This is a genomic window from Microbacterium sp. NPDC055599 (genome assembly GCF_053618975.1).
This window is the reverse complement of record NZ_JBSHIM010000005.1, coordinates 142693-193144: the sequence shown is the minus strand read 5'-3', so window position 1 is coordinate 193144 and position 50452 is coordinate 142693. Positions and strand designations below refer to the sequence as shown.

The 50452-nt window shown below is 69.9% G+C and carries 47 protein-coding genes, 1 tRNA gene and 1 pseudogene; 31 read left to right on the top strand and 18 right to left on the bottom strand.

The window, feature by feature from the left end:
• Window positions 1-158: 158 nt before the first annotated feature.
• Complete coding sequence (locus tag ACWGQ1_RS06630; RefSeq protein ID WP_452312579.1) at window positions 159-2390, top strand: heavy metal translocating P-type ATPase; 2232 nt, start codon at window positions 159-161, stop codon at window positions 2388-2390.
• Window positions 2391-2423: 33 nt separating this feature from the next.
• Here the strand turns inward: ACWGQ1_RS06630 and ACWGQ1_RS06625 are convergent, their stop codons facing one another.
• The 6 genes from ACWGQ1_RS06625 to ACWGQ1_RS06600 form a co-directional block, all read right to left on the bottom strand.
• On the bottom strand, window positions 2424-2762 hold the full coding sequence (locus ACWGQ1_RS06625) for a nuclear transport factor 2 family protein (protein WP_136032551.1): 339 nt from the start codon (window positions 2760-2762) through the stop codon (window positions 2424-2426).
• A gap of 121 nt (window positions 2763-2883) precedes the next feature.
• A complete protein-coding gene (locus tag ACWGQ1_RS06620) occupies window positions 2884-4224 on the bottom strand; it encodes a hypothetical protein (protein WP_452312578.1) in 1341 nt (446 codons plus the stop codon).
• Window positions 4225-4368: 144 nt separating this feature from the next.
• Entirely contained in the window at window positions 4369-5652 is a 1284-nt protein-coding gene (nhaA, locus tag ACWGQ1_RS06615) for a Na+/H+ antiporter NhaA (protein ID WP_452312577.1), read from the bottom strand.
• A gap of 60 nt (window positions 5653-5712) precedes the next feature.
• Entirely contained in the window at window positions 5713-5886 is a 174-nt protein-coding gene (locus ACWGQ1_RS06610; RefSeq protein WP_168387297.1) for a hypothetical protein, read from the bottom strand.
• A 68-nt stretch (window positions 5887-5954) separates the two neighbouring features.
• A complete protein-coding gene (locus ACWGQ1_RS06605; RefSeq protein WP_452312576.1) occupies window positions 5955-6353 on the bottom strand; it encodes a VOC family protein in 399 nt (132 codons plus the stop codon).
• Window positions 6354-6653: 300 nt separating this feature from the next.
• Entirely contained in the window at window positions 6654-7685 is a 1032-nt protein-coding gene (locus ACWGQ1_RS06600; protein WP_452312575.1) for a hypothetical protein, read from the bottom strand.
• 136 nt (window positions 7686-7821) lie between these two features.
• Between ACWGQ1_RS06600 and ACWGQ1_RS06595 the strand changes: the two genes are divergently transcribed.
• On the top strand, window positions 7822-8301 hold the full coding sequence (locus ACWGQ1_RS06595) for a DUF1643 domain-containing protein (RefSeq protein WP_452312574.1): 480 nt from the start codon (window positions 7822-7824) through the stop codon (window positions 8299-8301).
• 126 nt (window positions 8302-8427) lie between these two features.
• Here the strand turns inward: ACWGQ1_RS06595 and ACWGQ1_RS06590 are convergent, their stop codons facing one another.
• Window positions 8428-10623 carry a P-loop NTPase fold protein gene (locus ACWGQ1_RS06590; protein ID WP_452312573.1) on the bottom strand — a complete coding sequence of 732 codons (2196 nt, stop codon included), beginning with the start codon at window positions 10621-10623 and terminating at the stop codon, window positions 8428-8430.
• 135 nt (window positions 10624-10758) lie between these two features.
• Here ACWGQ1_RS06590 and ACWGQ1_RS06585 point away from each other — a divergent pair.
• Both ACWGQ1_RS06585 and ACWGQ1_RS06580 read left to right on the top strand, forming a co-directional pair.
• Window positions 10759-10863, top strand: a pseudogene (locus ACWGQ1_RS06585) (hypothetical protein); the annotation flags it as partial.
• A gap of 743 nt (window positions 10864-11606) precedes the next feature.
• Window positions 11607-11984 (top strand): GIY-YIG nuclease family protein, encoded by a 378-nt coding sequence (locus ACWGQ1_RS06580; protein WP_452312572.1) that lies wholly within the window; start codon window positions 11607-11609, stop codon window positions 11982-11984.
• A 195-nt stretch (window positions 11985-12179) separates the two neighbouring features.
• Here the strand turns inward: ACWGQ1_RS06580 and ACWGQ1_RS06575 are convergent.
• Window positions 12180-12252 (bottom strand) — tRNA-Arg (locus ACWGQ1_RS06575).
• Between the two features lie 16 nt (window positions 12253-12268).
• Window positions 12269-13075 (bottom strand): SGNH/GDSL hydrolase family protein, encoded by an 807-nt coding sequence (locus ACWGQ1_RS06570; RefSeq protein WP_136029247.1) that lies wholly within the window; start codon window positions 13073-13075, stop codon window positions 12269-12271.
• A gap of 93 nt (window positions 13076-13168) precedes the next feature.
• Between ACWGQ1_RS06570 and argS the strand changes: the two genes are divergently transcribed.
• Entirely contained in the window at window positions 13169-14833 is a 1665-nt protein-coding gene (gene argS, locus ACWGQ1_RS06565; RefSeq protein ID WP_136029249.1) for an arginine--tRNA ligase, read from the top strand.
• Window positions 14834-14861: 28 nt separating this feature from the next.
• A complete protein-coding gene (locus ACWGQ1_RS06560) occupies window positions 14862-15704 on the top strand; it encodes an LmeA family phospholipid-binding protein (RefSeq protein ID WP_452312571.1) in 843 nt (280 codons plus the stop codon).
• A gap of 4 nt (window positions 15705-15708) precedes the next feature.
• Here the strand turns inward: ACWGQ1_RS06560 and ACWGQ1_RS06555 are convergent, their stop codons facing one another.
• Genes ACWGQ1_RS06555 through ACWGQ1_RS06540 form a run of 4 tightly spaced genes read right to left on the bottom strand, consistent with a single transcriptional unit; the run spans window position 15709 to window position 19064 of the window.
• Window positions 15709-16461: an alpha/beta fold hydrolase gene (locus ACWGQ1_RS06555; RefSeq protein WP_452312570.1), complete on the bottom strand. Its 753-nt coding sequence runs from the start codon at window positions 16459-16461 to the stop codon at window positions 15709-15711.
• 1 nt (window position 16462) lies between these two features.
• Window positions 16463-17044, bottom strand: a complete 582-nt coding sequence (locus tag ACWGQ1_RS06550) for a TetR/AcrR family transcriptional regulator (protein WP_136029255.1) — start codon at window positions 17042-17044, stop codon at window positions 16463-16465.
• A complete protein-coding gene (locus tag ACWGQ1_RS06545) occupies window positions 17037-17924 on the bottom strand; it encodes an alpha/beta fold hydrolase (protein WP_452312569.1) in 888 nt (295 codons plus the stop codon). The genes ACWGQ1_RS06550 and ACWGQ1_RS06545 overlap by 8 nt, the downstream gene beginning before the upstream one ends.
• Window positions 17925-17981: 57 nt before the next feature.
• Window positions 17982-19064 (bottom strand): YhjD/YihY/BrkB family envelope integrity protein, encoded by a 1083-nt coding sequence (locus tag ACWGQ1_RS06540; protein ID WP_452312568.1) that lies wholly within the window; start codon window positions 19062-19064, stop codon window positions 17982-17984.
• A 149-nt stretch (window positions 19065-19213) separates the two neighbouring features.
• On the opposite strand from ACWGQ1_RS06540, the gene lysA reads away from it, so the two are divergent.
• From lysA to ACWGQ1_RS06510, 6 genes are all read left to right on the top strand, one after another.
• Window positions 19214-20632, top strand: coding sequence for a diaminopimelate decarboxylase (lysA, locus tag ACWGQ1_RS06535; protein ID WP_136029262.1), 1419 nt, complete (start codon window positions 19214-19216; stop codon window positions 20630-20632).
• A 22-nt stretch (window positions 20633-20654) separates the two neighbouring features.
• The gene (locus ACWGQ1_RS06530) at window positions 20655-21959 is read left to right on the top strand and encodes a homoserine dehydrogenase (RefSeq protein WP_136029264.1); all 1305 of its coding nucleotides are present in this window, start codon (window positions 20655-20657) and stop codon (window positions 21957-21959) included.
• The gene (thrB, locus tag ACWGQ1_RS06525; RefSeq protein WP_452312567.1) at window positions 21956-22924 is read left to right on the top strand and encodes a homoserine kinase; all 969 of its coding nucleotides are present in this window, start codon (window positions 21956-21958) and stop codon (window positions 22922-22924) included. The genes ACWGQ1_RS06530 and thrB overlap by 4 nt, the downstream gene beginning before the upstream one ends.
• Window positions 22925-23066: 142 nt before the next feature.
• The gene (gene rho, locus ACWGQ1_RS06520) at window positions 23067-25046 is read left to right on the top strand and encodes a transcription termination factor Rho (RefSeq protein ID WP_452312566.1); all 1980 of its coding nucleotides are present in this window, start codon (window positions 23067-23069) and stop codon (window positions 25044-25046) included.
• An 8-nt stretch (window positions 25047-25054) separates the two neighbouring features.
• A complete protein-coding gene (prfA, locus tag ACWGQ1_RS06515) occupies window positions 25055-26134 on the top strand; it encodes a peptide chain release factor 1 (protein ID WP_136029266.1) in 1080 nt (359 codons plus the stop codon).
• A 33-nt stretch (window positions 26135-26167) separates the two neighbouring features.
• Window positions 26168-26599, top strand: coding sequence for a phage holin family protein (locus ACWGQ1_RS06510; protein ID WP_136029269.1), 432 nt, complete (start codon window positions 26168-26170; stop codon window positions 26597-26599).
• Here ACWGQ1_RS06510 and epsC read toward each other — a convergent pair.
• Window positions 26587-27156, bottom strand: coding sequence for a serine O-acetyltransferase EpsC (gene epsC / locus ACWGQ1_RS06505; protein WP_136029271.1), 570 nt, complete (start codon window positions 27154-27156; stop codon window positions 26587-26589). The genes ACWGQ1_RS06510 and epsC overlap by 13 nt on opposite strands.
• A gap of 8 nt (window positions 27157-27164) precedes the next feature.
• Window positions 27165-28103: a cysteine synthase A gene (gene cysK, locus ACWGQ1_RS06500; protein ID WP_136029273.1), complete on the bottom strand. Its 939-nt coding sequence runs from the start codon at window positions 28101-28103 to the stop codon at window positions 27165-27167.
• Window positions 28104-28203: 100 nt separating this feature from the next.
• Here cysK and prmC point away from each other — a divergent pair, with 100 nt between their 5' ends.
• The 16 genes from prmC (at window position 28204) to ACWGQ1_RS06420 (ending at window position 44031) form a co-directional block, all read left to right on the top strand.
• Window positions 28204-29064 (top strand): peptide chain release factor N(5)-glutamine methyltransferase, encoded by an 861-nt coding sequence (prmC, locus tag ACWGQ1_RS06495; protein ID WP_136035258.1) that lies wholly within the window; start codon window positions 28204-28206, stop codon window positions 29062-29064.
• 52 nt (window positions 29065-29116) lie between these two features.
• Window positions 29117-29821 carry an L-threonylcarbamoyladenylate synthase gene (locus ACWGQ1_RS06490; protein WP_136029277.1) on the top strand — a complete coding sequence of 235 codons (705 nt, stop codon included), beginning with the start codon at window positions 29117-29119 and terminating at the stop codon, window positions 29819-29821.
• On the top strand, window positions 29818-30990 hold the full coding sequence (locus ACWGQ1_RS06485) for an MraY family glycosyltransferase (protein ID WP_136029279.1): 1173 nt from the start codon (window positions 29818-29820) through the stop codon (window positions 30988-30990). The genes ACWGQ1_RS06490 and ACWGQ1_RS06485 overlap by 4 nt, the downstream gene beginning before the upstream one ends.
• On the top strand, window positions 30987-31505 hold the full coding sequence (locus ACWGQ1_RS06480; RefSeq protein ID WP_452312565.1) for a hypothetical protein: 519 nt from the start codon (window positions 30987-30989) through the stop codon (window positions 31503-31505). The genes ACWGQ1_RS06485 and ACWGQ1_RS06480 overlap by 4 nt, the downstream gene beginning before the upstream one ends.
• A 143-nt stretch (window positions 31506-31648) precedes the next feature.
• A complete protein-coding gene (gene atpB / locus ACWGQ1_RS06475) occupies window positions 31649-32437 on the top strand; it encodes a F0F1 ATP synthase subunit A (protein WP_187664137.1) in 789 nt (262 codons plus the stop codon).
• A 43-nt stretch (window positions 32438-32480) separates the two neighbouring features.
• Window positions 32481-32717 carry an ATP synthase F0 subunit C gene (gene atpE / locus ACWGQ1_RS06470; protein WP_025103147.1) on the top strand — a complete coding sequence of 79 codons (237 nt, stop codon included), beginning with the start codon at window positions 32481-32483 and terminating at the stop codon, window positions 32715-32717.
• A gap of 27 nt (window positions 32718-32744) precedes the next feature.
• Window positions 32745-33302 carry a F0F1 ATP synthase subunit B gene (locus ACWGQ1_RS06465; RefSeq protein WP_452312564.1) on the top strand — a complete coding sequence of 186 codons (558 nt, stop codon included), beginning with the start codon at window positions 32745-32747 and terminating at the stop codon, window positions 33300-33302.
• Window positions 33302-34093: a F0F1 ATP synthase subunit delta gene (locus ACWGQ1_RS06460; protein WP_452312563.1), complete on the top strand. Its 792-nt coding sequence runs from the start codon at window positions 33302-33304 to the stop codon at window positions 34091-34093. The genes ACWGQ1_RS06465 and ACWGQ1_RS06460 overlap by 1 nt, the downstream gene beginning before the upstream one ends.
• Window positions 34094-34140: 47 nt before the next feature.
• Window positions 34141-35781, top strand: a complete 1641-nt coding sequence (atpA, locus tag ACWGQ1_RS06455) for a F0F1 ATP synthase subunit alpha (RefSeq protein ID WP_206251406.1) — start codon at window positions 34141-34143, stop codon at window positions 35779-35781.
• Between the two features lie 19 nt (window positions 35782-35800).
• Window positions 35801-36700 carry a F0F1 ATP synthase subunit gamma gene (locus ACWGQ1_RS06450; protein WP_136029291.1) on the top strand — a complete coding sequence of 300 codons (900 nt, stop codon included), beginning with the start codon at window positions 35801-35803 and terminating at the stop codon, window positions 36698-36700.
• A gap of 23 nt (window positions 36701-36723) precedes the next feature.
• Window positions 36724-38178: a F0F1 ATP synthase subunit beta gene (gene atpD, locus ACWGQ1_RS06445; protein ID WP_136029293.1), complete on the top strand. Its 1455-nt coding sequence runs from the start codon at window positions 36724-36726 to the stop codon at window positions 38176-38178.
• Between the two features lie 2 nt (window positions 38179-38180).
• The gene (locus ACWGQ1_RS06440) at window positions 38181-38441 is read left to right on the top strand and encodes a F0F1 ATP synthase subunit epsilon (protein ID WP_136029295.1); all 261 of its coding nucleotides are present in this window, start codon (window positions 38181-38183) and stop codon (window positions 38439-38441) included.
• A 71-nt stretch (window positions 38442-38512) separates the two neighbouring features.
• Window positions 38513-39259, top strand: a complete 747-nt coding sequence (locus ACWGQ1_RS06435) for a YaaA family protein (RefSeq protein WP_247981552.1) — start codon at window positions 38513-38515, stop codon at window positions 39257-39259.
• Between the two features lie 108 nt (window positions 39260-39367).
• Complete coding sequence (locus ACWGQ1_RS06430) at window positions 39368-40192, top strand: large exoprotein (protein ID WP_452312562.1); 825 nt, start codon at window positions 39368-39370, stop codon at window positions 40190-40192.
• A gap of 235 nt (window positions 40193-40427) precedes the next feature.
• The gene (locus ACWGQ1_RS06425) at window positions 40428-41222 is read left to right on the top strand and encodes a PP2C family protein-serine/threonine phosphatase (protein WP_136030030.1); all 795 of its coding nucleotides are present in this window, start codon (window positions 40428-40430) and stop codon (window positions 41220-41222) included.
• A gap of 58 nt (window positions 41223-41280) precedes the next feature.
• The gene (locus tag ACWGQ1_RS06420) at window positions 41281-44031 is read left to right on the top strand and encodes an FtsK/SpoIIIE domain-containing protein (protein ID WP_452312561.1); all 2751 of its coding nucleotides are present in this window, start codon (window positions 41281-41283) and stop codon (window positions 44029-44031) included.
• Between the two features lie 10 nt (window positions 44032-44041).
• On the opposite strand, the gene ACWGQ1_RS06415 is transcribed toward ACWGQ1_RS06420, so the two are convergent.
• Window positions 44042-45037, bottom strand: coding sequence for an asparaginase (locus tag ACWGQ1_RS06415; RefSeq protein WP_136030025.1), 996 nt, complete (start codon window positions 45035-45037; stop codon window positions 44042-44044).
• 85 nt (window positions 45038-45122) lie between these two features.
• Between ACWGQ1_RS06415 and ACWGQ1_RS06410 the strand changes: the two genes are divergently transcribed.
• On the top strand, window positions 45123-45620 hold the full coding sequence (locus ACWGQ1_RS06410) for an OsmC family protein (protein ID WP_136030023.1): 498 nt from the start codon (window positions 45123-45125) through the stop codon (window positions 45618-45620).
• 99 nt (window positions 45621-45719) lie between these two features.
• Here ACWGQ1_RS06410 and ACWGQ1_RS06405 read toward each other — a convergent pair whose 3' ends face one another.
• Window positions 45720-46499 (bottom strand): lysophospholipid acyltransferase family protein, encoded by a 780-nt coding sequence (locus ACWGQ1_RS06405; RefSeq protein ID WP_205812755.1) that lies wholly within the window; start codon window positions 46497-46499, stop codon window positions 45720-45722.
• Between the two features lie 122 nt (window positions 46500-46621).
• Here ACWGQ1_RS06405 and ACWGQ1_RS06400 point away from each other — a divergent pair, with 122 nt between their 5' ends.
• Both ACWGQ1_RS06400 and dxr read left to right on the top strand, forming a co-directional pair.
• Window positions 46622-47584, top strand: a complete 963-nt coding sequence (locus ACWGQ1_RS06400; protein ID WP_452312560.1) for an FKBP-type peptidyl-prolyl cis-trans isomerase — start codon at window positions 46622-46624, stop codon at window positions 47582-47584.
• Window positions 47585-47621: 37 nt separating this feature from the next.
• Complete coding sequence (dxr, locus tag ACWGQ1_RS06395) at window positions 47622-48704, top strand: 1-deoxy-D-xylulose-5-phosphate reductoisomerase (RefSeq protein ID WP_136030019.1); 1083 nt, start codon at window positions 47622-47624, stop codon at window positions 48702-48704.
• Between the two features lie 53 nt (window positions 48705-48757).
• Here the strand turns inward: dxr and ACWGQ1_RS06390 are convergent, their stop codons facing one another.
• A complete protein-coding gene (locus tag ACWGQ1_RS06390) occupies window positions 48758-50380 on the bottom strand; it encodes a UDP-N-acetylmuramyl-tripeptide synthetase (RefSeq protein WP_452312559.1) in 1623 nt (540 codons plus the stop codon).
• Window positions 50381-50452: the final 72 nt, after the last annotated feature.

Sequence of the window (50452 nt, the reverse complement as noted above, 5' to 3'; positions counted from 1 at the left end):
AGGAGAGGGCACCTCTTTTTTTTTTGGGGTGTTGGCTTGTGTGGTTTGGTGCTCCACCCACATTAGGAGGGGTATTTCGTTGTTTGGAGGGGACCCGCGTTGGGGGGGGCTGCCCGACGGCGCCCCCCCACGGCATCATCGACGTTGGAGGGAACACCATGAGCACCCCGCACCACGACCCCGCCCCCGCGGACGCCCGTCACGACGCGCACGATGAGCACGCACGTCACGACGCGCACGCGGCTCACGAGGCCCATACCGGTCACGACGCCCACGGCGGTCATGACGCGCACGCGGGTCACGACGCGCACGAGGCCCATGCGGGTCACGAGGCCCACGGCGGTCAGGATGCGCACGCGGGTCACGAGGCCCACGGCGGTCACGACGCGCACGCGGGCCACGGCGGCCACGGGGACCACGTCGGGCAGTTCCGGCGGCTGTTCTGGATCATGCTCGTGCTGGCGGTGCCGACGGTTGCGCTGTCCGGCATGTTCGCGATGATCCTCGGCTACTCGCTGCCGGAGGTCCCGGGTCTGGCGTGGGTGTCTCCCGTGCTCGGCACCGTCATGTACGTGTGGGGCGGGCGGCCGTTCCTGGTGGGCGCCGCCAGCGAGCTGCGGGCGCGCAAGCCCGGGATGATGCTGCTGATCGCGCTCGCGATCACGGTGGCCTTCGTGGCGTCGTGGGGTGCGAGCCTGGGACTGCTGCACCACGAGCTCGACTTCTGGTGGGAGCTCGCGCTGCTGATCGTGATCATGCTGCTCGGGCACTGGATCGAGATGCGGTCGCTCGCGCAGACGACGTCCGCGCTCGACTCGCTGGCGGCCCTGCTGCCGGACGAGGCCGAGCGCGTGGAGGGCGACCAGGTGGTGCGGGTGTCTCCGGCCGACCTGCGGGTGGGCGACGTGGTGGTGGTGCGGCCGGGCGGCAGCATCCCCGCCGATGGTCGCATCGTCGACGGTCGTGCCTCGATGGACGAGTCGATGGTGACGGGGGAGTCGCGGACGGTGTCGCGCGGTGCGGGCGACCCGGTCACGGCAGGCACCGTGGCGACCGACTCGGGGCTGCGCGTCGAGATCACCGCGACCGGTGACGACACGACCCTCGCGGGGATCCAGCGGCTCGTGACGGAGGCGCAGAACTCGTCCTCGCGGGCGCAGCGCCTCGCCGACACGGCCGCGGGCTGGCTGTTCTGGTTCGCGCTCGGAGCGGCGGCGATCACCGCGGTCGTGTGGACGCTGGTCGGTCTGCCCGACGACGCGGTCATCCGCACCATCACGGTGCTCGTGATCGCCTGCCCGCACGCGCTGGGGCTCGCGATCCCGCTGGTGGTGTCGATCGCCACCGAGCGCGCGGCCCGCGGCGGCGTGCTGGTCAAGGACCGCCTGGCGCTGGAGAGCATGCGCACGGTCGACACGGTCCTTTTCGACAAGACGGGCACGCTCACGAAGGGCGAGCCGGTGGTGTCGGAGGTGTCGACGGTCGGCGGGGACGACGCCGGTGCGGTGCTCGCCCTGGCTGCTGCGGCCGAGGCGGACAGCGAGCACCCGCTGGCGAAGGCGATCGTGCGGGCCGCGCGCGACCGCGGGCTGACGGTGCCGGCGAGCCGCGACTTCTCTTCGTCGCCCGCGGTGGGCGTCACAGCGACGGTCGACGGTGCCACGGTGCGCGTCGGCGGCCCGCACCTGCTGACCGAGGAAGGCGCGCAGGAGCTGCCGGCAGCCGAGGGGTGGCGCGCGCACGGCGCGATCATCCTGCACGTGCTGCGCGACGGCCGCGTGATCGGTGCGCTGGCGCTCGCCGACGAGGTGCGGCCGGAGTCGCGGGAGGCGGTCGACGCGCTGCACGCCCGCGGGGTGCAGGTCGTGATGATCACGGGCGACGCGGAGGCGGTGGCGCAGACCGTCGCGTCCGACCTCGGCATCGACCGGGTGTTCGCCGGGGTGCGACCCGAGGACAAGGCCGCGAAGGTGCAGGAGTTGCAGCGCGAGGGTCGCCGGGTGGCGATGGTGGGCGACGGTGTGAACGATGCCCCCGCCCTGGCGCAGGCCGACGTGGGGCTCGCGATCGGCGCGGGCACCGACGTCGCGATCGCATCGGCCGGGGTGATCCTGGCGGGCGACGATCCGCGGTCGGTGCTGTCGGTGATCGAGCTGTCGCGGGCGTCGTATCGCAAGATGAAGCAGAACCTGTGGTGGGCCGCCGGCTACAACCTGCTTTCGGTGCCGCTGGCCGCCGGGGTGCTCGCCCCGATCGGCTTCGTGCTGCCGATGTCGGTCGGCGCGGTGCTCATGTCGCTGTCGACGATCGTGGTCGCCCTCAACGCGCAGCTGCTGCGCCGACTCGACCTGCGCCCCGAGGTCACGACCCGCGAGATCCTCGACCGCTGACCGCCCGCAGACCCCGGCCCGACGCCCGTGCGCTCAGGCCGGGGTCTGCTGGTGCACGGCGAGCAGCCACCGTCCGCCCTCGCGCACGTACGTCGACACCATGTCCGCCGTGTAGGTCTGTGCGCCGCGGCGTCCCTCGAAGCGATACGCGATGGCGGCGGCGTCGGTGCCGAGCTCGCGCACCTGCACCGCGCTCAGGTCGAACGAGTCCCACGGGTCGGCGTGCTCGAGTCCGGCGATCGCCTCCTCCCGTGTCGCGACCATGCCCGGCATCACGAACAGGGCGTCGTCGCGGCAGATGTCCCGGTAGTACGCGAGGTCGCCCCGGGAGAGTCGTTCCTCGCTCGTGCGCAGGTCCTCGATCAGCGTCATGCCCCGCACCCTACTCCGGCGTCGCTTCCCGCGGAATGCCCTGGCTCATGGCTCGGACGGCGGGCCGGTCGCCCTCTCGCCGGAGGCAGCCGTGCAGCACCAGCCCGGTGAACAGCCGCGGTCAGCTCGCCGGTGCGACGAGCTGCGGTCGCGTCCGCGAGTCCAGCGTCCGATCGCTGGTGCCCTGCGCTGCAGCCTCATGCTGCGCGCGGTGCCTCCGGTCGCGGGCCACGAGCACCAGCAGGGTGATCATCACCCAGGTGACGGTCGAGATGCGGTTGGCGGTCAGCGGGGAGAACCCGGCGGACCCGGCCACCGTGACGACGGCGAGCATGAAGGCGAACCATTGGCCGGACTTGTCGAGGCCGCGGGGGAGGGTGAACATCGCGGCCGTGACGAAACCGAGCAGCAGCAGTCCGATCACTCCGCCGACGATGAGGGCCTCGGCCACGGCGCCGTCGTACGGCATCTTCCAACCGGCGGCACCCACTCCGGTGAGCGGGTTGTAGGCGAGTACCTGTCCGATCACGGTTGTGAAGGTGGAGTCGGTGTCGAAGCGGCCGGCGCTGTAGAGCTCCAGGAACCCCTGGTTGCCCGACGTCACGAACAGGCGGCCAAGGTAGTTGGCACCCGTCCACTCCGCGAAGACTCCGGATTGCAGCACGCCGAGGGCGATCAGCACGAGACCGAAGATCGCGGCGACCTTCCGGCCGCCTCGCTGCGACCAGAACCAGTACAGGACGATGGCGGGAAGGCCACCGAAGATGAAGACCTTCGACACGCTGATCAGGCCGCCGAGCGTCATGAGCGTCACGAGCAGCGCGACGAGGACCGGCCGGTTGTTCCACGCATAGATCGCGCCGAGTCCGGCGACCCCGTAGAGCGCACCCGCCTCGGACGGGAGGTTGAAGATGCCCGAGTAGCGGCCCAGCTGGGCGGCGAGGTCCGCGGTGGTGGTGCTGTCCTCACTGGCCCAGAACGGACGCATGAAGGCGGCGACATCCACACGGGTGGAGAGGACGGCGATGGCGCCGTTCACCGCCATCGCGACCGCCACGATCTTCGCGAACCGCTTCAGCAACCGCTCCGCGTCGTGTTCGGGGACGACCGACCAGATGAGGAACATGAGGGCGAGGGGAGCCAGCACGTTGTCCATGCCCCCGAGGAACGAGCCCGCCTCGTACGGCATCTCGCCCGCGCTCGGTGCGATCACTCCGAGCGTTGCGATCACGATGTACAGGGTCCACGGGATGAAGAACCGCAGTCCCCCCTGGGGGCGGAAGCGCGAGAACACGAGCGGGAGCATCAGCAGGAACAGGCCGTACACGGCGGCCTGCTCCGTGCGGATGCTCTCCCAGAGGTACGGACCGAACGTCGCCAGCGCGAGCGTGGTGACCACGAACCCGGCCACCCGGGAGGGACGCTGAACGTCGGTCTCACGGGTGACGAGGGCGGGGGGCATCGGCCTGATCCTACTAGCGCCAGCATTCCGATATGCGCGCCGGTGCTCCGGCGCGCGGAGGAGCGTCAGCGGAAGCAGCCGAAACGCCCCCCACGCGCCTCCGCCCGCCGCTAGGCCGTCATACCTCCGCTCGCCGCGAGGCCGTCATGCCTCCGCCCGGTCCCGCGCAGTGCTCCGGGCCCGCCGACCGCGCAGCGCCAGGACCACACCGCCGAGCACCGCCGCGACGAGGGACCCGACCAGCACCCCGATCTTCACGTGATCGTCGGCGACGCTGCTGCTGCCGTAAGCCAGCTCGCCGACCAGGAGAGACACGGTGAAGCCGATCCCGGCGAGCAGCGACATGCCGGCCAGGTCGGGCCAGCGCAGCGTCTCGTCGAGACGCAGCGCCCGAACGCGGCTGAGGAGGAAGGTCGTCAGCAGGATGCCCACCGGCTTGCCGACGACGAGTCCCACGACGATGCCGACCGTGATCGGGTCGGTCAGCGCGGAGACGAGGCCGTCGATTCCACCGATGTCGACTCCCGCGGCGAAGAACGCGAACACGGGCACGGCGAACAGCGTGGCCACGACACCCCAGCGGTCGGCGAAGTGCGCCGCCAGCCCGTCGTACACCGGGGCGCTGTCCGCATCGGTACCGGTCTGCACGCGCGTGCGTGCGGTGGCTCGCACGGGCACGAGGAACCCGAGCAGCACACCGGCGACCGTGGCGTGCACCCCCGACGCGTGCACGCACACCCACACGGCCACCGCGAGGGGGAGCAGCAGCCACCAGGAGCGCACGCCGTTCTGCACCGCGAGCGCGAACCCGGCGAGCGGCAGCAGCGCGAGGATGAGCCACGGCGCCTGGATCGTCTCGGTGTAGAACGTCGCGATGATCGTGATGGCGATGAGGTCGTCGATGATGGCGAGGGTCAGCAGGAACACGCGCAGCGCCGGGGGGAGGAACCGGCCGACGACGGCGAGCACGGCCACCGCGAACGCGATGTCGGTCGCGGTGGGGATCGCCCAGCCGCGCAGCACCTCGGGGCCGGCCGCGACGTTGACCGCGAGGAACAGCAGCGCGGGCACGACCACCCCGCCGACGGCTGCCGCGATGGGAAGCGCGGCGCGGCGCGGGTCACGGAGTCGCCCGGCGACGAACTCCTCCTTGAGTTCCAGCCCGACGACGAAGAAGAACACGGCGAGCAGCCCGTCGGCGGCCCACGCGCCGACGCTCAGCTCCAGGTGGAGCTCGGGGATGCCGAAGCGCACGTCGCGCACGGCCTCGTACCAGGGCGCGGCGGGGGAGTTGGCGAGGATCAGGGCCGCGACGGTCGCCGCGAGCAGCAGCGCACCACCGAGCACCTCGCTGCGGGCGGTGGAGCGGATACCGCGCCACAGCTCATGCGGCGCGAGACGGAAACGAGCAGGGGACGACGAAGACACAGGGGTACCTCACGGGAGAGATGGGCGGTCGATGCGAACAGGCCGCGCCATCCGGCGCGGCTAGCCGCGTGGCGGCGGGCAGCCCGCGATCTCACCGTGCGAGAGGGTGCCCCACACGCTCGTCCACCCGTTCGTCCCCGGGTGCAGCACGACGCGCATCCACTCCGTCATCGGCGTCGCCGACGACAGGCGCTGCGGGGCGCGCGTCGAACCGGCGGAGACGAGGGAGGGCACCCGTCCAGGCTACCGTCTGTCATCCGTGCTGCCCCGAGACGTCTCGCCCGAGGTGTCGCCGGAAGGCCTCAGCTGTCGGATTCGACGGCGAGCGTGTTCCCGTCCGGGTCCTCGACCCAGGCGATCCGCCCACCGCCCGCCCGAGGGCCGATGCCGTCCGCGTTCTGGCCGAAACCGTCGTAGCGGACGAACTCGGCTCCCGCAGCCGTCAGCTCCGCCACGACCGCATCGAGGTCGTCGACGTACCACGTGGCGACTGTCGAGCGCGTCGACCCCGCGGTCGGCGTCTCGAACACGTTGAGCATGGTCCCGTCGCCGCAGGCGTAGAACCGAGCGCCCTCCGCGATGCCGGCGCTCGGTCCGCTCCGCTCGGCGGCGAGGCCCAGCACCCCTTCATAGAAGGCGGCCGCTCGTCCGATATCGGTGACGCCGATGGAAGCCCTCACCGGGTAGTCCGCTAGTCCCATGTCAGACATCGTGCTCTCGAACCGCCGGCACGGCAATCGCCGACGTCCGCGCGACGCAGGCCGGCGAGCTCTGGGCCGCCCAACGACGAAGGCCGCTCCGAAGAGCGGCCTTCTGCTGATGTGGGTTGTACGCGGAAGGTGTTGTGCCGCGTGATTCCGCAGCTCTACATGGGCGCCTGTCTGCGTGATCCTCTGACTGCGCCTCGCTAATCCTCCAGAGGTGTTTCAGGCCAGCAAGGTTGGCGGCGAAAGTCTAATTGACGAAGTTCGCTCTGGTCCCTGCAGTCAGGTCGTTGGCATTCACGGACCTTGCACTTCGACAGCCGATGGCCAAAGTGGCTGACCGTCAAGCCCGGAGAAGAATGCCCCGGGCCAGGGGGCGTTGACGGCGTCGCCGCTATCGTCGACCGTGAACGTCAAGATCGAACCTTCGGTGAACAGGTTCTCCACCGTTGTGAAGAGAGCTTTCGCGAGAAAGCTCGCGAAGTCGCGAACATTGACCGATCCTCCGTCGCGCGACGCGACCGGGACGGGTATGACTGTTGCTCCGTGTGTTCCGCCTACCAAGAGGCTGGGTCGCCGGGTGACGGCTGTCTCGACGGCAAGGTACTCCACCATCGCAAAGACCTCCCGGAACTGGGTCGGGTGCAGCGCGGTCAGCCGTGCAGCGACCAAACGCTTCTCGTGGATAGTCTCCATGGTTCCCCAGTCCTGCATTACCGCCAGGATGCCTACCCTTCCTACCCGGAGGGCCGTGACGGGAGCAAGCATGCTGTCGCAGTAGTCGAAATTGTGCTCGGGGGTGTCTTCGTCGATCTGGCAGTCAACGAACAAGAACGACGCGGGGCCACCTGTGGCGTCTGGCCAATGCACCACGCCAGCTGCGGCCTGTAAGAGAAAATGGTGGAAATTGTTGCGTCGGAGTTGTTCCTCACTCACGAGAGGCGCGCTGTCCGGATCGCGAACGTCGAGGCGTCTCAAACTTTCGAGGAACAAGACGCCGTAGTACAGCTTGCCCAGCCACAAGAATAGATCTCGACGGCTGAGCGACTGCACCCCTTCCAGGCCGTTCTCGAAGGCTGCCTTGACTCGCTGTTCGATTCCTGAGAAGTCAACGCCATTGCAAGTTCTGCAGCACGGGACCGTTAGTCGGTAGTAGCTGATTAGCTGCGCGTTGCTCGACACGAGGTTCGCCGACCGCAATCCGGCCGACCGAAGCAACCACTGAGGAAAGACGTGCTCTCGTGTTCGCTCAGGGTGGCCTGGCGGGATGGAGGCGCCACAGATGAAGCAGTTGTTTGAGCCTGTCGTCTGCGCGCGCCCGGTCAGCATAGAGTGATGGTCAGTCGAGGCTTGTTCACCTGAGAGCGCGGGATCCGGGTCGAGCGGCAAGGGAGTTAGTCCGTTCCTCGTTGGCATCCAAGTATCTGTCGGCTCGTGTGAGCATGGATGGAGCTATCATTCGAGCATGTCCATGCCTGCGTTCGTTTCTTCCACCGCGGACGTGCAAGATAGCTACCGGTACAGCCTTACACGTGTGTGGGACGAGTCGCTGCCCCTAGTTACATTCGTTCTCTTGAATCCGAGCACGGCCGACGATGTCGAACTCGATCCGACGCTCAGACGCTGCGTTGGATTCGCGCGACGCGAGCAGTTCGGGGGGATGCGGGTATTGAATCTCTACGCGTTCCGCGCGACGAAACCGAAGGTGATGCTCGCGGCCCCGGACCCCATCGGGATCGATAATGACAAGGCGTTGGCATCGGCAACTGGTGTGGTTATCGCTGGCTGGGGGACGAACGCCCGCGCGACGCGGGTGTCCCGCGCGGTCACACTGCTACCTAAGCTCAAGGCGCTGAAGACCACGAAGGACGGACATCCGCAGCACCCGTTGTACGTCCGCCGGGAATCAGCGCTCATCGACTGGCCGGAGCACGGGGTGTCCTAGCCCGCGTCTGGTGCTTCAGAGCGCGCGTGGCTGCCCAGCGGGCTGAGCGTAGACGAGGGTTACGACGGATGGGCATTGCGGCAGCTCGCCAGCTCCTGCTGTATCGAGTCGCTCCGCCGTCGAGTGCTACTTGTCTGGGTCGGCCTCAATGGATGCGTCAACCGCGAACTTCGCGCCAGCAAGCACGTACGCTCGCAGTGCTTCGGGGGTTGCGGGCACATTGCGGAACGCATCGAGGTTCACCGTCTCCGGGAACTGAGGAGCGAGACGATCACGAAGGACCTTGGGAGCGAATAGCGCCGTGAACTGCCCGACGTTATTGAACCTTTCGATGTACTTTGTCCCGTCACCGCCGGAGGACGTGTGCACGAACAACACCATGCAGTCCGTGAGCTCCCACCCATTGTCTATGGCCCAGTTCAGGAATGCCGACAGCGACGGAGACTCCTGCAGGCGCCAATACCAAAGCATCGATCTGTTTTGCTCCGTCAGATCCAGTGGTGACTGCAGAGTGCTGACCAGCGGGGTGAAGTGCTGCTTATAGAGGCTTTCTAGCTCGGCGACGACTCGTTCAGCGAGCGCTTGTCGTCGATCCCTAAGTGCCGGACTTCCTGGCGCCTCGATGCTGAGTCCGTGAGCGAGCGCCGATACGAAAAGAAGACCTGCGGGATCCTGGGCCAGAGACTGGCATGCGGCGAAGGCATCCTCATCTGTCATCCGCAGCAGCGCCGACTCGGCGATACTTTCCAGTCGCCCTCGGGTGAAGGACCGTTCATCAACGCCGCTCCACCGTTTGCTGACCCAATCCACGAACGCGGTCGTGCACAGGTTGTCACGGTCCGCGACCTGGGAGAGCTTCCGCAGCACCAACTCGGGTTGAGTCTTGAAGACCTCGAGCAACGCCGTCGACGCTTCGCCTTCAAGACCTGTCGCGATCTCGTGAGCGGCTCTTGACGCGGCAGTATCCGAGACATCGTCGTCGGGTACACCGAACGCGAAGTAGCGGTCGAAGTAGTCGGGGTGAGCGATGGACCCTGGCTCGGCTGGAGGAGTGTATCCCGAGCGCTGCTGTTTATCCGATTCGTCGCGAAAGGTGGGGCCGAAGGCCGGGAATAGGGTGCTCAGCACGTACAGCATATCTTCGCGGTCAGTCTCCTGTACGTGCGCGTCGGCGAGCATGGCCATCCATGCGCCACGTCGTCTCTCCGCCAGGCTATGGGGCGACTCGAGAGCGCGCAGCGACAGTAGTTGCTGACCGAGCAGTTCACGACGGTGGCGTTGAATAAGGGAATACACGCCCGGTTCCACGGTACGCAGCCATGTGATGATGAAGTAGTCGGTGAAGTTCACCTCATTACCAAGAGCGCCGTAAAACGCATCGACCTGCCCGAACACGCGCTTGATGGCTCGGGGGGTGTGGAGGCGGCTGCTAAGTACCCCATCAAACATGCGGCTGAGTAGCTCGAGTTCCCGGGGTGGCAGCGTGAAAGCATGTCGAGATTGGATGTAGGTAATCGCGCGTGTGAACGCCTGGTCGACCTCGAACGGGCGGAGGGCGGGCACGTCGATGCGCACCTGCACGATCTTCTCGAGGTAGTCCAGTCCGCGGCGCTCGTCCTTCGCTGAGACGAGATCCGTCTTTGCTAGTAGGTCGACGACGGTCCGTTCGTCGTAGCTGAGCAGGTAGTACACGTTCGGAAGCCGTCCGACGAGGCGGACGAGCTTGAAAAGATGGAGCAGCTCGTCGGCGCTGAGCCTATCGATATCGTCGATGATGACCAGCACTGGCTGGTCGGCCTCGTCCAACTCGCGTGTCACCCGGTCGCGTTGAGCGACGGGGTCCTCGTCGGCGTCGTCGAGAAGCGTCCGTACAATCCCCTCCCCATCGACACCGATGATCTTTGCGAATCCGGCGATGGGGGCGAGGCGGCGCCCGAGCTTCAGCAAGTTCTCGCGGCGTGGTTCCCACAATGGGGTGCTCGGAAAAGCGCGGTGAAGGGAGTCGAAGAACCCCGCGTGCATCTCCGTCGGCCCCGCGTACAACCACGGGTTGAACTCCGCGACGAGCCAGTCCCTGCCGAGCGATTCACGCGTTGCCGCATCTTTCGTGGCCAGTCGGCGGGCCAGGCCGCCGAGTACGCTCGACTTCCCCGACCCCCAAGAGCCCACGAGCCCGATGATGCTGGATTTACTCTGCTCGCTCACTCGCCGAAGGACATCGAAGATCCGGTCAGCGAGGTGTGCACGACCGAACAGCTCTTCATCGTTAAGGTTCGAGAGAGCATCGTCGTTCAACCAGCTGCGTTCGAAGTCGTGATTCACAGTCCTGATAGTCCCATGCGAGGTGCACCTCTGGCGGCAAGCGTGGGTCATGCGACCGATGAGAGAGCCGGCCTGTTCCCTGCGATGCGTTGAGCTGGTGACCCATCAGACAGTTAACCCTCGGATCCCTCAGGACGATTCGAAGAGCGGTACTGGGACGGCGCAGCGTGGCCGGAGAGTGTTTTCGCCGCCGGCGCGCAGACTGTTGCCCCGTTTGCGCGCGGCCGCGCAGAGGCTTGAGGGTTTGCATCGTCGCCTGCGGATACTCACGACGGTCGCGACGCCGACGCTCCTGGGCCGAACGACGGTGCAGCGTTCTCCTACATGCAACTCGCACGGACCACTTCCGAGCGGCGGCCAATGATCTCGCCGTGCCTTCCTCATCGCCGAAGACCTGCGGGGATCGTGCACAGTTCAAATAACCAAAATCCCGAACTGCCGGTGACTACTTCCTCAACTTGTGCGCAAGGGCGCGCAGCTCATCTTGCAAAATCGACGCGCGGCTTCTTGGCTGGAGCGCCGAGCATATATCCGCGCCACCCATCAATGTTGAATCTCCTGGTCCTTGTCGTGACTCGAAGCGCCGAAGGTCGTACCGAGGCTGATGAGCTCGCAAGCCCACATGCTTCGACGGAAGCGGAGGCTGATTCGTGAGCAAAGAGGTTACGTATTTTCGTGCTGCGGACGCCGCTGCGTAGTCGAGGTCCGTCAAGGCGCGCGCTCGGGTGCCGTACAGGTGGTCCAGCCAGCGCTTGCTCACACTCAATAGATCCGCAGGATCAGCCATGACAAAGTTGCGGCCATTCTTGTCCAAAATCGCAGCGACATCTCCTCGCGTCGAATGGCTCGAGATGAGAAGTGTCGGTGACAGGATCGTGGTCGGTATTCGAAGCTCGCTTGTTGCATGACTTTGCAGGGCGGTTGTCAGGTAACGCACCGCTTTATGCGGCTCGCGGTTAACCGCTGCCACGAACCAGCTCGACATGAAGGCTTCCCGCGAGATCGCTAACGCAAGGAATGAGTCCGTGGCGGCACGTCGACGTAGGCGAAGCGTGCCGCTGCCTGTGGCGTTTGGACCCGACGTCGTGAAAATCGGGCTTACCCGACGTCTCAAATCGATAGACCGCGTGAACGAGCTCGGCGACGCGTCCGTGCCGTTCCGGTTCGATGTTCACGCCCTGTTCTTCGCGGATGACGCCGTCAGCATCCAAGCAATGCTCCACCAGCACTTCGCCGACCGCCGCATCAACCGCGTGAATATGCGGCGCGAGTACTTCCGAGCGACTCCGACCGAGGTTTCGAGAAGTACTGAAGGCGCACTCCGTCGAGCTCCTCGATTTCAAGCTGGAGCAGGCCGCTGAGGAGTATGGCTACCCGCGCGATGCAGGGCGCGGTGTAGCCCGACTACCTGGCCCCGCGCGCAATCCCTGTGTAACGCCGCTCGCTGAGGTGGGAGTTGCAGCGAGCGGGCGTAGGGCCCGTGGCGCGGGAAGAGCATGCTGTCTGCGACTACACGAAAAGCCGTCTGGCTCAGACGGCTTTTCGTGAATTTCTAGTGCCCCCGACAGGAGTCGAACCTGCGACCTACGGTACCGGAAACCGGCGCTCTATCCACTGAGCTACGGAGGCGTACCGATCGACCTTATCACTCGTCCGGGGTGGTCTCCGACCCGCCCGCTTCGGTGACCGGGGCGGCCCGCAGCTCGTCGAGCGCGGCGGCCAGCTTCTCGGCGAGGTAGCGGTGGCCCGCGGTCGACGGATGCTTGCGTCCGACCTCCACGTCGATCACGGAGAGGTAGTTCTGCTCGGTGATCCAGTGCTGCTGCACGGGGGAGATGTACCACCAGCCGCGGGCGGCCGCGAGCTCGGACAGGTCGTGGTCGATGCGGGCGGTCTGCGTGCCGACGGGGAGCTCGTGCGGGGCGGGGCCGAGCACGACGATCGCGGCCTCCGGGTACAGCGCGGTGAGCGCGTCCCAGGCGGCGGTCACGGCGTCGCGGTAGCCCACCTCGCCCTGGGCGCGGTCGTTGATGGAGCCCTGCACGATCACCAGGTCGGGGTCGATCGCGGGGTCGAGGGCGGCGATCCGCTCCCCGAACGTGGGGCCGTCGAGCCCCGGCTTGAGGTAGCCGCTGCCGCGCACGCCGTTGACGACCGTGTGCCCGTGGATCAGGTCGGCGAGCACGTACGCGTACCCGAGCGTGGGATCCGTGGCCGCAGAGCCGTAGGTCCACGAGTCGCCGAAGACCAGCACGGTGGGGTCGTCGGGGAGCGTGAGGGGAGCCGGGGCGATGGCCGCGGTGGCGGTGTCGTCACCGGCGGCGACGGGCGCGGCGGAGGGAGCGGGAGTCCACGGCCGCCACACACCCAGAACGCCCGCCGTGACGGCGAGCACCAGTGCGGTGGCGACCCCGGCGGCACGCAGTCGGCGGCGGGTGGCGGGGGCCTTCATGGCATGAGAGTAGATCACGGTCGGCCGAACGCAAATTCGGCGCGACGCACGGGGGCGGAGATCACCCGTCCGCGCCCGTAAACTGGGGAGTCTATGAACCCCGAAACGCTCGCCTCCGCCATCCTCGCCGTCCTCGCACCGATCGCCGAGGCTCGACGTCCCGGCGAGCCGCTCGGGGTCACCGCCGCCGACGTGGTGCTGGAGCGTCCGCGCAACCGCGACCACGGCGACTGGGCCTCCAACATCGCGATGCGCCTGGCGAAGCCGCTCGGCACCAACCCGCGCGAGCTGGCGCAGGAGATCGCCGACGGACTCGTCCGCGTCGACGGGGTCGCGAGCGCCGAGGTCGCCGGTCCCGGGTTCCTCAACATCCGTCTCGACGCGGCCGCGGCCGGCGCGCTCGCGAAGGTCATCGTCGACGCCGGTCCCGCGTACGGCACCAACTCCTCGCAGGAGGGCGTGAGCGTCAACGTCGAGTTCGTCTCGGCCAACCCCACGGGTCCGCTGCACATCGCGCACACGCGCTGGGCCGCCCTGGGCGACGCGATCGTGCGCCTGCTGCTGGCGAGCGGCGCCCACGCGGTGCGCGAGTACTACATCAACGACGCCGGCGTGCAGATGGACCGCTTCGCGGGCTCGGTGCTCGCCGCCGCGAAGGGCGAGCCGACCCCCGAGGGCGGCTACCCCGGCGAGTACATCACCACGCTCGCCGGCCGCGTGCTCGAGGCCCGCCCCGACCTGCTCGACCTCCCCGAGGCCGAGCAGCTCGACGTCGCCCGCGAGCTCGCGTACGAGTACCAGCTCGCCGAGATCACGCACTCGCTCGACCGCTTCAACGTGCCGTTCGACGTGTGGTTCTCCGAGCGCACGCTGCACGCGAAGGACGCGTCGGGCCTGAGCCTGATCGACCGTGCCGTCGACCGCCTCCGCGAGCAGGGGCACGTGTTCGACCAGGATGGCGCGGTGTGGGTGCGCACGACCGACTTCGGCGACGACAAGGACCGCGTGATCCGCCGCTCGAACGGCGAGTACACGTACTTCGCCGCCGATGCCGCGTACTACCTCGACAAGGGCGACCGCGGCTTCCGCGACAAGATCTACCTCCTCGGCGCCGACCACCACGGCTACGTGCACCGCCTCAAGGCGGTCGCCGGTGCCGCGGGGGAGGACCCGGAGAAGAACGTCGAGGTGCTCATCGGCCAGATGGTGTCGATCAACGGCGCCCGCCTGAGCAAGCGCGCGGGCAACATCATCGAGATGGACGACCTGCTCGACTGGCTCGGCACCGACGCGCTGCGCTACTCGCTGGAGCGCTCGCCCGCCGACTCGCCGCTCGACCTCGACCCCGAGCTGCTGCAGAAGCGCACCAACGACAACCCGGTGTTCTACGTGCAGTACGCCCACGCGCGCACGCACAACGTGGCCCGCAACGCCGCCGACTCCGGTGTCGACCGCTCCGAGTTCGCGCCGGAGACGCTGACGCACGAGAGCGAGGCCGCCCTGCTGGGCGCGCTGCAGGAGTTCCCGCGCATCGTGGCGTTCGCCGCTCAGGTGCGCGAACCCCACCGCGTGGCCCGCTACCTGGAGGAGCTCGCGGGCCTGTACCACCGCTGGTACGACAACTGCCGCGTGATCCCGCTCAGCGACGACCCGGTCGAGAGCGTGCACCGCACCCGCCTGTGGCTGAACGACGCCGCCGGTCAGGTGTTCCGCAACGGCCTCGGCCTGCTGGGCGTCTCGGCTCCCGAGCGCATGTGACCGGCCGCCCGTGCGGCAGGATGACACCATGAGCGACGACAACCACACGCTGCCGTACCCCGAGCCGTCGCGGGAGCACCCGACGCTGGTGATCCCCGACGCGGCGGCGTCGCAGCCGGAGAAGGCCAGGCGACGGCCGCGGTGGCCGTGGGTCGTGCTGATCGTGGTCGTGGTGCTCGCGGTGCTCGTCGTGGCGGCGGAGCTCATCGCCCGCGCCGTGCTTCCCGGCGTGGTGCGGTCGATCGTGATCGAGCAGCTCGACCTCCCGGCGGATCAGCAGCTCGACGTGGAGACCACGGGCCTGCTCCTGCCGCAGCTCATCGGCGGACGCCTCGACACGTTGCACCTGTCCACCGACGCGGTGACCCTGGAGGGCATCACCGGTGCGGCCGACGTGACCGCGACCGGCGTGCCCCTGCGCGGCGGCGACCTCGGCGGCGCCGACGGCACGATCCGCATCGACCAGGAGCAGTTCACGGCGCTGCTGGCCACGACCGACCTCCCGGTGGACTCCGTCGAGCTGGACGAGCCGAATGCCACGCTGGGCGGCTCCTTCGACGTGCTGGGCACCGCGGTGCCGGTGTCGATCACGCTCACCCCGGGCGCGGTCGACGGCGATCTGGAGCTGACCCCCGTGGCGGCGAGCGTCGGCGGGATCGACATCGACCTGTCCCGCGTCGGCTCGTCCCTGGGCGGACTGGGCGAGGGCCTCACGGAGCCGCGTCGCGTCTGCATCGCGGATCAGCTGCCGGCCGGGCTCACCCTCACCGGGCTGCAGATCTCCGGTGATGCCGCCGTGATCGACGTGGATGTCGACGGCGCGATCGTCACCGACGAGGCGCTGCAGGAGAAGGGCACCTGCCCGCGCTGACCGGCTACCCGGCCTCGGCGCGCGGTCCGTCCATCCGGGCCCGCAGGAGCTCGGCGAGCCACTGCGGCCGCTGCAGCGGGATGCCGTGGCCACAGCCGTCGACCGTGACCAGCGTGCTGCTGGGGAGCGCACGGTGCAGTGCCGCGGCGGAACGGTGCATGAGCTTCTTCTCGTTCTGTCCGACGAGGACGAGCGCCGAGCCGGGGAACTGCGACCACGCGGGCGGCGGCGCGAAGCGCAGGTTCTCCGCCACCGCGGTCACCAGGGTCTCGCGCGAGATGCCGGCCGAGGTGCGCAGGTAGGCGGGGAGCAGGTCGTCGGGCACGAACAGCTCCCGCGCCTGCAGCCGGGCGAAGCGCTCGTTCTTCGCCAGCCCGGCGGTCGCCCGCAGGAGCGCGAGGGTCGGGCCGATCGCGCGCGCCGGTTCCGCCTGGGCGCTGACCACCACCGCGTCGGAGACCAGGTCGGGGCGCTGCGTCGCGAGCAGCACGGTCAACTGCGCGCCGAGCGAGAACCCGACCACGGTCGCGGGGGCGGACTCGTGCTCCAGGAGCCGGGCGAGCGCGTCGACGGTCGCGGCGTGCGACACGTACGGCTCGGTCGCACTCGCGCCGTGGCCGGGCAGGTCGGGCACGATCACCCGCTGCTGCTCGCCGAGCCGGGCGCGCACCGGGTCCCACATCCACCCGGCGACCCCGCCGCCGTGCAGCAGGAGAAGGGGTCGTGGGCCGGCGGGGCCGGAAGTCTCGTGGTGCACGTCACTGCCTCTCGAACGTGGCTGCCATGCGGCCGATGGTGTCGATCGTGCTCTCCAGTCGATCGCGATTGAGGGGGCCGAGCAGCCGCGCGGCCGACAGCAGGCCGAGCGTGGCGCTCGACAGGGCGAGGGCGAGCGACTCCGGCGCCACGTCGGCGACGACGAGCCCGCGTCGCTGCAGGTCGTGCACCCACGCGATCACGCGCTCGTGTCGTTCCCGGTACCGTCCGTCCTGCTCCTCCGCGACGTGCGCCCCGAGCACGCCGGTGTCGTCGAGGAACGCCGCGGTCATCAGCTCGTCGTCGAGCAGCGCGCGGGCGGTCGCACGATATGCGGCGGCGAGCGAGGGGTGCGCGCCGAGCTCCTGCTCCACGCGCGCGGCGATGCGGGCGTTGCCGCGCTGGAGCAGGGCGTCGCGCACGTCGCGCTTCGACGTGAACTCCCGGTACACGGCGCCCTTCGCGATCCCCGCGTCCTCCGCGACGGCGGCGATGCTCATGGCGTCGAAGCCGCGGGCGAGCACGAGCCGCTCGGCCGCGTCGAGGATGCGGTCGCGGCGGTGGGGGATGAGCGGTCTAGGCATCGGCCCGCCCGTCGAGGTGTTCGAGCAGCGCCGCGGTGACGACGTCGGGACGATCGCGCTGCACCCAGTGGCCGGCGCCGGGGACCACGACCAGACGGGCGTCGGGCAGCAGGCGCGCAGCGGTGCGGATGCGGTCGAGGGGCACACCGGAGTCGCGGTCGCCGTGCACCAGCAGCGTCGGCGTGCGCACGGACGGCAGCCGGTCGGTGTACACCGTGCGCAGTCGGTTCCACCGCACCTGGTCGCGCTGCCACTCGCCGAACGTCGCGAGCCCGGTGCCCGTGGCGGCCTCGGAGAGCACGGCTTCGACGAGCTCGGGCGTGCGCGCCTCCGGGCTGCGCACCAGGTCGGCGAGACCCTTCTCCATCGCAGTGGCGTTGCGCGCGTACGAGCGCGTCATCGCGGAGAGCAGGCCGGAGCGCAGCAGCAGGAAGGTGGAGAAGTGGGTGAGGGCGCCGAGCGGACCGTCGGCCAGCCGCGGCATCAGCCCGTAGCAGCCGAGCAGGGCGGCCGCGCGTGCCTGCCCGGGGCGGTCGAGGAGGTGCCCGACGGTCAGACCACCGCCGAGGGAGAGCCCGGCGACGGCGTAGTCGCTCAGGCGCAGCGCGTCGACGAGCTCGCCCACGTACTGCACCAGTCGCTCCTGCGTGAGCCTCCACTCCGGACGGGGACTGTGCCCGAAGCCGGGGTGGTCCGGCGCGAGGACCCGGTGCCCGGCGGCGGCGAGCTGCGGGCCGATGCCGCCCCAGGAGAGCTCGGCGCTGTCGGCTCCGCCGCCGTGGAGCAGCAGGAGGGGCGAGCCGGATTCGTGCGTCGGGGTCCATTCGCACAGCGAGACCTCGGCGCCGGGGAGGGTGATGCGCGTCCGCGTGGGAGTCATGCGTGTCCTCTCGTTGTGACCAAACTAGCAGTTCTGGTCACAACGAGGGTCGCGCGGTCAGCGGTCCTCGTGTGCGGCGCCGGTCCCGGCCTCCTCTGCGGCGGCGCGCTGGGCCTCGCGCAGCTCCGCGGTCGCCACCTGCACGTCCACCTCGGCGCGCTGCAGCCGGCGTTGCACGAACGTCCGAGCGCCGAACCGCTCGTGCAGCCGGTCCTTGCGCTCCTCCTCGGCGGTGACGATGTACGCACAGGCCACCAGGATCACCTGCGTCGACAGGTTGAGCCAGATCAGCAGAGCCAGCAGCGAGGCGAACGACGCCAGCAGCGGGTTGCTCGTGGCACCGCCGACGAACAGGCCCGACAGCTCCTGCAGCACGATGAGACCGAATGCCCCGAGCAGCGCCCCCGCCCACAGCGACCGCGCCGCGGGGCGCACCCCGGACAGCAGGAGGAACGCGCCGACGATGAGCGCGGCGTCGAGCGCGAACACCACCACGAGCGACAGCAGCCGCACCGTCACGGCGACCGCGGGGGAGTCCGACGGCAGACCGAGGACGTCCGCGACCCACGTGGCGCCGAGCTGGCCGATGAACGTCAGTGCGGCCGCGAGCACGAAGGCCACGCCGATGCCGAGCCCCAGGAGCAGGTTGCGCACGATCACCCAGATCCACAGGATGTCGGACTGCACGGTCCCGGCGATCACGCGGATGGCCGTGCGCAGCGAGCCGATGGCTCCCAGCGCCGCACCGATCAGGGCGACCAGGGAGACCAGCCCGGCGACGGAGAGCGACGCCGGGGCGCGGAGGTCCTTCGCATCGATCACGCCGTCGTCGCCGATCAGCCCGGGCACGGCGGCCTGCACAGCGTCGATGATCGCGCGCCACGCGTCGGGGTTGCCCGCGAGCCACAGCGCCGCGATCGAGAACCCGAGCAGCACGCCAGCGAACACGCTGAACAGCGCGCGGTAGGTGACGCTGTCGGCCAGCATCGGGCCACGGCGCTCGGAGTACAGCAGCGCCGCGCGGACGGGGCGACGCGCGAGGGCCCAGGCGATGACGGGTCCTGTGATGCGCGCGACGAGTCCGGGCCGCGACGGCCCGTCGGATCGGGAGTGAGCGTCTGTTGCGTCGGTGTCTGCCACGCCCCCACCCTAGGAGAGCCGCGACGGGGGTCCCCAGGGGCTTGACGCGGGCTGTCACCGTGCGCAGGCGGATCGGGGCGTTGCCCTAGAATCGGGGGCAACTCGATGTGCGCCCTCCCGCCCGAGACCCGACCCACGATTGGTGCTCCGTGCTTGCTCCTGCCGACTCGCTCGCCCCGGAATGGCTCCTCGTCCCCGATGACCCGAACGATCTCGCGAGCGGTGTGTGGCCGGCGTCGGCCCGTCGTGACGAGGATGGAGCGCTCGTGCTCGCCGGCGTGCGCGCCACCGAGCTCGCCCGCACCTACGGCACCCCGGTCCTGGTGCTCGACGAGGACGAGGTCCGCACCAGGGCCCGTGCCTTCCGGGTGGCGTTCGACCGGGCCGCGGCGGAGCACGGCACCACGGCGCAGGTGTACTACGCGGGCAAGGCGTTCCTGAGCACGACCGTCGCCCGGTGGGTCGTCGACGAGGGGCTCCGCGTCGACGTGTGCACGGGCGGCGAGCTCGCGGTGGCCCTGGCCGCCGGGGTCGCACCCGCATCGCTCGGCTTCCACGGCAACAACAAGTCGGTCGCCGAGCTGGAGCGCGCGGTACAGGTGGGCGTCGGCACGATCGTGGTCGACAGCGCGATCGAGATCGAGCGGCTGGCCGCGATCGCGGCCCGCACCGATGCGGTGCAGCGGGTCATGGTGCGCGTCATCAGCGGCGTGCACGCCGAGACCCACGACTTCCTCGCCACCGCCCACGAAGACCAGAAGTTCGGCTTCCCCCTCGCCGAGGCCGAGGTCGCCGTCGCCCGCATCCGCGAGATCCCCGGGCTGGAGTTCGCCGGTCTGCACTGTCACATCGGTTCGCAGATCTTCGGCGTCGCCGGGTTCCGCGAGTCGGCGTCGCGCGTGCTCGAGCTGCATGCGGCGCTCCTGGAGCACGGACCCGTCCCGCAGCTCAACCTCGGCGGCGGCTTCGGCATCGCGTACACCCGGGTCGACGACCCCACGCCGATCGATGAGCTCGCTGGGGCCATCGTGGCCGCGGTCGCCGAGGGCTGCGCGGCCAGGGGCATCCCCGTGCCCGCGCTGTCGTTCGAGCCGGGCAGGGCCATCATCGGCACGGCCGGAGTGACCCTGTACGAGGTCGGCACCACGAAGGACGTGACGATCGCCTCCGGGGCCACCCGCCGCTACGTCAGCGTGGACGGCGGGATGAGCGACAACGCCCGCACCGCCCTGTACGGCGCCAGCTACTCGGCGCGGCTGGCATCGCGCACGGGGGAGGGCGAGCCGCAGCTGAGCCGCGTCGTCGGCAAGCACTGCGAGTCGGGCGACATCGTGGTCGACCACGAGTACCTTCCCGCCGACCTCGCACCGGGCGACCTGCTGGCCGTTCCGGCGACGGGCGCCTACTGCGCCTCGCTGTCGAGCAACTACAACCACGTCCCGCGACCGCCGATCGTGGCGGTGCGCGACGGCCGTTCGCGGGTGATCGTCCGCGGCGAGACCGTCGACGACCTGCTGGCCCGCGATGCGGGCATCGACGGGGCCGACGCCCCCGAGGGAGACCGATGACCCACCCCCTGAAGGAGCACGCATGACTGACTACCGACGACTTCGCGTGGCGCTGCTGGGCGCCGGAGCGGTCGGCTCCCAGGTGGCGGCGCTGCTGCTGCGCCACGGCGACGAGCTCGCCGATCGCGCGGGAGCCGCCCTCGAGCTCGCGGGCATCGCGGTGCGCGATGTGGACGCCCCGCGCGACGTGGAGCTGCCGAAGGAGCTGTTCACGACCGACGCCGAGTCGCTCATCCTCGGCGCCGACATCGTGATCGAGCTGATCGGCGGGATCGAGCCGGCGCGCTCCAACATCCTGCAGGCGATCGGCTCCGGTGCCGACGTCGTCACCGCGAACAAGGCGCTGCTGGCGACGCACGGGCCCGAGCTGTTCGAGGCGGCCGACCGCGTGGGCGCCTCGGTGTACTACGAGGCCGCCGCGGCCGGTGCCATCCCGATCATCCGGCCGCTGCGCGACTCGCTCGCGGGCGACCGCGTGGTGCGGATCATGGGCATCGTGAACGGCACGACGAACTACATCCTCGACCGGATGGACACCGAGGGGGCCGACTTCGCCGATGTGCTCGCCGATGCGCAGCGCCTGGGATACGCCGAGGCCGACCCCACCGCCGACGTCGAGGGCTACGACGCGGCACAGAAGGCCGCGATCCTCGCGAGCCTCGCCTTCCACACCGCCGTCCCGCTCGACGCTGTGCACCGCGAGGGCATCACCTCGATCACGGCATCGATGATCGAGGAGGCGCGCGCGGCGGGCTTCGTGATCAAGCTGCTCGCGGTGTGCGAGCGCATCGAGGCGAACGGTGCCGAGTCGATCTCGGTGCGCGTGTATCCGGCGCTGGTCCCCGCGACCCATCCGCTGGCCTCCGTGCACGGCGCGAACAACGCCGTGTTCGTCGAGGCGGAGGCCGCCGGCTCGCTCATGTTCTACGGCGCGGGCGCCGGCGGCGTGCAGACGGCTTCTGCCGTGCTGGGCGACGTGGTCTCGGCCGCGCGGCGCCACATCGCCGGCGGCGTCGGGGTGGGGGAGTCGACCAGGGCGAACCTCCCCATCGTGCCGATCGGTCACGTCACCACCCGCTACCAGATCACGCTCGAGGTCTCCGACGCGCCGGGCGTGCTCGCGACGGTCGCGGGCATCCTCAGCGACGGCGGCGTCTCGGTCGCGACGGTCGTGCAGACCGTCGAGGGTGAGGACGAGCCGACCGCCCGCCTCATCATCGGCACGCACCGCGCGACGGAGCAGGCACTGAGCGACACGGTCGCGGTCCTCGCGGGCAGCGACGTCGTCGCCCGCGTCGTGTCCGTGCTGCGGGTGGAAGGCGAGTGAGCACCGTGGCCGCCCCGGCGCCGGAGGAGCAGCGCTCGATCCTCGGCCGCACGGTCGAGGTCACGGTGCCCGCGACCAGTGCCAACCTGGGCCCCGGCTTCGACACGCTCGGCCTGGCGCTCAGCGTGTACGACCACCTCGAGGTCACCGCCCTGCCGGCCGGACAGCTGGAGATCGAGGTCACGGGGTCGGGCGCGGACGACATCCCGCGCGATGCGTCGAACCTGATCGTGCGCACGGTCGCCTACGTGTTCCAGGACGTCGGGCGCCCGGTCCCCGGGCTGCGCATCGTCGCGGAGAACGGCGTGCCGCACGGCCGCGGACTCGGTTCGTCGGGTGCCGCTGTCGCCGCGGGCGTCCTGGCCGCGAAGGGTCTGCTGGCGGGCGACGTGGATCTGTCCGACACCGACCTGCTCCGTCTGGCGACCGAGATCGAGGGTCACCCCGACAACGTCGCCCCCGCGCTGTTCGGCGGGCTCACGATCGCGTGGATGGGCGAGCGCGGACCGCAGCACAAGAAGCTGCTCGTGCACCGGGGCGTCTCGCCGCTCGTGCTCGTCCCCGCCTACACGATGTCGACGTCGCAGGCGCGGTCGCTGCAGCCGCCGCACGTGTCGACGGCCGATGCGGTGTTCAACCTGTCACGCTCCGCCCTGCTGGTCGCGGCGCTCATGCAGAGCCCCGAGCTGCTGCTCGATGCGACGGCCGACCGGCTGCACCAGGACTACCGCGCCGAGGCGATGCCCGAGACGCAGCGGCTCGTGCAGGCGCTGCGCGCGGCCGGGTTCGCCGCGGTCGTGTCGGGTGCGGGCCCCAGTGTGCTCGTGCTCGCCGACGGCCCGGGCAGCCGTCAGGACGCGGTGGAACTCGCCGATCGTGTGACCGACACCCCGTGGGAGGCGCTGCTGCTCGCCGTCGACGTTCGTGGTGGTACAGTGGGGGATCGAGCGGAGGGCTCCACGTAACGTCGTGAATCTGGCCCCATTGCAACTCTTGCAAGACCCGCACGCAAACCCTTGAGGCACAAGTGCCGAGGCTGGCTGACGCCGAGCGTCAGCCCGTGCGATCGTGCGCAGCACCCGTTGTGCGCGTTCACGCTCATATCCCATGACCTATAAGGGAGTACTCGTGGAGAACCTCTCCGAGACCCAGAACGATCAGGCTGCTCCGGTGGCCGACGCCGTCCAGACCGCGGAGTCCGCGCCGGTGCGCAAGCGCGCTCCGCGCCGGGCGACCACGGCGACCGCCGCCGCGAAGGCCGAGAAGTCCGCCGAGGAGTCGGCCGCGGCACCCGCCGAGGCCGAGTCCGGCGAGGCAGCGCCCAAGGCGAAGGCCCCGCGCCGCTCGCGGGCGAAGAAGACCGATGCCGATGCCCCGGCCGCCGAGGCGACGGAGGCTCCCGCGGCGAGCGAGGCTCCGGCTGCCGCCGAGGCGCCCGCCGAGGCGCCCAAGACGGGTCGCGGTCGTCGCACCAAGAAGGCCGAGGCCGAGGCGCCCGCCGCCGAGCAGGGTGAGGGCGCCGCCGCACCGGCATCCGCCGACGCCCCGAGCGGCGCGGCGGAGACCGCTCCGCAGGCTGACGACGCCAAGGGCGACGACACCCGCGCCGAGCGCCCCAAGAACAACGGTCGCGGCAACCGCCGTGCCGAGGCGGCCGAGGGTGGCGACGACGCCGGCCAGGACGCGCCGTCGAAGGACTCCTCCTCCGATGCCGACGGCGGCGAGGAGCAGGGCGGCCGTGGGCGCAGCCGGAGCCGCAATCGCAACCGTGGCCGCGGTCAGGGCGGCGGCGGCCAGGAGCAGCAGCCCGCCGCGTCGGACGACGACCAGGCGAACGGCAACGGCCGCAACCGCCAGCGCAACAAGCGCCGCGGGGGCACGCCGGTCGACGAGTTCGAGACCGAGATCGGCGAGGACGACGTCCTGATCCCGATCGCGGGCATCCTCGACGTGCTCGACAACTACGCGTTCGTGCGCACCACCGGCTACCTCGCCGGCCCGAGCGACGTCTACGTCTCGCTCGGCCAGGTCAAGAAGTACAACCTGCGCAAGGGTGACGCCGTCGTCGGCTCCATCAAGCAGCCGCGCGAGGGCGAGCAGCAGGGGCGCCAGAAGTACAACGCGCTCGTGAAGGTCGACTCGATCAACGGCCTCTCGGTCGACGACGCCGCGACCCGCGTGGAGTTCGGCAAGCTCACGCCGCTCTACCCGCAGGAGCGCCTGCGCCTGGAGACCGCGCCCGAGAAGCTGACGCAGCGCATCATCGACCTCGTCGCGCCGATCGGCAAGGGCCAGCGCGGCCTGATCGTCGCGCCGCCCAAGGCCGGCAAGACGATCGTCCTGCAGCAGATCGCCAACGCGATCGCGCAGAACAACCCCGAGGTGCACCTGATGGTCGTGCTCGTCGACGAGCGCCCCGAAGAGGTCACCGACATGGAGCGCACCGTGAAGGGCGAGGTCATCGCCTCGACCTTCGACCGCCCCGCGGAAGACCACACCACGGTCGCCGAGCTCGCGATCGAGCGCGCCAAGCGCCTGGTCGAGCTGGGCCGCGACGTGGTCGTGCTGCTCGACTCCATCACGCGCCTCGGCCGTGCCTACAACCTGGCCGCCCCCGCGTCGGGTCGCGTGCTCACGGGTGGGGTCGACGCGTCGGCGCTGTACCCGCCGAAGCGCTTCTTCGGCGCCGCGCGCAACATCGAGAACGGCGGATCCCTCACGATCCTCGCCACCGCTCTCGTCGAGACCGGCTCCAAGATGGACGAGGTCATCTTCGAGGAGTTCAAGGGCACCGGCAACAGCGAGCTGCGGCTGTCGCGTGCTCTCGCCGACAAGCGCATCTTCCCGGCGGTCGACGTGAACGCGTCGAGCACCCGCCGCGAGGAGATGCTGCTCTCGGCCGACGAGGTCAAGATCACCTGGAAGCTGCGTCGCGCCCTCGCCGGCCTCGACCAGCAGCAGGCTCTCGAGGTCGTGCTCGGCAAGCTTAAGGAGACCCACTCCAACGTGGAGTTCCTGGTCCAGATGCAGAAGTCGATCCCGACGCTGCCCTCGGGCGCGCACGGGCACGACAACAACATCCGCTGAGACGCGACGTGTTCGAGTCCGTCCAGACTCTGATCGACGAGCATCGCCGGGTGCAGGAGGAGCTCTCCGACCCGGCGGTGCACGCCGACGCCGCCCGCGCCAAGCGCGTCAACCGCCGCTACGCCGAGCTGTCGCGCATCGTCGCGGCGCACGAGGCGTGGACGGCGGCGGTCGACGACCTGGAGGCGGCGAGGGAGCTGGCGCGCGAGGACGAGGCGTTCGCCGCCGAGGTCCCCGCGCTGGAGGAGGGCGTGCAGGCCGCGCAGGAGCGCCTGCGCCGACTGCTCATCCCGCGCGACCCCGACGACGCCCGCGACGTGATCATGGAGATCAAGGCGGGGGAGGGCGGTGCCGAGTCGGCGCTGTTCGCCGCCGACCTGCTGCGCATGTACATCCAGTACGCCGCGTCGAAGGGCTGGAAGACCGAGCTGCTGGAGCGCAACGAGTCCGACCTCGGCGGCTACAAGGATGTGCAGGTCGCGATCAAGGGCTCCTCGTCCGATCCGGCCCAGGGCGTGTGGGCGCACCTCAAGTACGAGGGCGGCGTGCACCGCGTGCAGCGGGTACCGGCGACGGAGTCCCAGGGCCGCATCCACACCTCCACCACCGGGGTGCTGGTGTTCCCGGAGGTCGATGAGCCGGAGGAGATCCACATCGACCAGAACGACCTGAAGATCGACGTGTTCCGCTCTTCGGGCCCCGGGGGGCAGTCCGTCAACACGACCGACTCGGCCGTGCGCATCACCCATGTGCCGACCGGCATCGTCGTGTCGATGCAGAACGAGAAGTCGCAGCTGCAGAACCGCGAGGCCGCGATGCGGGTGCTCCGTGCGCGGCTGCTGGCGAAGCAGCAGGAGGAGCTCGACGCGGCGGCCTCGGATGCGCGCAAGTCGCAGATCCGCGGCATGGACCGCTCCGAGCGGATCCGCACGTACAACTTCCCGGAGAACCGGATCGCCGACCACCGCACCGGCTTCAAGGCATACAACCTCGACCAGGTGATGGACGGCGCGCTCGATCCGATCATCGAGAGCGCGATCGCGGCCGATGAGGAGGCGCGGCTCGCCGCGGTGGGATCCGATTCCTGAGTGCGGCCTCTCGGTGCCGCTATGCTCGGCCCCGTGATCACCCTCCTGTTCCGCGCTCTCCTGTATCTGGTGTCGGCGGGCCTCGGTCTGCTCGCGGCCGACGTGCTGCTCGACGGTTTCCAGATCCAGTGGAGCCAGTGGTGGGGCTTCGTGGTGTGCATCCTCGTGTTCGCGGTGCTGCAGACGGTGCTGTCACCGTGGGTCAGCAGGCTCGCGGATCGCTACGCGCCGGTGCTGATGGGCGGCATCGGGATCGTGTCGACCTTCATCGCGCTCCTGGTCGTCGTGCTGCTCCCGATCGGCGGTCTGCGCATCACCGATCTGACCGGGTGGCTGCTGGGGTCGGTGATCGTGTGGCTGGTCACGGCCGTCGGCAGCGTGCTGCTCCCGTGGCTGTTCCTGCGGCGCCGACTCGAGGCGCGCGGCGCGAGGCGTGCGCCCCGTGCCGGGCGTCAGATGGAGTAGTCGGGGGCGGTCAGCAGGGCCCTGGTGTCCTCGCCCGCGGTGCGCTGACGCGGCTTCGCCGGCACACCCACCAGCACGCTATCCGCGGGGGCGTCCTTCGTGACGACCGCGTTCGCCCCGATGACGCAGCGGTCGCCGACCGTCACCGGGCCGAGGATCTTCGCGCCGGCTCCGACCGCGACGCCGTCGCCGAGCGTCGGGTGCCGCTTGCCGACGTCGCGGGTGCGTCCGCCCAGGGTGACCCCGTGGTACATCAGCACGTCGTCGCCGATCTCCGCGGTCTCGCCGATCACGATGCCCATGCCGTGGTCGATGAAGAAGCGCCTGCCGATGCGCGCGCCGGGGTGGATCTCCACGCCGGTGAGCCAGCGCGACAGCTGCGACCCCGCGCGGGCGAGCAGTCGCAGCCGTCGACGCCACAGCGCGTGCGAGACCCGGTGCGCCCAGATGGCGTGCAGGCCGGGGTAGAGCAGGGCCACTTCGAGCGACGTGCGCGCGGCGGGGTCGCGGAGGCGTGCGGCGGCGATGTCCTCGCGCATTCGCGCGATCAGTCCCATCGGCGGTCTCAGTCTTCGCGCAGGTCCTCGAACAGCGCGGTGGAGAGGTAGCGCTCACCGGTGTCGGGGATGATCACGACGATCGTCTTGCCGGCGTTCTCTGGTCGCGCGGCGACCGTCAGCGCGGCCGCGACCGCGGCACCGGACGACATGCCGACCAGCAGGCCCTCCTTCGCCGCGAGCTCGCGCGCGACCCGCAGCGACTCGTCGAACTCCGCCGTGATGATCTCGTCGAGCACGTCGCGGTCGAGCACGTCGGGGACGAAGTTCGGGCCGATGCCCTGGATCTTGTGGGGGCCGGGGTGCCCCTCGGTCAGCACGGGGGAGTCCTTGGGCTCGACGGCGATGACCTGCACGCCGGGCTTCGCGGCCTTGAGCGCCTGCCCGGTGCCGGTCACCGTGCCTCCCGTGCCGACGCCGGCGATGAAGATGTCGACCGCGCCGTCGGTGTCGCGGAGGATCTCCTGCGCCGTCGTCTCGCGGTGGATCTGCGGGTTGGCGGGGTTCTCGAACTGGCGGATCCAGATCGCGCCGGGGGTCTCGTCGACGATGCGCTTGACCTCTTCGATCGCCCCCTTCATGCCCTTCGTGGGGTCGGTGAGCACGATCTCGGCGCCGAACGCCTTGAGCAGCACCCGGCGCTCCTTCGACATCGACGCGGGCATCGTGAGGATCACGCGGTAGCCGCGGGCCGCGCCGACCATGGCGAGGGCGATGCCGGTGTTGCCGCTGGTGGACTCGACGATCGTGCCGCCCGGCTTCAGCTCTCCCGACGCCTCGGCCGCGTTGATCATGGCGATGCCGATGCGGTCCTTGACGCTGGAGGCCGGGTTGTAGAACTCGAGCTTCGCGAGCACGGTGGCCCCGAGTCCCTCGGTCACCCGGTTCAGGCGCACGAGCGGGGTGTTGCCGAAAGCGGTGGTGATGTCGGAGTGGATACCGGGCATGGGTGAGGCCTTCCTTCACGGGTCGCTGCGGCTCCCAGACTACGGGAGCGGCCTGTGGGGGAGGGCAATGTGACGGGTGCGGGCGCTCTACGCTGGAGGCATGCCCGACTCCTCGCTCGCTGCCGTCGTGCGCGCCGCCGCGCAGAGCCTCGCCGATGCCGGTGTCCCCGACCCGCTCGTGGACGCGGAGCTCCTGGCCGCGCACGTGCTCGACCGGCGGCGGGGCGAGGTGCAGGCGGCGATCGTGCGGGGCGACCGCATCGACGAGGAGCAGCAGGCCGCGCTGACCCGCCTGGTGTCCCGTCGCGCCGGGCGGGAGCCGCTGCAGCACCTCACGGGTGTCGCGCCGTTCCGGCACCTGGAGCTGTCGGTGGGCCCCGGGGTGTTCATCCCGCGGCCGGAGACCGAGACCGTCGCCCAGTTCGCGATCGACGCCCTGCTGAACTCCGGCGAGGCCGCCCCGGTCGGCGTCGACCTGGGCACGGGCAGCGGCGCGATCGCCCTGGCGATGGCGACCGAGGTGCCGCACGCGCGGATCTTCGCCGCGGAGCTGTCGGAGGAGGCCCACGCCTGGGCGGCACGCAACGTCGCCGGCACCGGCAACCTCACGCTCGTGCTGTCCGACCTGGCCGAGGCGTTCCCCGAGCTCGACGGCACCGCCAGCGTGGTCATCTCGAATCCGCCGTACGTCCCCGATGCCGCGGTTCCGCGCGACCCCGAGGTGCGCCTGTTCGATCCGGCGCTCGCGCTGTACGGCGGCGCGGACGGGCTCGACGTCGTCCGCGTGCTGAGCGACCGGGCGCTGCGTCTGCTCCGCCCGGGGGGCGTGCTGGTGATCGAGCACGGGGAGCTGCAGGGCGCGGAGATCCGCGAGCTGCTCACGGCGGACGGCTGGCGCGCCGCGGCCACGCACCGCGATCTGACGCTGCGCGACCGTGCGACCACCGCGATCCGGCCCTGATCAGGGGTCTCCGAGCATCTCCGACGTCCGTCCCGCATAGAATCGAACCGTCATGTCCCCCATCTTCGACTGCCGCGACGAGGCGCAGCTGCTCGCCGGAATGCGCAACGCGCGCCAGGCGATCGGCCGCGGCGACCTCATCGTCATCCCCACCGACACCGTGTACGGCGTCGCCGCCGACGCGTTCTCGCCGACGGCGGTGCAGCGTCTGCTCGACGCGAAGGGTCGAGGGCGCGATCAGCCGCCGCCCGTGCTGATCGGCAGCAAGGAGACCCTGACGGCCCTGGCCGAGTCGGTTCCGGAGCCGGTGCAGCGCCTCGTCGACGCGTTCTGGCCCGGCGGGCTGACCATCGTGCTCCCCGCGCAGCCGTCGCTGGTGTGGGACCTGGGGGAGACCCAGGGGACCGTCGCCGTGCGCATGCCGGAGGGCCGGGTGGTCCTGGAGCTGCTGGCCGAGACCGGGCCGCTCGCCGTGTCCAGTGCGAACCTCACGGGACGGGACGCGGCGATCTCCGCGCTCGACGCCGAGAAGATGCTCGGCGACAGCGTGGCGGTGTACCTCGCCGACGGCATGAGCGCGAACGGCATCGCCTCGACCATCGTCGACGCGACCTCGCTCGTGCGTCGCGGCGCCGACGACGGCGAGGGGGTCGTGCGGATCCTGCGGCACGGCGTCGTCACGCGCGAGCAGCTGCACGAGGTCCTGGGCGAGCTGCTCGAGCCGGAGCAGCAGCAGGAGCAGGACGGGGATTCGTGAAGCAGTACCTCTTCACGATCATCGTCACCGCCGCCATCACCTTCGTGCTGACGTGGGCGGTGTGGCGGCTGAGCCTCCGCTTCAAGCTGTACCCGGGTATCCGCGAGCGCGACGTGCACACCACGCCCACCCCGCGGCTGGGCGGCGTGGCCATCTTCCTCGGCATCGTCGCGGCGTTCGCGGTGTCGGCCGCCAACCCGTTCTTCCAGAGCATCTGGACGCCTCCGCAGACCATGTGGGCGATCCTCGCGGCCTCGCTGCTGATCGCGGTGATCGGCGTCGTCGACGACCTGTGGGACCTCGACTGGATGATCAAGCTCGGTGCGCAGTTCCTGGCCGCAGGCATCATCACCGTGGGCGGGGGACTGCAGATCCTGTCGCTGCCCTTCGGCGACCTGATCGTGGTGTCGAGCTGGCTGAGCATCACCATCACGATGTTCGCGATCGTGATCGTGATGAACGCGGTCAACTTCATCGACGGGCTGGACGGCCTGGTCGCCGGCGTGTGCCTGATCTCGAACGGCGTGTTCTTCGCGTACTCCTACATCTTCACGCGCGACTCCGGCGCCTCCAGCTACTTCAACCTCTCCACGTTCCTCGCGGCGGTGCTGATCGGGGCGTGCCTGGGCTTCCTCCCGCTGAACTGGAGCCCGGCGAAGCTCTTCATGGGCGACTCCGGTGCGCTGGTGCTCGGCCTGCTCATGGCGACGTCCGCGATCGCGATCACCGGGCAGATGGATCCGTCGGCGCTGGAGCCGGATCGCCTCGGCCGGTCGCAGCTCGTCGGCGCGTTCCTGCCGATCCTGCTGCCGCTGCTGGTCGTGCTGCTGCCGCTGCTCGACTTCGGGCTCGCGGTGCTGCGGCGGATGAGCGCGGGGCGGTCGCCGTTCTCGCCCGACCGCAAGCACCTGCACCACCGGATGCTCGACCTCGGCCACCGCGACCGCGACGCCGTCCTCATCTTCTACGCGTGGACGGCTGTGATCTCCCTCGCCGTCCTCCTCATGTACGTCGGTGCGCGAGAGGACTGGCCCGGCCAGTACCTTCCCGGTGTCGGCTTCGGCGTGGTCGGCATCGCCGCCTGCCTCGTCATCACCCTGAGTCCCACCCGCCGCCGCAAGGCGCCGGCGGCCGCTGAACCCGACCCGACCCCCGTGGAGCCCCGATGAGCCCGAGTCCCGTTTCCAGCACCCCGATCCTGCGTCGCACCCTGATGTGGTCGGCGGTGGCGACCGTCGTGCTGGCGCTGGTCGCCGGCGGCATCGGCTTCGCGGTGGCCCAGGGGGAGGGGCTGATCAGCGGTCTGCTCGGCGTGCTGCTCGCGGCGCTCTTCCTCGCCATCACGGGCATCAGCATCCTGATCGCGAACCGCTGGTACGGCGATCCGCTGTACGTGCAGCTGTTCTTCGCGATCGTCCTGGGCGGCTGGCTGCTCAAGCTCGGCGTGTTCGTGCTGGTGATGATCCTGCTGTCGGGGCAGCCGTGGCTCGACCCGATGGTGTTCTTCCTCTCGATCGTCGCGGGGGTGGTGATGTCGCTGGTGATCGATGTGGTGGTGCTCACCCAGATGCGCCTGCCGAACGTGAGCGACACCACGCTGCCGACCGAGGTGCCGGAGGACCGCGCGCCCGGCGCCGCGAACGGCGGCTCCACCGGCCCGGCGGACGACGCTCCGCGGTCTTAGGGCACCCTTGGATTCTGATAGTGTTGGGGAGTGCCCGCCGCTCGCCCGCGAGCGCTTGCGCTTGAAGCACACCGACCATCGTCGCCCCGGTTCTGACCGGTGCCCCGAAGCTGGAGCCCGCGCTGTTTAATCTTGCTGCGACCCTGACCCCCCGACTCGCGTCCTCTGACGGCGAGTTCCACGGCCCTTCGATCGATGAGTTCTTCCCGGAGATCCTCTTCCACGTCGGTCCCATCCCGGTGAACCGGATCCACCTGATCCAGCTCCTCTCGGTGATCGCCGTGGTCCTGATCCTCTGGCTGGGCACGCGCCGTATGAAGGTCGTGCCCGGGCGGTTCCAGAGCCTGGTCGAGATGGGTCTCGGCTTCGTCCGCGGCGGCATCGCGCACGACCTGCTCGGCCGCAAGGACGGCGATCGGTTCCTGCCGATCCTCACCACGATCTTCTTCATGGTGCTGTTCATGAACGTCACGGGCATCATCCCGTTCCTGAACATGCCGGGCACCGCGATCATCGCCGTGCCGCTCACGCTCGCGGTGGTCAGCTACGTCACCTTCATCTACGCCGGTATCAAGAAGAGCCCGAAGAACTTCTTCAAGAACGCGCTCTTCCCGTCGGGTGTGCCGTGGCCGGTCTACTTCATCGTCACGCCGATCGAGCTCATCTCGACGTTCATCATCCGCCCGGTGACCCTCACCCTGCGACTGCTGATGAACCTGGTCGTCGGCCACATGATCCTGGTGCTGTGCTTCGCGGCCACCCAGTTCTTCTTCTTCACCGCGGGCGGCGGCTGGGCTGCCCTCGGTATCGGAACCCTCGCCTTCGGCGGCGCCTTCACTCTCTTCGAGATCCTGGTGGCCGTCCTGCAGGCCTACGTCTTCACCGTCCTCACCGCGGTCTACATCCAGCTCGCGGTCGCAGAAGAGCACTGAGCGGGCGGGCAACAGCCCTCCCACCCAACGAAAGGAAAAACCCGTGGACGCAACTACGGTTCTCGCTGAAATCAACGGCCACCTCGCGGCGGTCGGCTACGGCCTCGCGGCCATCGGTCCGGCCATCGGTGTGGGCATCGTCGTCGGCAAGACCATCGAGGGCGTCGCCCGTCAGCCCGAGCTGGCCGGTCGCCTGCAGGTCCTCATGTGGATCGGTATCGCCTTCACCGAGGCGCTTGCGTTCGTCGGCATCGCCGTCGGATTCATCCCCTTCCCGTAATCCCCACCGACTTCTGAAGGAGACAGGATGCTGAACGCTCTTGTCACGAACCTCGCGGCTGAGGGTGAGGCGGCGAACAACCCGCTGATCCCCGCGTGGTACGACATCATCTGGTCGGGCTTCTGGTTCCTCATCATCCTCATCGTCGTGTGGAAGGTCGCCCTTCCCCGTCTGACGAAGATGCTCGACGAGCGGTCCGCCGCCATCGAGGGCAACATCGCCAAGGCCGATGAGGCGCAGAAGCAGGCGGAGGCCGCCCTCGAGGAGTACACCCGCCAGCTCGCCGAGGCGCGCACCGAGGCCGGGGAGATCCGCGAGGCCGCCCGTGAGGACGGCAAGAAGATCATCGCCGAGGCGAAGGAGACCGCAGCCAGCGAGGCCGCGCGTCTGACCGCCACCGCGCACACGCAGATCGAGGCGGAGCGCCAGACGGCTCTCGTCTCCCTGCGCAGCGAGGTCGGCTCGCTCGCGCTCGACCTCGCCGGCGGCGTGGTCGGCGAGACGCTGTCCGACGACGCTCGTGCGGCCGCCGTGGTCGACCGCTTCCTCGCCGATCTCGAAGCATCCGAGAAGGCGGCTCAGTAATGGGCAGCGCGACCGCTCAGGCACTCGCGGCATCCACTCAGGCGCTTGCCGCAGCGAAGGACGTCACCCTCGACACCGCGCGGGAGCTGTTCGTCGCCGCGCGCACCGTGGGCGATTCGTCTCAGCTGAGCGGCGCGCTGGCTGACCCGTCGGCGTCCGTGGAGTCGCGGCAGAACGTCGTCTCCGCGGTGTTCGGCGGGCTCTCGGCCGCGTCTCAGAGCGTTCTGAGCGCAGCCGTGGCGCAACGCTGGTCGAACGCCGACGAGCTCGTCGACGGCATCGAGGAGCTCGCGATCCGGTCCGCCGCGATCGCCGAGCCCGGAGTCGACATCGAGGGTGAGCTCTTCGCCTTCGCCCGGCTCGTCGCCGCGAACCCGGAGCTCGAACTCGCTCTGGGTAGCCGCCTCGGGGGAGAGGACGCGAAGGGGGAGCTCGTCGAGCGCCTCCTCGACGGATCCTCCGCCGGCGCGGCCACCACGCTGATCGTCTCGTCCCTCGTGCGTCGTCCGCGCGAGCGGCGTGTCCGCCAGCTCCTGAGCAGGGCCATCCGCTTCGTGTCCGCCCAGCGCGGTCTCGTCGTGGCCACGGTGTACACCGCGACCCCGCTCAGCGATGCGCAGCGCACCCGTCTGAGCGACGCCCTCTCGCGTCGCTACGACGGCGAGGTCTCGCTCAACGTCGTCATCGATCCCGCCGTCGTCGGGGGTCTGCGCGTGCAGATCGCCGATGACGTCATCGACGGCAGCATCTCCGCACGACTCGCCGACCTTCGCCAGAAGCTCGCGGGCTAACACGACTTCGCGCGGGGAACCGCGCACCCAGATACAAAGGGAAGACAATGGCAGAACTATCGATCAGCCCCGACGTCATCCGTGACGCGCTGAAGGACTTCGCCGCCGCATACGAGCCCACCGGCGCCGCTGCGACCGAGGTCGGCACCGTCATCGACGCCGCCGACGGCATCGCGCACGTCGAGGGTCTGCCGGGCGTGATGGCGAACGAGCTCGTCACCTTCGGCGATGGCACGAAGGGCCTCGCTCTGAACCTCGACGAGCACGAGATCGGCGTCGTCGTCCTCGGCGACTTCACCGGCATCGAGGCCGGGCAGGAAGTCACCCGCACGGGTGAGGTCCTCTCGGTCCCTGTCGGTGACGGCTACCTCGGCCGCGTCGTCGACCCCCTCGGCAACCCGATCGACGGCCTCGGCTCGATCGCGACCGAGGGCGTCCGCGAGCTCGAGCTCCAGGCCCCCGGCGTCATGCAGCGCAAGTCGGTGCACGAGCCCATGCAGACCGGCATCAAGGCCATCGACGCCATGATCCCGGTCGGCCGTGGTCAGCGGCAGCTCATCATCGGCGACCGCCAGACCGGCAAGACGGCCATCGCGATCGACACGATCATCAACCAGAAGGCCAACTGGGAGTCGGGTGACGTCAACAAGCAGGTGCGCTGCATCTACGTCGCCATCGGCCAGAAGGGCTCGACCATCGCTTCGGTGAAGGGCGCGCTCGAGGAGGCCGGCGCCCTGGAGTACACCACCATCGTGGCGGCCCCCGCGTCCGACCCTGCCGGCTTCAAGTACCTGGCTCCCTACACCGGTTCGGCCATCGGCCAGCACTGGATGTACGGCGGCAAGCACGTCCTGATCATCTTCGACGACCTGTCGAAGCAGGCCGAGGCCTACCGCGCCGTGTCGCTGCTGCTCCGCCGCCCGCCGGGCCGCGAGGCCTACCCGGGCGACGTCTTCTACCTGCACTCGCGTCTGCTCGAGCGGTGCGCGAAGCTGTCCGACGAGCTGGGCGCCGGCTCGATGACGGGTCTTCCGATCATCGAGACGAAGGCGAACGACGTCTCGGCGTACATCCCGACCAACGTGATCTCGATCACCGACGGCCAGATCTTCCTCCAGTCCGACCTCTTCAACGCCAACCAGCGTCCGGCGGTCGACGTGGGTATCTCGGTCTCGCGCGTCGGCGGTGACGCGCAGGTGAAGTCGATCAAGAAGGTGTCGGGCACGCTGAAGCTGGAGCTCGCGCAGTATCGCTCGCTCGAGGCCTTCGCGATGTTCGCCTCCGACCTCGACGCCGCGTCGCGTCGTCAGCTGTCGCGCGGTGCGCGCCTGACCGAGCTGCTCAAGCAGCCGCAGTACTCGCCGTACCCCGTGGAGGAGCAGGTCGTCTCGATCTGGGCCGGCACGAACGGCAAGCTCGACAAGATCGAGGTCGAAGACGTGCTGCGCTTCGAGCGCGAGCTGCTCGACTACCTGCGCCGCAACACCAAGGTGCTCGACACGCTGCGCGAGACGAACGTGCTGGACGACGACACGGTCGCCGAGCTCGACAAGCAGACCGACAACTTCCTCCTGGAGTTCCAGGGCGGCAAGGGCCACGCCATCGGCGCCCCCGGCCACGAGGAGCACGCTGCGGCCGAGGCCGACGACGTCAACCAGGAGAAGATCGTCAAGGGTCGTCGCGCGTAATCGCGTGAGGTACTGATTCATGGGCGCTCAACTCAGGGTCTACAAGCAGAAGATCTCTTCTGCTCAGACGACCAAGAAGATCACGAAGGCGATGGAACTCATCGCGGCTTCGCGCATCCAGAAGGCGATGGCACGCGTCAAGGCGTCCACCCCCTTCGCGCGGGCCGTGACGAGGGCCGTGTCCGCCGTCGCGACGCACTCGAACGTCGACCACCCGCTCACGCGTGAGCCCGAGACGATCCGCCGCTCCGCGGTCGTGATCTTCTCGTCCGATCGCGGTCTCGCCGGTGCCTTCAACTCGCAGATCCTCCGTGAGGGTCTCGAGGTGGCGGAGCTGCTGCGCGAGCAGGGCAAGGAGCCGGTGTTCTACCTCATCGGACGCAAGGCGGTGGGCTACTTCCAGTTCCGTCGCATCGAGGCGGCCGCGGAGTGGACCGGCGACACCGACACCCCGTCCTTCCACACCGCGGAGGAGATCTCGCAGACGCTTCTCGAGGCCTTCAACCGCGGTGGCGAGGACGGCGGCGTCGACGAGATCACCCTCGTCTACAACCGCTTCGTCAGCATGATGACGCAGTCGCCGGAGTCCGTGCGCCTGCTGCCGCTGGAGATCGCGGAGGCCGACGACTCGGAGGCGGGCAGCACGGTCTACCCGCTGTACGAGTTCGAGCCGGATGCCGAGACGGTGCTCGACGCGATCCTGCCGGTGTACATCCAGAGCCGCGTCTTCAACGCCCTCCTGCAGTCGTCCGCCGCCAAGCAGGCGGCCACGCAGAAGGCGATGAAGTCGGCCAGCGACAACGCCGACAAGCTCATCACCGACTACACCCGTCTGCGCAACAACGCGCGTCAGGCGGAGATCACGCAGCAGATCGCGGAGATCGTCGGCGGCGCCGACGCCCTCTCGTCGAGCAAATAGACCATCAGGAAAGAGACGAAGAAATGACCACCACCGCCACGGCTGACCAGCCGGCGACCGCGGTCGTCGGGCGCGTCGCGCGCGTCAACGGTCCGGTTGTCGACATCGAGTTCCCGCACGACTCGATCCCCGACATCTACAACGCGCTGAAGACCACTATCGTGATCGGCGAGGAGTCGACCGAGATCACGCTCGAGGTCGCACAGCACCTCGGCGACGACCTGGTGCGCGCCATCGCCCTCAAGCCGACCGACGGCATCGTCCGCGGTCAGGAGGTGCGTGACACCGGTGAGGCCATCTCGGTCCCCGTCGGTGACATCACCAAGGGCAAGGTCTTCAACGTGATCGGCGAGGTCCTCAACGGCGAGCCCGGTGAGACCATCGAGGTCACGGAGCGCTGGCCCATCCACCGCAAGGCCCCGAACTTCGACCAGCTCGAGTCGAAGACCACGATGTTCGAGACGGGCATCAAGTCGATCGACCTCCTCACCCCGTACGTGCAGGGTGGAAAGATCGGTCTGTTCGGTGGCGCCGGTGTCGGGAAGACCGTCCTCATCCAGGAGATGATCCAGCGCGTCGCGCAGGACCACGGTGGTGTGTCGGTGTTCGCCGGTGTCGGTGAGCGCACCCGTGAGGGCAACGACCTCATCCACGAGATGGAGGAGGCGGGCGTCTTCGACAAGACCGCGCTCGTGTTCGGCCAGATGGACGAGCCGCCGGGGACGCGTCTGCGCGTCGCCCTCTCGGCTCTGACGATGGCGGAGTACTTCCGTGACGTGCAGAAGCAGGACGTGCTGCTCTTCATCGACAACATCTTCCGCTTCACGCAGGCCGGTTCCGAGGTCTCCACGCTGCTGGGCCGCATGCCCTCCGCCGTGGGGTACCAGCCGAACCTCGCCGACGAGATGGGCCTCCTCCAGGAGCGCATCACCTCGACGCGTGGTCACTCGATCACCTCGCTGCAGGCGATCTACGTGCCGGCCGACGACTACACCGACCCGGCTCCGGCCACGACCTTCGCGCACCTCGACGCGACGACCGAGCTCTCCCGTGAGATCGCGTCGAAGGGTCTGTACCCGGCCATCGACCCGCTGACCTCGACGTCGCGCATCATGGACCCCCGCTACCTGGGCGAGGACCACTACCGCGTGGCGACCACGGTCAAGCAGATCCTCCAGAAGAACAAGGAGCTGCAGGAGATCATCGCGATCCTCGGTGTCGACGAGCTCTCCGAGGAAGACAAGATCGTCGTGTCGCGCGCACGTCGCATCCAGCAGTTCCTCTCGCAGAACACCTACATGGCGAAGAAGTTCACGGGTGTCGAGGGTTCGACGGTTCCGCTCAAGGAGACCATCGAGTCGTTCGACGCGATCACCCGCGGTGACTTCGACCACGTCGCCGAGCAGGCCTTCTTCAACGTCGGTGGCATCTCCGACGTGGAGGAGCGCTGGGCGCAGATCCAGAAGGAGAACGCCTGATCATGGCGCTCAACGTCAGCCTCGTCTCCGCCGACGCGGAGGTCTGGACGGGTGAGGCGAGCCTCGTGGTCGCCAAGACCGTCGAGGGCGAGATCGGCTTCATGTCCGGTCACGAGCCGGTGCTGGCCATCCTCGCCGAGGGCCAGGTCCGGATCACCCAGACCGACGGCGCCAAGGTGCTCGCCAACGCGCAGGACGGCTTCCTCTCCATGGAGGGCGACGTTCTGACCATCGTGGCGGGCAACGCGGCTCTCATCGCCTGACAGTCCTGAACATCGCGTCCGCCTCGGCACCCTCGGGTGTCGAGGCGGACGCGTCTGCGTTACGAGGTGCCATGAAGATCCTGCTTCCGCCGTCCGAGACCAAGCGTCCCGGAGGCACGGGCGCGCCGCTCGACCTCGGTGTCCTGCCGCTGCCGTCTCTCGCTGAGCATCGCGCGGCCGTGCTCGACGCCCTGGTCGAGCTCGCGGCCGACGAGGAGGCCGCCCGCCGTGTCCTCAAGCTGAGCGAGCGGCAGCTCGACGACATCGCGCACAACCGTGCTCTCCGCAGCGCTCCGACCATGCCGGCGATCGACCGCTACACCGGCGTGCTGTTCGACGCCCTCGACGCGGCCTCGCTCTCCCCGGCGTCACGGCGGTGGGCGGACGCCCACGTGTGGATCCAGAGCGCGCCGTTCGGTCCGGTCGGCGCGCTCGACCCGATCCCGACCTACCGCCTCGCCGCGGGAACGTCGCTTCCCGGGGTGCCGCCGCTCCGGCGTCACTGGGCGGAAGCCACGACCTCGGCGATCGCGGACGAGGCGCCGTCGTTCGTCCTCGACCTGCGCAGCGAGGCGTACGTGGGTCTCGGACCCGTGCCCGCATCGGTGCCCTCGGCGTATGTGCGCGTGGTCACCGAGCAGGGCAGAGCGCTGAACCACTTCAACAAGAAGTCGAAGGGCCTCCTGGTGCGCGCACTCGCGGAGGACCGACCGCGCATCGGCTCCCGCCGGGCACTGCTGCGGTGGGCGGAGGGGCGAGGCATCGTGCTGCGCGAGACCGACCATCCCGGCGAGCTGGAACTCGTCGTCGCGGAGTGAGACCGGTTCGCGGCGCGGGACGTCAGCGAGGGTCCTGCGCGCGGCGGCGGTGACGCGCTAGTGTAAGCAGCGCATCACCCGGGAATATCAGCCTTCTGGAGGGGAACCTTGGACGACTACTACGATTACGGCATCTCAGGCGGCGCACTCGTCGCGCTGACGCTGCTGTACACGATCCTGCCGCTCATCGTGTACGCGATCTACGCCTGGTTCTACATGAAGGTCTTCGAGAAGGCCGGTGTCCAGGGCAAGTGGCGCGCCTGGGTCCCGGTCTACAACTCGATGATCTTCTACAAGCTCGGCGACCTCAGCCCGTGGCTCGTGCTGTACCTCATCGGCGCCGGCGTGGTCGGGGCGATCATCCCGGTCCTGGGCTGGTTCCTCATCCTCCCGCTCGTCGGCATCGCCGGCCGTGTCCTCGACCTCATCGCCGCGTGGCGGGTCGGACTGAAGCTGCAGAAGGATGCGGTCTGGGTCATCCTGTACTTCTTCCTCCCGCCGGTGTGGCTGGGTATCAACGCCTTCGACAAGTCGCGGTGGAACCCCAACATCCAGCCCGCCTCGTGGGCCGGGAACGGCTTCCTCGGCGATCGCACGGTGTGGGACGGCATCCCGGTCCAGCCCTCCGCGACCGCGGCGCCGCAGGGGTACGGTGCCCCGCAGGGCTACGGTCAGCAGCCCCAGGGCTACCCGCAGCAGCCCCAGGGCTATGCGCCGCCGCAGCCCGGGTTCACGGCTCCGCCGGCTCCCGGCTACGCCCCGCCGGCCGCGCCCTCCGCCGCTCCCTCGACGAGCGCGCCTGTGCCGCCGACCACGCCGCCCGCTCCGCCCGCGGCTCCGCCGACCACGCCGCCGGCCCCGCCCGCGGCCCCGCCGGCCGCACCGCCGGCTCCTCCCACGACCACGAACGATCCCACGCAGCCCCCTGCGTGACCGTCGTCGCGAAACCCCCGGCCCACCGCCGGGGGTTTCGTGGTGTGAACGGTGTTCTCGCGGGCGATGCGCCCGCTAACGTGGAGGTCATGGTCTTGTCGCAGCGCCCGATCGGCGTCTCCGTTCCGCTCTGCCCCTCGAAGGGCCCCGGTGCGAGCGAGGGGATCGTGTTCCACTACGATGTGTGAGTATCCTGCGACCGCCCTTTCCGCCGCAGGTCCATCGGAGGCAGCACGTGGCTGAGACGAAGACGCACACCGTCACGGTTGCGGGACGCCCGCTGCTGCTCTCGTGGTCGGGTGTCACGGATCAGGGCCGTCGCCGTGAGACCAACCAGGACGCGTTCCTCGCGGAGTTCCCCCTCTTCATCGTCGCCGACGGAATGGGCGGGCACGCGGGAGGCGAGATCGCAAGCCAAAGTACCGTGTCCCGCCTGCAGGCCGCGGTCGTCGCGGGCGACATCTCGCATCGCACGATCGAAGAGGCTCTCGCCCGCGCCGTCGACGACATCGCGGAGCACCCGGAGACCACCGACGAGGGAACCGGGACCACGCTCACGGGCGTCTACCTGGACGACGGCGGAGACCAGGCGCAGTGGGTCGCGCTGAACATCGGCGACTCGCGGGTCTATCTCCTGCGCGATGACCGGCTCGTGCAGGTGACCACGGACCACTCGGTGGTGCAGGAGCTGATCGCAGCGGGGAAGCTCAGCCCGGAGGAGGCCGAGGGCCACCCCTACAGCAACGTCATCACGCGCGCGGTGGGCGCCAGCGAGCTCACCGCTCCGGACTACGTCACCATCGACCTGCGTCCGGGCGACCGGTTCGTGATCTGCTCCGACGGACTCACCAAGGAGCTGACCGACTACGGCATCCAGCATTTCCTGCGGGAGAACTCCGATCCGGCCGCGTGCGTCGACGCCATGCTCGCTGCGGCTCTCGACAACGGTGGTCGCGACAACGTGACGCTCATCGTGTTGCAGGTGAGCGACCCCCAGTCCTCCTCCCCAGAGGGGGACACCGCGGAGTAGTCGCTCCGACGCTGTGGACAGCAGGCTCTCTGCTGTCACGGAGCGGTGCACTGGGGAGATGGACCCGTCTCCCCTCGTCATCCCTTCCGCGCCCGCGCCGCCGCGCCGCACCTCGCTGCCTTATCTCGCGGGAATCGTCCCGGTCGGGATGGGGGTGGCGCTGTGGCTCACCACGGGGTCGGTGCAGTCGCTGTGGTTCGCCGCACTCGGTCCCCTCATGATGCTCGCTTCGGTGGCCGACGCCGCGAGGACGCGACGGCACGATCGACGGCGTGAGGCGGACAGGGTGGAGGCCGAGTGGCGCGCGGTCGAGGATGCGCTCGCCCGTCGTCACGCCGAGGAGCGGGCCCAGCTCGAGTCGCGCCACCCGGACGTCGCCGCGTGCGTCGCAGAACCGCCGCTTCGTGGGACGGATCCGATCGCTGCCGACACCGAGATGACCGTGGGTCGCGGTGTGCGTGTCAGCGCCGTGCGCACGACGGGTGGGGAGGGCGATCGAGCAGAGGCGTTCCGCGCGCGATGCGCCGAGCTCGATGACGCACCGGTCGTGGTGCGGCTCGGCGGGGGCGTCTGCGTCCGTGGCCAGGCCCCGGTCGCAGCCGCGGCGGCACGAGCTCTGGTCGCGCAGCTCTGCCTCCGCTTCGGGCCGGCGCAACTGGCGCTCGTCGGCGAGGAGCTGGCGTCGTCCGGCCTGACCACGGCGGCTCACGCGGTGCGGGCGCGCCGGGGGGCCTTCCGGGTGGGGTGGGGCACGCTCGGAGCGCCCGTCGCGGCAGATGCGGTGATCTGGACGGCGGCTCCCGACGCCGAGGTGCCGTCGGGGATCACGACCGTGCTCGACGTGGTCGAGCCGGGTGCCGCATCGCTGCGCACGCCGGAGGGCGTGACCGAGGTCGCGGTCGAGTGCCTGTCGCGACCGCAGGCAGAACTGGTCGCCTCGGCAACGGGCGAGCCGTCGGACACGCATGCGGAGCTCCCGCTCAGCGTGCCGCTGGCCGACGTGATCGTCTCAGAGGCAGGTGATGGTCTCGCGGTCGTGGTGGGCCGTGACGGCCGGGGTACCGACATCGCGGTCGATCTGGTGGAGCACGGACCGCACGCGATCGTCACCGGCATGACCGGGGCGGGAAAGAGCGAACTGCTCGTGACCTGGGTTGCGGCGATGTGTGCCGCGTACGGACCGGATCGGGTGACGTTCGTGCTGGCCGACTTCAAGGGTGGGACGGCGTTCGAGCCGCTTCGCGCTCTCCGCCAGGTGTCGGCGGTGATCACGGACCTCGACGACGAGGGTGCGCGCCGGGGTGTCTCGAGCCTGCGGGCGGAGATGCGACGACGGGAGGCCGCCCTCGCCGCGGCCGGCGTTCGAGACGTGTCAGAGGTCGACCTGCCACGCCTGGTGATCGTGGTCGACGAGTTCGCCGCCCTGCTCCTCGAGCACGCCGACCTCGGCGACGTATTCATCGACATCGCTGCGCGCGGCCGCGCCCTGGGGATGCACCTGGTCCTCGGGACGCAGCGTGCGGGCGGCGTGATCCGTGACGCCCTGGCGGCGAACTGCCCGCTGCGGATCAGCCTGCGGGTCGCAGATCCCGCGGACAGCAGGGCCGTGATCGGGACCGACGGCGCGGCGCTGCTCGATGGGGGGCCGGAGGGGCGCGGCTGTGCGCTCGTGCGTCGACCGCAGGATGCGGAGCCGCAGCTCGTGCGCGTCGCGCTGACCGGTCCCGGAGACCTGCGGCGTGCAGCGACGCGCTGGAGCCAGGCGGCTCCGGCTGTCAGCCCCTGGCTCCCGCCGTTGCCGCGACGCATCGATCTCGCAGACCTTCGTGGCGCGGATCGCGACGGCAGCGACGACGCCGGGGGAGACGCGGTGGTGCTCGGTCTCGCCGACGACCCGCAACGACAGCGGCAGCCTCGGGAGCTCCTGCGTCCGGGACGTGAGCGCGGGCTCGCCGTGCTCGGCGCTCCGGGCAGCGGACGCACGGCGCTCGTGCGCGCGGTGGCGGCCCAGCGCCATGATGCCCTGCTGTTCCCCTCCGATGCGGAAAGCGCGGTGGACCTGCTCGCGGCATGGGTCAGGGGTGACACGGAGATCCCCGAGCTCGTGCTGTGCGACGACATCGACGCGCTGCACGCCGAGCTCCCCGTCGAGTACGCACAGGAGTTCGCGCAGCGGTGGGAACAGTCGCTGCGCCTGTCACCTTCGACGACCTGGATCCTCACGGCCGCACGGGCATCGGGTCCCTTGGGCCGTGTGCTCGACGCGCTGCCCCGTCGAGCGCTTCTACGCGCGGCGTCGCGCGTCGAGCACCTCGCAGCGGGTGGCGAGACGTCGGGGTTCGTGCGGGACCGACCGCCGGGACGCGCGGTGCTCGACGGGCGGGAGGTGCAGTTCGCCTGGGCGGACGAGCGGCCGAGGCAGTCCGCTGCCTCCTCGACGGAGATCTGGGCACCGGCGAGGTCGGTCGTGGCGCTGGTCACGGCGGGCGCGTCGGACGCGGTGGGCGCACTCCGCGCGGCGCGCCCGGAGTGGGACGTGCGGACGGCCGGGAGCGACGTGCCGACGACCGCGAGCCCGTGCATCCTGATGGCCGACGCGGAGGGCTGGCAGCGGCAGTGGGCCCTGTGGCAGCAGATCCGCGCCGAGGGCGAGGTCTTGGTCCGCGCGGAGCGTCCGTCCGATCTGCGCCAGCTGGTCGGTGTGCGCGACCTCCCGCCGTTCGCCCGGCTGCATCAGGGGCGCGCGTGGTCGGTGGTGGGGGACCGCGCGCCGCGGCGGGTCGTCGTGCCGGGGCTCGGGTCGCGGTGAGGCTGGTGCGTCAGAGGCCGGCGCCGGGGCGGACCGTTCCCACGCGGGCACCGCCCCCGAGCACGTCGAGCGGGAGGGCCTCCGCGAGACCGGCCACGTCGGTGTCGCTCAGAGAGCCCGCGCGAGCCAGGAGGGTGGCGGCGACGATGGTGGACGCGCGCGCGGCGCCGTCGAGCATCTTCAGGGCCGCGGTCGTCCCGTCCGGCGCCACCATCACCATGACGCCCTCCGCGCCGCCCTTGGTGAAGACGCCGAGACGCTCGGTCGCGATGGTGTCGGGGCGGCCGGGCCCTTCGACGGTCCAGGGGTTCTCGCGCACCGCGCGGACGAGCGACCCGGCCACGCGGTGCAGCGCGAACGGCGAACGGTCGGACGCGGTGCCGATGCGGTGGATCGCGCGCGCGAGCCCGGTGAGGGTGAGCGCATGCACCGGAGCGCCGCAGCCGTCGATGGAGGTGTGCGCGATCTTCTCCCCGGTGAGGCGCTCGACGACCTCCCGGATGTGAGCCTGCAGCGGATGCGCGGGGTCGAGGTATCCCGCGGTCGGCCAGCCGGTGGCCACGCAGGCCCGCAGCATCGCGGCGTGCTTGCCCGAGCAGTTCATGCGGACGCGCGCCTCCTGGCCGTGTTCGCGCACCAGCTCGTCGCGGGTCGCGGAGTCGCCCGGCCAGGCCGGAGGGCACGCGAGATCGTCTTCCGTCAGGCCCCCGGCGGTGAGGATGTCGCGCACCACCGCGGCGTGCCGGTCTGTGCCCGTGTGGCTCGCCGTGGCGAGGGCGAGCTGTTCGCCCTCCAGCGGTGCGCCGGCGGTGATGCACGCCACGGCCTGCAGCGGCTTAAGGCTCGACCGCGGGAGGATGAGCGCGTCGGCGTTGCCGTGTCGCGCGATCACCTCGCCGTCGGGCGAGAGCACCACCGCGGCGCCGGCGTGACGTGACTCGATGAATCCGCTCCGTTCGACGACGGCGAGCTCGACGGAATCCTGAACGGTGAGTGTCTCCAGCACTCCACCAGCCTAGTGCCGGTGGTCCCGCGGCCTCGGGGTCCCCGCGGAGGGTCGCGACGTCGGCGGCACCTGGCAGACTGAGCGCATGGCAGAGCACACCACGTCGCGTCCGCTCGGTGAACACCGCTACGCTCTCACGACCACGTGGACGGGCAACTCCGGCACCGGAACGAGCGGATACCGCGACTATCGCCGCGACGTCACCATCGAGATCGAGGGCAAGCCCGCGCTGCTGGCCTCGTCCGACAAGCCGTTCCGCGGAGACCCCTCCCGCTGGAACCCCGAAGACCTCCTGCTGGCCTCGCTCTCCGAGTGCCACCTGCTGTCGTATCTGCACGCCTGCGTCACCGCCGGCGTCGTGGTCGTCTCCTACCGCGACAGCGCGCGCGGGCTGATGCGCGAGAACGGGGCAGGAGGGGGATCATTCGTCGAGGTGACGCTCTCCCCGGAGGTCGTGGTCGCCGATCCGTCCATGATCGAGGCGGCAGAGCGGGCGCACGCCCAGGCGAACGAGTGGTGCTTCATCGCGAACTCGGTCAACTTCCCGGTGCGGCACGAGGCCACGGTCACCGCGAGCGCGTGACCCCCGCGGCGGAGGGGCAACCGCTGTTGGACTCCTCGCCCGGGAGGGGACACGTGGTCGCCGCTACCGGGAGGGTCCGGGGTTCACGCTCAGCGCTACTCAGCGGCGCTCGTGCGGGAGCGCCTGCTTGATCTTCTCGATGGTGCCCTGGGCCGGAGCCTCGTTGTAGGTGCCCGCCAGTTCCTGACCGGACAGGGCATGGATCGCGGCCATGATCTCGTCGGTCGCGAGCCGCCGTGCGCGTCCGCTGGTAGCGGGTCCGTGGGGGGACAGGTCGAGCGGCTCGCCGAACCGCACCGTCACGCGTTCGGAGAGCGTCGGCATCTTCGCGCCCACCGGCATCACCTTGTCGGTGCCGATGAGTCCCACCGGGACCACCGGTGCGCCCGTCTGCAGGGCCAGGAACGCCACGCCCGTCCGGCCCTTGTACAGGCGACCGTCGGTGGAACGGGTTCCCTCGGGGTACAGCGCGACCGCGAGGCCCTCCTCGAGCAGCTGCCGCTGCAGATCGAGCGCGTCGAGTGCTGCCTGACCCGCGCCGCGCCGGACGGGGATCGCGCCGATCGCCTCGAAGAAGGTCTTGGTGAGGCGGCCGCTGAATCCGGTCCCCTCGAAGTAGCTCGACTTCGCAAGGAAGTGCACGGGCCGCGGTGCCGCGACCGGGATGGCGATCGAGTCGATGAACGACAGGTGGTTGCTCGCGAAGATCACCGGACCGGTGGTGGGGACGTTCTCGCGGCCCTCGATCCGGGGACGGTAGATCAGCCGCGCGAGCGGGGCGATCAGGCTGCGACCGAGCGCGTACGTGAAGCCCGCATGGCGCGGCTTCGGCGTGTCCTCTGAGGCGGGTTCGGGCTCGACGGACTGCTCAGAGGTCATCAGAGCAGGATACTCCCGGCCCCATGCCGACGTGGGAATGAAGACTCGCGCCCACCTCCCAGGGAGGGCAAAGGGCGATGGGGCAGGATGGAGTGTCCCGCCCGCGATCCCGAGGTCTCACTGTGCGCAAGCGTCCGCTCATCGTCCTGTCCACCGTCGCCGCGGCGACCCTCCTGCTCGCCGGCTGCTCCGGCAGCGGTTCGCCGGAGAGCTCGGGCACCCCCGACCCGTCCTCCTCGAGTGGGTGTCTGCTCGACGCGCAGCCGGGCAAGACCTCGGATTCCATTGACGTTCAGGGCGAGGGACTCGATGCCGTCGTCAAAGTGCCAGCTGATGCGGCCTTCGCCGATGTGGAGCGAACGGTGATCGCTGAGGGCACAGGTGACGAAGTCGTCGCGAATGACCTCGTCGGGGTGAAGTACCAGATCGTGGAAGCGTCGACAGGTGAAGTCGTCGATTCCTCGGCGCGAAGCGAGGGTGGTGAGGCTCCCGTCCTTCTCGACCAGAACAGTGCATCTCTCTTCATCGCCGCTCTCGAGTGCCAGCCGATCGGAACGCAGGTCGTCCTCGCCCTTCCAGGCGAGGTCTTCGGCGAGGGCGGGACGAATAAGGTCGTGTACGCAGAGGCCGTCGAGCAACTGCCCGAGGTCGCCACCGGTACGCCGGTCGACCCGACCCCCGGCATGCCCGAGGTGAAGCTGGACGACGACGGCAAGCCCAGCATCACGATCCCGGACGGCGATGCGCCGGCCGAGACCCAGGTCGCCGTGCTCAAGCAGGGAGACGGAGCGACGGTCGCCTCGGGCGACCTGGTCGTCGTGCAGTACCTCGGCGTCAAGTGGTCCGACGGCAAGGAGTTCGACTCGAGCTGGAGTCGCGACGCGGCACCGGCGCAGTTCCAGACCACCGGCGTGGTCGCCGGATTCCGGAAGGCGCTCGAAGGTCAGAAGGTCGGCTCGCAGGTGCTCGTCGTGATGCCCCCGTCCGACGGCTACGGTGCGAGCGAGGGCAACGAGCTGCAGAACGAGAGCCTCGTGTTCGTCGTCGACATCCTCGCCACGACCCCGGTCCAGGCGCAGCAGTAGCGCGGGCGCGACGGCGGCCGTGTCCTAGGCTGGCGTCATGCGTCGCGTCATCGTCCTCGGCTCCACCGGTTCCATCGGCACCCAGGCGCTGGACGTGATCCGTGCCAACCCGCGCCGGTTCGAGCTCGTCGGGCTCGCCGCGGGCTCCAACCGCGAGCTGCTGACAGAGCAGGCGGAGCAGTTCCAGGTGGAGGACACGGCCCTCGGAGCCGTCGAAGCGGAACAGCTCGTGCGGGACGTCGAGGCCGATGTGGTGCTCAACGCCATCACCGGCTCGATCGGACTCGGCTCCACGCTCGCCGCGCTGCAGGCGGGCCGCACGCTCGCCCTCGCGAACAAGGAGTCGCTGATCGTCGGGGGAGATCTGGTGCTGGCGGCGGCCGCCCCCGAGCAGATCGTCCCCGTCGACTCCGAGCACTCCGCCCTCGCACAGGCGCTCCGCTCCGGGACGCATGACGAGGTGCGACGCCTGGTGGTGACCGCGTCGGGCGGACCGTTCCGCGGACGCACGCGCAGTGAGCTCACCGAGGTCACACCGGGGCAGGCGCTCGCGCACCCCACCTGGAACATGGGCAGGACGGTCACGACGAACTCCGCCACGCTCGTCAACAAGGGGCTCGAGGTGATCGAGGCGCACCTGCTGTTCGACGTGGCCTACGACGACATCGAGGTGGTCGTGCACCCGCAGTCGATCGTGCACTCCATGGTCGAGTTCATCGACGGGTCCACCATCGCACAGGCGTCCCCGCCCGACATGCGTCTGCCGATCTCCCTCGGCCTGGACTGGCCGCACCGCATCGGCGGCGTGGGTCGACCGCTGGACTGGACGACCGCGAGCTCGTGGACCTTCGAGCCGCTCGACGGCGAGGCCTTCCCGGCCGTCGCACTCGCCAAGGCGGTCGGCCGCGCGGGCGGCACCTTCCCGGCCGTGTACAACGCCGCCAACGAGCAGGCCGTGGACGCGTTCCACGAGGGACGCCTGTCGTTCCTCGGCATCGTCGACACGATCTCCGCGGTCGTCGACCAGCACGAGGCGCCGAGCACCCTCACGGTCGAGACGCTCGCAGAGGCCGAGGACTGGGCACGGCGCACGGCCGATCGGCTCATCGCCGCGAGCTGACGGCGCGGCCGCCGAGGGCGCCCGATGCAGCGCGGCGCTGCACCGGGCGGCGGTCAGTCCTCGTCCGGGTAGGGCACAGGCCAGCGCGGTTCCGGGACCGGCCATCCGGCGGCCTTCAGCGCGCGGCGGGACAGCTCACGCGCCGAGTACGGGGTGCGCACGCCGCGGATGTCCCGGTAATCCTGATGCCCGGGACCCGCCCACAGGATCGCGTCGCCGTCGCCCACCAGGCCGACCGCCGCGACGATCGCCGCCTCCGGTGGGGAGTACTCGTGGATCTCCGCGTCGGGTCGTGCCCGGCGCGCGCCCTCCACGAGGGTCGCCCGGATGGACGCCGGGTCTTCGAAGCGCGGGTGGTGATCGGTCACGACGAGGATGTCGCTGCCCTCCACGGCCGTGCGCGCCATGTCGAAGCGCTTGCTGGCGTCGCGGTCGCCATCCGCGCCGAACAGCATCAGCACCTTTCCGGGGGTGACCCGGCGCACGGCGGCGAGGGTCTTCTCGAAGGCGTCCGGCGAGTGCCCGAAGTCTACGAACACCGCCGGTCCGCGGTCGCCGGAGACGAGCTGCGTACGGCCGGGCAGGTAGGCGTGGATGCCGCCGTCGCGGCCGAGCGCGTCGGTGATCCGCTCCCACGCGTACCCGCCCTCCAGCAGCATGACGATCGCGAGCGCGGCATTGGCGGCCATGTGCGGACCGATCACCGGCACCGTGGTGGTGAGGGTTCCGGCAGGGCCGCTCATCGTGAAGGTGGTGCCGGCGGCGCGCTCCTCGTCGATCACGACCACCCAGTCCGCGCGGGCCGCGGCATCGGGGTCGGCGGCGATCGACGGCGTGCCGACCGTGACGACGGGGATCTCCGCGCGATCGACGACCAGCGCGCCGGAGGGGGAGTCGAGGCAGACCACGCCGCGGACCGCGCGATCGGGACGGAACAGCGGCAGCTTCGCCTCGAAGTACTCCTCCATGTCGGCGTAGTCGTCGAGGTGGTCGTGGCTGAGGTTCGTGAAGCCGGCGACATCGAACCGGATCCCGTCGACGCGGTGGCGGGACAGCGCCTGCGCGCTCACCTCGACCGCGACCGCTTCCACGTGCCGCTCGCGCATCAGCGCCAGGAGCGCGTGCATCTCCGACGCCTCCGGCGTGGTGAGCCGCGACACGATGACCTCGCCCGCGATGTGGCGCTCGGCCGTCGACGACAGCCCCGTGACGACGCCCATCTGCTCGAGGATGCCCTCCAGGAGGTGGGAGACGCTCGTCTTGCCGTTGGTGCCCGTCGTCGCGAAGAGCAGCGGCAGGGGGTCGTCCGCCCCGGTGCCGTAGACCCAGGCGCTCAGGTCGCCCAGCACGGCGCGCGGATCGTCCACCACGAGGACGGGCAGGCCGGCGTCCGCGGCGATCTCCGCGCCGCACTCGTCGGTGATGACCGCGACCGCGCCCTTCTCGGCAGCGGTCGCCGCGAAGTCGGCTCCGTGGCGGTTCACGCCCTGGATCGCGACGAAGGCCTCACCGGGGCGAAGATCCGCGGTGGCGAGAGTGATGCCGCTCAGGGACACTCCGGTGGCGTCGCCGCGCACGGTGGCGGCGAATCGGGAGGCCAGTTCGGAAAGCTCGCGCCGGGGCGGGTTCGCGGGGCGGAGCACAGGGGGCAGGCTCGGTTGTTGTTCAATCGACATGTCGGATCCATGATCTCACGGCGCCGCACGGATGCCGGGCGGACGGGCCAGGGGAGGGGGGGGGGGGGGAGA

Excerpts from the sequence above, each read along its gene's own strand:
- ACWGQ1_RS06630 (WP_452312579.1), top strand. The coding sequence starts at position 159 with ATGAGCACCCCGCACCACGACCCCGCCCCCGCGGACGCCCGTCACGAC.
- ACWGQ1_RS06625 (WP_136032551.1), bottom strand. The coding sequence starts at position 2,762 with ATGACGCTGATCGAGGACCTGCGCACGAGCGAGGAACGACTCTCCCGG.
- ACWGQ1_RS06620 (WP_452312578.1), bottom strand. The coding sequence starts at position 4,224 with ATGCCCCCCGCCCTCGTCACCCGTGAGACCGACGTTCAGCGTCCCTCC.
- ACWGQ1_RS06605 (WP_452312576.1), bottom strand. The coding sequence starts at position 6,353 with ATGGGACTAGCGGACTACCCGGTGAGGGCTTCCATCGGCGTCACCGAT.
- ACWGQ1_RS06600 (WP_452312575.1), bottom strand. The coding sequence starts at position 7,685 with ATGCTGACCGGGCGCGCGCAGACGACAGGCTCAAACAACTGCTTCATC.
- ACWGQ1_RS06595 (WP_452312574.1), top strand. The coding sequence starts at position 7,822 with ATGTCCATGCCTGCGTTCGTTTCTTCCACCGCGGACGTGCAAGATAGC.
- ACWGQ1_RS06580 (WP_452312572.1), top strand. The coding sequence starts at position 11,607 with ATGAAGGCTTCCCGCGAGATCGCTAACGCAAGGAATGAGTCCGTGGCG.
- ACWGQ1_RS06570 (WP_136029247.1), bottom strand. The coding sequence starts at position 13,075 with ATGAAGGCCCCCGCCACCCGCCGCCGACTGCGTGCCGCCGGGGTCGCC.
- argS (WP_136029249.1), top strand. The coding sequence starts at position 13,169 with ATGAACCCCGAAACGCTCGCCTCCGCCATCCTCGCCGTCCTCGCACCG.
- ACWGQ1_RS06560 (WP_452312571.1), top strand. The coding sequence starts at position 14,862 with ATGAGCGACGACAACCACACGCTGCCGTACCCCGAGCCGTCGCGGGAG.
- ACWGQ1_RS06550 (WP_136029255.1), bottom strand. The coding sequence starts at position 17,044 with ATGCCTAGACCGCTCATCCCCCACCGCCGCGACCGCATCCTCGACGCG.
- ACWGQ1_RS06545 (WP_452312569.1), bottom strand. The coding sequence starts at position 17,924 with ATGACTCCCACGCGGACGCGCATCACCCTCCCCGGCGCCGAGGTCTCG.
- ACWGQ1_RS06530 (WP_136029264.1), top strand. The coding sequence starts at position 20,655 with ATGACTGACTACCGACGACTTCGCGTGGCGCTGCTGGGCGCCGGAGCG.
- rho (WP_452312566.1), top strand. The coding sequence starts at position 23,067 with ATGACCTATAAGGGAGTACTCGTGGAGAACCTCTCCGAGACCCAGAAC.
- epsC (WP_136029271.1), bottom strand. The coding sequence starts at position 27,156 with ATGGGACTGATCGCGCGAATGCGCGAGGACATCGCCGCCGCACGCCTC.
- cysK (WP_136029273.1), bottom strand. The coding sequence starts at position 28,103 with ATGCCCGGTATCCACTCCGACATCACCACCGCTTTCGGCAACACCCCG.
- prmC (WP_136035258.1), top strand. The coding sequence starts at position 28,204 with ATGCCCGACTCCTCGCTCGCTGCCGTCGTGCGCGCCGCCGCGCAGAGC.
- ACWGQ1_RS06490 (WP_136029277.1), top strand. The coding sequence starts at position 29,117 with ATGTCCCCCATCTTCGACTGCCGCGACGAGGCGCAGCTGCTCGCCGGA.
- ACWGQ1_RS06480 (WP_452312565.1), top strand. The coding sequence starts at position 30,987 with ATGAGCCCGAGTCCCGTTTCCAGCACCCCGATCCTGCGTCGCACCCTG.
- ACWGQ1_RS06465 (WP_452312564.1), top strand. The coding sequence starts at position 32,745 with ATGCTGAACGCTCTTGTCACGAACCTCGCGGCTGAGGGTGAGGCGGCG.
- ACWGQ1_RS06460 (WP_452312563.1), top strand. The coding sequence starts at position 33,302 with ATGGGCAGCGCGACCGCTCAGGCACTCGCGGCATCCACTCAGGCGCTT.
- atpA (WP_206251406.1), top strand. The coding sequence starts at position 34,141 with ATGGCAGAACTATCGATCAGCCCCGACGTCATCCGTGACGCGCTGAAG.
- ACWGQ1_RS06450 (WP_136029291.1), top strand. The coding sequence starts at position 35,801 with ATGGGCGCTCAACTCAGGGTCTACAAGCAGAAGATCTCTTCTGCTCAG.
- atpD (WP_136029293.1), top strand. The coding sequence starts at position 36,724 with ATGACCACCACCGCCACGGCTGACCAGCCGGCGACCGCGGTCGTCGGG.
- ACWGQ1_RS06440 (WP_136029295.1), top strand. The coding sequence starts at position 38,181 with ATGGCGCTCAACGTCAGCCTCGTCTCCGCCGACGCGGAGGTCTGGACG.
- ACWGQ1_RS06435 (WP_247981552.1), top strand. The coding sequence starts at position 38,513 with ATGAAGATCCTGCTTCCGCCGTCCGAGACCAAGCGTCCCGGAGGCACG.
- ACWGQ1_RS06420 (WP_452312561.1), top strand. The coding sequence starts at position 41,281 with ATGGACCCGTCTCCCCTCGTCATCCCTTCCGCGCCCGCGCCGCCGCGC.
- ACWGQ1_RS06410 (WP_136030023.1), top strand. The coding sequence starts at position 45,123 with ATGGCAGAGCACACCACGTCGCGTCCGCTCGGTGAACACCGCTACGCT.
- ACWGQ1_RS06405 (WP_205812755.1), bottom strand. The coding sequence starts at position 46,499 with ATGACCTCTGAGCAGTCCGTCGAGCCCGAACCCGCCTCAGAGGACACG.
- dxr (WP_136030019.1), top strand. The coding sequence starts at position 47,622 with ATGCGTCGCGTCATCGTCCTCGGCTCCACCGGTTCCATCGGCACCCAG.
- ACWGQ1_RS06390 (WP_452312559.1), bottom strand. The coding sequence starts at position 50,380 with ATGTCGATTGAACAACAACCGAGCCTGCCCCCTGTGCTCCGCCCCGCG.